At 46.9% G+C, this 57,671-nt stretch carries 45 protein-coding genes and 1 pseudogene; 28 read left to right on the plus strand and 18 right to left on the minus strand.

What is annotated here, in order from left to right:
- A pseudogene (locus tag C161_RS05990) lies at positions 1-336 on the plus strand (transposase); the annotation flags it as partial.
- 156 nt (positions 337-492) lie between these two features.
- Here C161_RS05990 and C161_RS05995 read toward each other — a convergent pair.
- The 3 genes from C161_RS05995 to C161_RS32730 form a co-directional block, all read right to left on the minus strand.
- Complete coding sequence (locus tag C161_RS05995) at positions 493-684, minus strand: hypothetical protein (protein WP_036611535.1); 192 nt, start codon at positions 682-684, stop codon at positions 493-495.
- Positions 685-723: 39 nt separating this feature from the next.
- Positions 724-1,095 (minus strand): hypothetical protein, encoded by a 372-nt coding sequence (locus C161_RS32275; protein ID WP_036611534.1) that lies wholly within the window; start codon positions 1,093-1,095, stop codon positions 724-726.
- A gap of 122 nt (positions 1,096-1,217) precedes the next feature.
- Positions 1,218-1,379, minus strand: a complete 162-nt coding sequence (locus C161_RS32730; RefSeq protein WP_017690239.1) for a hypothetical protein — start codon at positions 1,377-1,379, stop codon at positions 1,218-1,220.
- A gap of 144 nt (positions 1,380-1,523) precedes the next feature.
- On the opposite strand from C161_RS32730, the gene C161_RS06005 reads away from it, so the two are divergent.
- Positions 1,524-1,805 (plus strand): hypothetical protein, encoded by a 282-nt coding sequence (locus C161_RS06005; protein ID WP_036611533.1) that lies wholly within the window; start codon positions 1,524-1,526, stop codon positions 1,803-1,805.
- Between the two features lie 153 nt (positions 1,806-1,958).
- Positions 1,959-3,857, plus strand: coding sequence for a sensor histidine kinase (locus tag C161_RS06010; protein ID WP_036668747.1), 1,899 nt, complete (start codon positions 1,959-1,961; stop codon positions 3,855-3,857).
- 77 nt (positions 3,858-3,934) lie between these two features.
- Here C161_RS06010 and C161_RS06015 read toward each other — a convergent pair whose 3' ends face one another.
- Together C161_RS06015 and C161_RS06020 are read right to left on the minus strand one after the other, a co-directional pair.
- A complete protein-coding gene (locus tag C161_RS06015) occupies positions 3,935-4,195 on the minus strand; it encodes an NHLP leader peptide family RiPP precursor (RefSeq protein WP_223199858.1) in 261 nt (86 codons plus the stop codon).
- A 36-nt stretch (positions 4,196-4,231) separates the two neighbouring features.
- Complete coding sequence (locus tag C161_RS06020; RefSeq protein ID WP_051447227.1) at positions 4,232-5,179, minus strand: hypothetical protein; 948 nt, start codon at positions 5,177-5,179, stop codon at positions 4,232-4,234.
- 219 nt (positions 5,180-5,398) lie between these two features.
- On the opposite strand from C161_RS06020, the gene C161_RS31410 reads away from it, so the two are divergent.
- The gene (locus C161_RS31410; protein ID WP_051449604.1) at positions 5,399-6,136 is read left to right on the plus strand and encodes a hypothetical protein; all 738 of its coding nucleotides are present in this window, start codon (positions 5,399-5,401) and stop codon (positions 6,134-6,136) included.
- Between the two features lie 37 nt (positions 6,137-6,173).
- Here C161_RS31410 and C161_RS06030 read toward each other — a convergent pair whose 3' ends face one another.
- A complete protein-coding gene (locus C161_RS06030; protein ID WP_036668750.1) occupies positions 6,174-7,427 on the minus strand; it encodes an acyltransferase in 1,254 nt (417 codons plus the stop codon).
- 139 nt (positions 7,428-7,566) lie between these two features.
- Entirely contained in the window at positions 7,567-8,562 is a 996-nt protein-coding gene (locus C161_RS06035; protein WP_036668753.1) for an LCP family protein, read from the minus strand.
- 184 nt (positions 8,563-8,746) lie between these two features.
- Here C161_RS06035 and C161_RS06040 point away from each other — a divergent pair, with 184 nt between their 5' ends.
- The 5 genes from C161_RS06040 (at position 8,747) to C161_RS06060 (ending at position 19,253) form a co-directional block, all read left to right on the plus strand.
- Positions 8,747-9,298, plus strand: a complete 552-nt coding sequence (locus C161_RS06040; RefSeq protein WP_051449605.1) for an undecaprenyl-diphosphatase — start codon at positions 8,747-8,749, stop codon at positions 9,296-9,298.
- Positions 9,299-9,505: 207 nt separating this feature from the next.
- Entirely contained in the window at positions 9,506-11,242 is a 1,737-nt protein-coding gene (locus tag C161_RS06045; RefSeq protein ID WP_084650060.1) for a methyl-accepting chemotaxis protein, read from the plus strand.
- Positions 11,243-11,583: 341 nt separating this feature from the next.
- Positions 11,584-14,577, plus strand: coding sequence for a glycoside hydrolase family 9 protein (locus C161_RS06050; protein ID WP_036669167.1), 2,994 nt, complete (start codon positions 11,584-11,586; stop codon positions 14,575-14,577).
- An 88-nt stretch (positions 14,578-14,665) separates the two neighbouring features.
- Positions 14,666-17,941, plus strand: a complete 3,276-nt coding sequence (locus tag C161_RS06055) for a glycoside hydrolase family 48 protein (RefSeq protein WP_051449606.1) — start codon at positions 14,666-14,668, stop codon at positions 17,939-17,941.
- Positions 17,942-18,458: 517 nt separating this feature from the next.
- The gene (locus tag C161_RS06060; RefSeq protein ID WP_047841902.1) at positions 18,459-19,253 is read left to right on the plus strand and encodes a C40 family peptidase; all 795 of its coding nucleotides are present in this window, start codon (positions 18,459-18,461) and stop codon (positions 19,251-19,253) included.
- 121 nt (positions 19,254-19,374) lie between these two features.
- Here C161_RS06060 and C161_RS06065 read toward each other — a convergent pair whose 3' ends face one another.
- Positions 19,375-20,283: an ArsR/SmtB family transcription factor gene (locus C161_RS06065; protein ID WP_084650062.1), complete on the minus strand. Its 909-nt coding sequence runs from the start codon at positions 20,281-20,283 to the stop codon at positions 19,375-19,377.
- Between the two features lie 179 nt (positions 20,284-20,462).
- Here C161_RS06065 and arfA point away from each other — a divergent pair, with 179 nt between their 5' ends.
- Positions 20,463-21,968, plus strand: coding sequence for an arabinosylfuranosidase ArfA (gene arfA / locus C161_RS06070; RefSeq protein ID WP_051449607.1), 1,506 nt, complete (start codon positions 20,463-20,465; stop codon positions 21,966-21,968).
- Between the two features lie 151 nt (positions 21,969-22,119).
- Here arfA and C161_RS06075 read toward each other — a convergent pair whose 3' ends face one another.
- Complete coding sequence (locus tag C161_RS06075; RefSeq protein WP_036668755.1) at positions 22,120-22,872, minus strand: MBL fold metallo-hydrolase; 753 nt, start codon at positions 22,870-22,872, stop codon at positions 22,120-22,122.
- 131 nt (positions 22,873-23,003) lie between these two features.
- On the opposite strand from C161_RS06075, the gene C161_RS06080 reads away from it, so the two are divergent.
- On the plus strand, positions 23,004-23,435 hold the full coding sequence (locus tag C161_RS06080) for an Lrp/AsnC family transcriptional regulator (RefSeq protein WP_036611514.1): 432 nt from the start codon (positions 23,004-23,006) through the stop codon (positions 23,433-23,435).
- Between the two features lie 34 nt (positions 23,436-23,469).
- Here the strand turns inward: C161_RS06080 and C161_RS06085 are convergent, their stop codons facing one another.
- The 3 genes from C161_RS06085 to C161_RS06095 all read right to left on the minus strand — a co-directional run bounded on the left by C161_RS06085 (position 23,470) and on the right by C161_RS06095 (position 27,627).
- The gene (locus tag C161_RS06085) at positions 23,470-23,970 is read right to left on the minus strand and encodes a hypothetical protein (protein ID WP_036668757.1); all 501 of its coding nucleotides are present in this window, start codon (positions 23,968-23,970) and stop codon (positions 23,470-23,472) included.
- Between the two features lie 125 nt (positions 23,971-24,095).
- Positions 24,096-25,892 carry an ABC transporter ATP-binding protein gene (locus C161_RS06090; protein WP_036668760.1) on the minus strand — a complete coding sequence of 599 codons (1,797 nt, stop codon included), beginning with the start codon at positions 25,890-25,892 and terminating at the stop codon, positions 24,096-24,098.
- Positions 25,885-27,627 carry an ABC transporter ATP-binding protein gene (locus tag C161_RS06095; protein ID WP_036668761.1) on the minus strand — a complete coding sequence of 581 codons (1,743 nt, stop codon included), beginning with the start codon at positions 27,625-27,627 and terminating at the stop codon, positions 25,885-25,887. The genes C161_RS06090 and C161_RS06095 overlap by 8 nt, the downstream gene beginning before the upstream one ends.
- A 361-nt stretch (positions 27,628-27,988) precedes the next feature.
- On the opposite strand from C161_RS06095, the gene C161_RS06100 reads away from it, so the two are divergent.
- The 8 genes from C161_RS06100 to C161_RS06135 all read left to right on the plus strand — a co-directional run bounded on the left by C161_RS06100 (position 27,989) and on the right by C161_RS06135 (position 39,448).
- Positions 27,989-28,912, plus strand: coding sequence for an S-layer homology domain-containing protein (locus C161_RS06100; RefSeq protein ID WP_051449608.1), 924 nt, complete (start codon positions 27,989-27,991; stop codon positions 28,910-28,912).
- A gap of 824 nt (positions 28,913-29,736) precedes the next feature.
- Positions 29,737-30,708: an ABC transporter permease gene (locus C161_RS06105; protein ID WP_036668763.1), complete on the plus strand. Its 972-nt coding sequence runs from the start codon at positions 29,737-29,739 to the stop codon at positions 30,706-30,708.
- 15 nt (positions 30,709-30,723) lie between these two features.
- On the plus strand, positions 30,724-31,632 hold the full coding sequence (locus tag C161_RS06110) for a carbohydrate ABC transporter permease (protein WP_036668765.1): 909 nt from the start codon (positions 30,724-30,726) through the stop codon (positions 31,630-31,632).
- A gap of 41 nt (positions 31,633-31,673) precedes the next feature.
- Positions 31,674-33,269 carry an extracellular solute-binding protein gene (locus C161_RS06115; protein WP_036668767.1) on the plus strand — a complete coding sequence of 532 codons (1,596 nt, stop codon included), beginning with the start codon at positions 31,674-31,676 and terminating at the stop codon, positions 33,267-33,269.
- A 107-nt stretch (positions 33,270-33,376) separates the two neighbouring features.
- Complete coding sequence (locus C161_RS06120; protein WP_036668769.1) at positions 33,377-34,663, plus strand: alpha-L-fucosidase; 1,287 nt, start codon at positions 33,377-33,379, stop codon at positions 34,661-34,663.
- Positions 34,664-34,726: 63 nt separating this feature from the next.
- A complete protein-coding gene (locus tag C161_RS06125; protein WP_036668771.1) occupies positions 34,727-35,749 on the plus strand; it encodes a carbohydrate-binding family 9-like protein in 1,023 nt (340 codons plus the stop codon).
- Positions 35,750-35,756: 7 nt separating this feature from the next.
- Complete coding sequence (locus tag C161_RS06130; protein ID WP_036668772.1) at positions 35,757-38,390, plus strand: transglutaminase domain-containing protein; 2,634 nt, start codon at positions 35,757-35,759, stop codon at positions 38,388-38,390.
- A gap of 5 nt (positions 38,391-38,395) precedes the next feature.
- The gene (locus C161_RS06135; RefSeq protein ID WP_036668775.1) at positions 38,396-39,448 is read left to right on the plus strand and encodes a glycoside hydrolase family 18 protein; all 1,053 of its coding nucleotides are present in this window, start codon (positions 38,396-38,398) and stop codon (positions 39,446-39,448) included.
- Between the two features lie 151 nt (positions 39,449-39,599).
- Here C161_RS06135 and C161_RS06140 read toward each other — a convergent pair whose 3' ends face one another.
- Together C161_RS06140 and C161_RS06145 are read right to left on the minus strand one after the other, a co-directional pair.
- Positions 39,600-41,900: a helix-turn-helix domain-containing protein gene (locus C161_RS06140; protein WP_036668778.1), complete on the minus strand. Its 2,301-nt coding sequence runs from the start codon at positions 41,898-41,900 to the stop codon at positions 39,600-39,602.
- A gap of 315 nt (positions 41,901-42,215) precedes the next feature.
- Positions 42,216-43,730, minus strand: coding sequence for a glycoside hydrolase family 43 protein (locus tag C161_RS06145; RefSeq protein ID WP_036668780.1), 1,515 nt, complete (start codon positions 43,728-43,730; stop codon positions 42,216-42,218).
- Between the two features lie 164 nt (positions 43,731-43,894).
- Between C161_RS06145 and C161_RS06150 the strand changes: the two genes are divergently transcribed.
- The gene (locus C161_RS06150; RefSeq protein ID WP_405158697.1) at positions 43,895-44,767 is read left to right on the plus strand and encodes a helix-turn-helix domain-containing protein; all 873 of its coding nucleotides are present in this window, start codon (positions 43,895-43,897) and stop codon (positions 44,765-44,767) included.
- Positions 44,768-44,847: 80 nt separating this feature from the next.
- Here C161_RS06150 and C161_RS06155 read toward each other — a convergent pair whose 3' ends face one another.
- From C161_RS06155 to C161_RS06170, 4 genes are all read right to left on the minus strand, one after another.
- The gene (locus C161_RS06155; protein ID WP_036668782.1) at positions 44,848-45,417 is read right to left on the minus strand and encodes a YdeI/OmpD-associated family protein; all 570 of its coding nucleotides are present in this window, start codon (positions 45,415-45,417) and stop codon (positions 44,848-44,850) included.
- Between the two features lie 11 nt (positions 45,418-45,428).
- Positions 45,429-45,938, minus strand: a complete 510-nt coding sequence (locus tag C161_RS06160) for a DinB family protein (protein ID WP_036668784.1) — start codon at positions 45,936-45,938, stop codon at positions 45,429-45,431.
- Positions 45,939-46,021: 83 nt separating this feature from the next.
- Positions 46,022-46,939, minus strand: a complete 918-nt coding sequence (locus tag C161_RS06165; protein ID WP_036668786.1) for a helix-turn-helix transcriptional regulator — start codon at positions 46,937-46,939, stop codon at positions 46,022-46,024.
- Positions 46,940-47,214: 275 nt separating this feature from the next.
- Positions 47,215-48,132 (minus strand): ArsR/SmtB family transcription factor, encoded by a 918-nt coding sequence (locus C161_RS06170; RefSeq protein WP_036668788.1) that lies wholly within the window; start codon positions 48,130-48,132, stop codon positions 47,215-47,217.
- A gap of 397 nt (positions 48,133-48,529) precedes the next feature.
- On the opposite strand from C161_RS06170, the gene C161_RS06175 reads away from it, so the two are divergent.
- From C161_RS06175 to C161_RS06210, 8 genes are all read left to right on the plus strand, one after another.
- On the plus strand, positions 48,530-49,441 hold the full coding sequence (locus C161_RS06175) for a glycoside hydrolase family 43 protein (protein WP_051154000.1): 912 nt from the start codon (positions 48,530-48,532) through the stop codon (positions 49,439-49,441).
- A gap of 132 nt (positions 49,442-49,573) precedes the next feature.
- On the plus strand, positions 49,574-50,914 hold the full coding sequence (locus tag C161_RS06180; RefSeq protein WP_036668789.1) for an ABC transporter substrate-binding protein: 1,341 nt from the start codon (positions 49,574-49,576) through the stop codon (positions 50,912-50,914).
- Between the two features lie 157 nt (positions 50,915-51,071).
- A complete protein-coding gene (locus C161_RS06185; RefSeq protein WP_036611613.1) occupies positions 51,072-51,962 on the plus strand; it encodes a carbohydrate ABC transporter permease in 891 nt (296 codons plus the stop codon).
- Between the two features lie 26 nt (positions 51,963-51,988).
- Positions 51,989-52,831: a carbohydrate ABC transporter permease gene (locus C161_RS06190; protein ID WP_036611483.1), complete on the plus strand. Its 843-nt coding sequence runs from the start codon at positions 51,989-51,991 to the stop codon at positions 52,829-52,831.
- 56 nt (positions 52,832-52,887) lie between these two features.
- Entirely contained in the window at positions 52,888-54,303 is a 1,416-nt protein-coding gene (locus C161_RS06195; RefSeq protein ID WP_036669180.1) for an arabinan endo-1,5-alpha-L-arabinosidase, read from the plus strand.
- A 563-nt stretch (positions 54,304-54,866) separates the two neighbouring features.
- Positions 54,867-55,847, plus strand: coding sequence for a glycoside hydrolase family 43 protein (locus tag C161_RS06200; RefSeq protein WP_036668791.1), 981 nt, complete (start codon positions 54,867-54,869; stop codon positions 55,845-55,847).
- A 195-nt stretch (positions 55,848-56,042) separates the two neighbouring features.
- Positions 56,043-56,888 (plus strand): EcsC family protein, encoded by an 846-nt coding sequence (locus C161_RS06205; protein WP_084650064.1) that lies wholly within the window; start codon positions 56,043-56,045, stop codon positions 56,886-56,888.
- A 58-nt stretch (positions 56,889-56,946) separates the two neighbouring features.
- A complete protein-coding gene (locus tag C161_RS06210; RefSeq protein WP_036668792.1) occupies positions 56,947-57,435 on the plus strand; it encodes a prolyl-tRNA synthetase associated domain-containing protein in 489 nt (162 codons plus the stop codon).
- Positions 57,436-57,671 lie beyond the last annotated feature (236 nt).

A 57,671-nucleotide genomic window follows, 5' to 3' on the forward strand; every position in this document is an offset into this window, starting at 1 on the left:
TAACCAAAAGAATACCTACATGTTTGACATTGAAAAATGCAAAGTATGCCCAATGAAAGACGGGTGCTATAAAGAAGGAGCGAAAAGTAAAACCTATTCTGTAACCATCAAATCGACCGAACATAAGGAACATGAGGCATTTCAAAGTAGCGATAGTTTCAAAGAAAAATCGAAAGAACGTTATAAAATTGAAGCGAAAAATAGCGAACTCAAGCACAGACACGGGTATGATGTTGCATCGTCCTCGGGTCTTGTTGGCATGCAAATGCAAGGTGCCATGCCATATTTACTGTTAATCTCAAGCGAATCATTACACTCATGGAAGACTCAAAGTAAAAGGATAGAGAGAAAAGGCTATATTCCGTTCCAATGTGAACGAAATATAGCCTTTTTGATTTAAAATGAATCTTAACAAATTAAAATCGTAAGTTTTTCAGTGGCCTCTGAAATTACAGACGTCATCTTTTTTAAGTCTACTACGGATCTATATAGTTAGTCATCCGAAGAGGGCTTACGAGAAGCCTTCTCTTTGGGAATGGCATGTTCGACCGCATCACGTTGATCCTCATCCTCAAGTGCTTCGGGGAAGGAGTCCTCAGTGAACAGTCCGAAGTCCGGGTCAATATCCCGTTCGGTCACGAGATTATCCGGTTCATGCACATGCTTTTGGCGATCTTCCTTCATCGTGTATGCACCTCCTCATTCAGGATGTCATAACAGCTGTTAATGTCGCGGTGGAATGTCGTTCTCTGGTTTGGCATCCGCACCAGCACCATTAAGCAGATCGGTACCATGCAGCGCATCCGGATCGGGTGCAGCAGGATCAACCGGACTGTTTGGTTGCAGAAGATCTGCATCCGGTACAGATTCCAGCGGTGTCTCTGCCAAACGTGAATCCAATTCCGGCTCATCCACAGCGGTTGCGGCTACGGGTGCCAGATCCGAATCTTCCGTTACAATCCGTCTGCCGGAAACTTCATCAAAGGTATCCATATCGCCTTCCGGGACTTCCGTCTCTGGCGGAATATCGCGGGACCTCTGATAACGGTCATAATAGCGGTCGCTCTCTTCGTTACTAATTGGTTTGTCAGACATGAGTAACACTTCCTTTCATTGTCGGTTGTCCAAATGCTTCTTACCCCGTAGTTACCCAAAGCGCTAGTGTTGTAATCTTGCACAGGTTATTATCTCCGGGTGTTCACTACGATATGAATGCCTTAGAATTTGGGGAATACATATTTAACCAAGAAGTATAAGAATCCGAAAAAGATAATGATATATGCGGCATATTTAATAAATGTGGAAGCGACCATACTTGAATCCGATTTATGCTGAACATCCTTATGTTCTACCTCAACCGTACGATGGGGCTCATTCATTGTAATCATCTCCTTAGCGTGTTTGTTTGCTTTGAGAAACCATTACACCCGGAGCAAAGGATTGAATCGCAGCCACCGTTTTTACAGCTTTTCCTGTTTTGCCTATGTTATGATGAAGCTTGAATATGTAAGGGAGGGATTCATGTGGACTGGTATACACTGGGTAATATGATCACACGCATCCGTATCGGGCAAAAGGCGTCCACACCCGGGTTCTCCCGTACCGTCATCCGTCGTCCGGATGGTTTGTTTTGGGTAGGCGGTATATGGTCCGGGCAAGTGGTCCAGTTACGGGATTTCCTTTTTTCCGACATATGGACCATCTATGATGATGAGGAGACAGAGCAGTGGCTTGAATTTCGCAGTCAAGTTGAACAGAAAGAACGGGAAATGATAGTGAACCAGTTCGAAGACCTGCGTGATTAATCGAATAACTTTAACAATAAAATGGAAATAAGACTATAAATCGACTTAAATGTGAAATTTCATTTTATCTCAAGAAGGTGACGTGACAAACGGTGGCGAATGATAAATGAGAGAATCTAAGATAGGGAAAATTAGAACTTTGAGGTGCTGTGAATGAAAAATGTGCCCAAAGCTATCGTCATCTTATGGATGAGTGTATTGATTATTCTAGGCATGCCACATGGGATAGTCTTTGCAACTACAGGAGCGGTTCAGCAACCTGTATCCATTACAGGATGGGAAGTAAAATGGGGGAACGTTGACGACCAAGGGTTCATCAGTGAGGTTAAGGGAGCAGACGAAATATGGGAAAAGCAGGGCAGCGATAAGTTAGAGTATAGCAATACGGATCGATCGAATTCTTTATGGACTCGCCTGACCATCCCTGAGTTGAGTGAGGAAAGTTCAGCCATTCGATTTGAGAACATTAAAGGCAATCATATTGTTGTTTATCTGGAAGACCGCAAGGTCTACGAGAACTACCATTACAATTATGATAATAATGCGGTGTTGCTGCCCTTATCCAGCGAAAATTCAGGTGACACGCTCTATGTATGGTCGCAAAATGAAAAAGGCCGTCTGGGGATACAAGGTACTGTTCAGGTTGGACCTTATGCCGCGTTACAGGAGAAATATATTCATAACGGACTTATTGATGTAATTTTGGGCGCGACCTTTGTGTTCACAGCGATTACGATGCTGAGTTGTACGTTCTTCCTTGGCAAATTCCATAAGGGATTATGGATCTCGCTATGCATTGTGATGGGTTCCATCGGAACGATGATCATCACGTACTCGCAATTTTTGTATACGTTCTATCAGGTATATGGTGACCTGTATTCCGTAGTCTTTGATCTGGCGATGCTGCTGGGTATGCCAGCGCTATGTTATTTTTTTGAACAGATAATCGGGCCAGGACTGCATGGAATCTTCACCAAACTGCGAAAAATACTATTCATATATTCAGTTATCGCTGTGTTCTCTCTATTTATCTATGTGACTTCAGGTGGGCAATGGGAGATCCTCTACAATCTGCTCGTACAGCGTGTGGTTGGCATTGTGCTGGTCATTCTGCTGACAATCCTGTTGGTTGGTACCATCGCCAAAGCGCTGCAACGAAATCGGGAAGCTATGCTGCTTGCAACGGGATTTGGTACATTTGCCTTGATCAGTGTGGCTGAACTGTTGTGGTATTATCAGCGGAGTGGGACGTATCATCTGTTATGGTGGAAATGGTCCATGGTTGCATTTGTGATCTCGTTGATTGCCATTCTCGGAAGTCGCTTTGCCGAAAAACATACTAAAGTTCTAGAGTATTCCAAGGAACTGGAGCTGTTCAACAATGAGTTGCAGCGATCAGAAAAGATGGAGATTATTAGTGAATTGGCCGCTTCCGTTGCCCATGAAGTACGTAATCCACTTCAGGTGACAAGAGGGTTCCTGCAACTTATGACGGAACAGGAAGACAACAAAAACAAGGGGTACGTGCGAATTGCACTGGAAGAACTTGATCGGGCTTCGGGCATCATAACGGATTTTCTTACCTTTGCTAAACCTGAGTTTGACCATATTATCTCGCTCAATATCTCGGATGAGTTCAATCATATTGAAGGCATTCTTGTACCGATGGCTAATCTGGAAGGTGGTAAAATCACCACGGACATTCCGCCAGATCTATATATTCGAGGCAATTCCTCGAAGTTCAAGCAGGCTTTTATCAATATTATTAAGAACAGTATTGAAGCTCTGCAGGGACAAGGCCAGATTGATATCTGGGCGTACAAGCAGGATGGAATGATTAAGGTGCATGTCAGGGATAACGGAGAAGGAATGGACGAGGAAGCACTCTCCCGGTTGGGCGAGCCTTATTTCTCCAATAAAATCAAAGGCACGGGCCTCGGCATGATGGTGACATTCCGAATTGTTGAAGCGATGCAAGGACAGATCAGCTTTACAAGCACCAAAGGGGTAGGAACAGAAGCGGTTGTATCTTTTGTCGAGTTCGTCGATTGACGAACTCACAGAAGGATACAGCGGCTTTTTTTGTTCCTACCCCTAATTGCTTACACTACAAGATTAGCTCACCCGAATTAACTTCTCCAAGGTCCGCAATTCACATCATAATTTACTTTGGAAGGATTGGGAGGTATGACAAGCACATAGTCATTCTGCTGCTCCTCAACAGTACGTACCTGAATGTGCTCCGGAATTACGATGCCGAACGCTTCACGAAGCGCCTGCTTCGGATTGGAGTGCAATTGTTGTCTGAAGTGCTCGTCAGTCCAAGCCTTTTCAATAATATCCTCATGCAACGTTTTCTCTGATACCATCATCGTCAACATTCCCTTCATATTTAAAATTAAACTAAATCAGCTTAGTCCTTATGCTCAGAATCCCAACTGTTGCTCGCTAATCCAGTGATGAAACCCACCTTGGAGGAGCTGTTTCTTCCGTTGTGTAATGTCCTGAACAGCTTGTACTAAAGTGTTGCATAAATAAGAATTAAACGCCTCAAGATGCGATATTCCTAAGTTAGACGATGTTAGTGTACGATTATAGTGATAAGCAATGTCTACGTAAGAGTTCATGAGTTGTGTATTGTATACATTGTCATGTATACGTTCGCTTAAAGGATGAACTGGATAGTTGTGATTCAGTGCTGCGGATATGTGGGAGAGGTAGCTGTTGTAGTTTCCATGCACAGCATCTTGTTGCGTGTCTGTGAAGTCATCGGTCATCTGGAGTGTCATGAGTGTGATGTTGATGGCAGAACACACCGGGATGATCCGGTCGGACTGATTCAGCAGAAGCAGTGCACCAGTAGCTCCAATGAGGAGAGGGGCAGCCTTTTGCGCAATCAACAAGGGATTCTGTTGGAAATAATCAATGGAATGCTCACCCGTAACACTCACGGCCCAATCCACTACATATTGTCTGAAATAGACCCAGAACGTGGAGGAAGGATTGAATAATACCGAGTAAGATTGAAGTGCATCCATGTAATATAGATTACCAAGAGATAACTTCAATGTGGCATTCTCCGGTTGTTCATCCATCACGTCGTCCTGATTCAGAAAATATAACATATGGATGAGACAGGCTGTACTTAATTGGTGTGCTTTCTCTGGGGGTAGTTTATCTGAGTGTTGCATCCAAAGTGGAGTGATGTACCCGATGTAGCTGTGTCCCGAATCTCGTAACAGCGGATTAACCGAACGAAGCTGCTCTAATGCATGTCCTGACAAAGGTTCGGGATATTCCCGTACGAGTTGCTCCGCTGAAGCAAACACAACCTCCAGATCGGATCTAAACGGATCTAACCAATCTTTCCGCATTATTACATATCGTCCTTCCTGCGATAAGGTGACTAAGGACTGTTCGACTAGATCATGAAGTTACACTTAGTATAGCGGAAATAAACTGAAAAAAATAGGATTTTTTGTGATCAATTGTGAGAAAAATGATGACTTTTTGTATTTTATGGCATAAAAAAGTGGATTTTAGGCTCAAACTAGGAAGGCACAGGATTTCGACATCGGAAAGGCGGCAGAAAAATGAATTTGAAATGGAAAACATGGATGGCAGCCGGATTGGCAGCCGTAGTTATAACAGCAGCAACAGGACATGTGGCATTTGCTGATCCAGCCGTTCGTGCTGAGCAACATGACGATGCGTCAAAAGCTTCTTCCTCCGGCAAACCAGCGAAGCCATGCATGCAGGCAGGACATGGTCTGTTCATGATTGGTGAGACGGCAGACTTGCTTGGGATTGGACTTCGGGATCTGAAAGAACAGATGGAACTTGGCAAAACTTTGTCCCAGATTGCGAAAGAGCGTAAGGGACTTAGTGAGGAGCAGTTATTGCAGAAGTTGAAGCCTACACTGGCACAGCGTTTGGATCAAGCTGTGGAAGAAGGTTGTCTCACCAAGGAACAAGCTGCAGCCACGAAGGCAGACATGGATACAAAGTTGAAAAAGGTCATTAATACCCCGCTGCGTGATTTGCGGCGTGAATTTGCCCACCATGGCAAACGTTCCATAGTAGATAAGGGCGAAATTGCCCGGTTTATTGGAGTCACGCCTGCTCAACTGCACGAGCAGCTTCAGGGAGGGAAATCCCTGGCTGAGATTGCTCAGGCAAAAGGCATTAGTGAAACGCAGCTGGTGGACAAGTTGAAGGAACAATTAACGGGTGATCTGAAGAGATTTGTGAATCAAAAGGGCAGCGTGCATCCAGCCCCAGGTCCCCAGGAACCTGTTCCTGGACGATCAACTTCGAGCGAAGTAAAATAAAGAAGAGCGTCTCCATAAGGGGACGCTCTTCTTTATTTCAAAACGGCTCACTCGTTCCCGGACTGCGAGTTGGGCCAGGTGACGGAGTTCGCTCAGATGAATTTCTTTTGTCCACAGCAGCTGATGAATTAGGTATAGAACGTGGTTTGCGCATTAACCCTACGGTGAAACGTGAGCCAGGAAGCTTGGATAGCGCCCAACTGATTGCAAGAGCAATACCAACGGTTACAAGGAACGATAGCAACGTTACAGGCAGATGCCATCCACTGAGATGAAGCGGTCTGGTTACATAAGCGATCGCGTAGATCACCAGTGCATGAACCAGATATCCACCAAATGAATAGCGGCCAATCCAGGCTAAGAGGCGCTGAAACCATGTATCTTTGCCCCGCATCAGTACAAGGAAACCATACATCATAAACATCTGAGCCATAATGATCAGGAATGTGGTTGGTTTCAGATAGGTGGAGATATTCAGATTCACAACATCCCCGGACCCACGCAGCACATCGTAACCAAGCCATATATACATCCCTATAAACAGACAGATCGTCCATGGCAGGATCTTCGTGGTCCAACTCCTCCAGCTATCCACTGACCAGGCACATACGGCACCCAGTAAAAAGTAGAACCAGTACATCACCCATGAATAGGAGCGATATTGCAGCAACGTTGACCAAGGCTCAGACATGGATTCTGTCCAGCCCCCCATATTATAGTAGGACCATTGCATAAGCAGGGCATATAGTGCTGCTGCAAAGAGAATTAGTCCGATAATGACTTGCATGGGTGTGAAGCGTGAGGTGTTCTGGATACGTCTCTGAATGGCTTTTGCTCCTGTCCAGAACAGGGGGAACAGAATATAGAACTGAAACACCATAATGACAAACCAGAGATGATATCCCGTCTGTGGTATAAACAGTTCACGAATCAGACTGCGAAAATCTGGTATGCCTGCAAGCCAGAACGCGGGGGTGAAGATACGGACAGAAAGCCAGTAGATCAGTGTCCATACGACAAACGGCATATAGATATCGCCAAATCGCTTTCGAATGAAGCGAGGATATTCCGGTTTGGTGTTACGATGATGGTAAAACAACATTACACCCGATAGAAATACAAACGTTGGCGTACCAAATCGGGTCAGATGATAAATCATGGTCAGCATAATGGAATCCGGTTGTTCAATATCAGCGCGATAGATATACTCAGCGATACTATGCTGCATGACGATTGCCAGAAAGGCAATGCCCCGCAGTTCGGTCCATTCCGTTATTCGCGGTTTTTTCACATTGTAATCCTCCCTCCAGGAACCGGAGTTCATCATATAAGGGTACCCGTTAAACATTAAGGCTGCATTAAATGTTGAAAATAGGTACTAAAAAAGACGGCTATGGCCGTCTTTTTTGTTGATATATCTCATGCTTGTTTTAGTTCTGTCCCTCTGCTGATGGAGTCTCTGAGGACTCGGCATCTTCTTCAAACAGTTTCTGAATGTAGGACTGGAGTTTGGTCACATCAACACCCAGCACCTGAGCTGAGCCGACCAGTTCATTGGTGAGTAGTTTGTTGGGTGGAATCTGCTGCTGATCGATATCGTTCACATGGATATCGAAGCCAAGTGATGCGAGTTTTAACATCTGGGTTGGACTAAGATCTGTCTCGATATAGGGAGCGATGGCTTCCAGGATATCTGGGATTTTGAAGAGTGACGTAGTGCTTTGCATTTTCTTGGCCAGCTCGGTCATGAAGATCCGCTGCCGTTCGGTACGGGTAAAATCCGAGGTGGCATCATGCCGGAACCGAACATATTGCAGGGCGGTCTTGCCGTCCATATGCTGCAATCCTTTTTTTAAGTCAATGTCGTACATATGTTTATCTGCTTTACTGGTGTAATACATGTCTTTCTCCACGTCGATTTCAATGCCACCTACCGCATCAACGAGTGCCATGAAACCTGTAAAGTCTGTGTAGACATAATGCTGAATGGGAATACCGAGCAGATCACTTACGGTTTGTTTGGTCAGCTCCGCACCCCCGTAGGAAAAGGCTGCATTAAGTCGGCTTTTGCCATGCCCGGGAATTGCAACATAGGTATCACGCAGTACGGAGAATAGATGGGCTTTCTTGGTGACCGGATCAATGGAAGCGACCATGACCGAGTCTGAGCGTCCTGAATCATCGCCTCTTGAGTCTCCACCAAGGAGCAGAATGTTCACCCGTTCCTGGCCCTCCCATCTGGGAATCGTTGTTGTTGGTGTGTCTGAATCGTTGTCTGTGCCGGAAGAGGACGAGGTGGATGAAGTCCCGGAAGCCGTGGAGATGCTATTGGCAAAATGAACAATCGAATATCCGTAATATACAACGACACCTGTAATCGCAAGTGCCAGGGTCAGGGCTGTACCCCATAACCATTTTTTAAGCATAATCTTCACCTTTCTATGATTGAACTGATATGTAACCCAAACTAGTTTAACAAAAAGAAAGCAAAAAGTCCTCTTTGATTTCGTAACTTCGGTCAATGTGAGGAATGTTTGACAAATAGTTAGTGTATATTTATTATGTAAAAAATAATCTTGTTTTGTGTAATGGGGGTATTAAAAGCCAGTTATGAATCAATCACTATTTAATTGGATTAATCAGTTTGCAGACCAAATACCGTTTCTGGACTGGTTTATGATCACATCATCCGAGTATGCGGTTTGGGTCATGATCGCACTGCTCGTTATCGTATGGTTTCTCGGCGATCCATCGAAACAACGAATTGTTTTTTATGCCTGTGTGGCTTCCATTGTAGCGCTAGTTCTGGCCAAATGGGGGATATCACCAGCGGTCGGTCATCCAAGACCTTTTGTAGAAGGGACTGTGCATCAGCTGGTTGCCCATGTACCTGATCCTTCTTTTCCAAGTAAACATGCTTCCTTTGTATTTGCTCTAGCGGCTGCTTCATTCTTTATTGGACGTCGCTTCGGGTTATGGATGTTGTTACTCGCTGTGTTGACAGGGGTGTCGCGTGTATATGTTGGTGTGCATTATCCAGGAGATATTCTGGGAGGATTCATTCTAGGAAGTCTGCTTAGTGTGGTTCTGATTACAACACGCAATTATACCAAGTCGATTCCCGACTTCTTCATTAACATACACCGACGTGTTTTTCGTTAGCTTCTGAAAGCAATGTCTAGTGAAGTTTTGGTAGTTTAGTTTATTGAAAGAAGTCTCTTATCTCTGGTTCTGCCAAAGATGGGAGACTTTTTTTGTGTTATTTTCGAAGTTACATGAAATTTATAGAAATTGAATCCTAACATCTACAATTCATGACGATAGGTGACGATATATTATAAATATGTATTATTTTGAGGAGTGGGACACATGGAAGACACGCGGGGGAATAAGTTGGGGATATTGAAGTTAACGATTCGAGGCAAGTTACTGACAGGTTTTCTTATCGTCGTGGCTCTGCTGGTTTTTGTAAGCGTTTATGCGTTAATTCAGATCCATCAAATGTCAAACAAAGCTAATGATGTGGATCAGACCTGGATGCCGAGTGTAAGCCTCCTTGGCTTGATGAATGGCGATGTTTCGGATGTAGAGCGGTTGGCGCTGGCAATTATCGTTGAACAAGACGAAGAAGAAAATGTCAAGGTGAATGAAGCGTTAAAGTTGCTCCTCACCAAGATTGAGGATGAGCGTAAACAGTTGCTTACATACATTGAGAGCAATGATGAATCGATGAAGCTCTACAATGATTTCAGTACGAATTATGATGCGTATCTGGAGAAAATGCCTGCATTCATAGAATTCGGTATTGCAAATAACTATGAAGAAGCAAGTAGACTGCACACTGAAGCCTATCCAATGTGGTACACAGCAAACGACTCTATCACCAAGTTAATCACTTTAGGCAATGAAGGATCGCAAGCCGCAACGGGTGATTCTGTCGAGTTGGCTGAGAATACATTTAATGTGATTTTGGCAGTGACAATTTTTGCATTCCTGGTCGCGATATTCATTGCATTCTTCATTGCAAGCATTATTTCACGTCCAATCAAAAAGATGAATGAAGCGGCCTTGGCTATTGCCAATGGTGATCTGACGGGTGAGACGATTGTGCTCAAGAACAAAGACGAATTGGGAACGCTCGCGGCTTCCTTCAATACCATGAGTGGTAATCTGCGCTCCATGATTGAATCGGTGTCGATGACTTCCGAACAGGTAGCTGCTTCATCGGAGGAGCTTCTTGCAAGTGCAGAGCAAAATACTCAAGCCTCGGAACAGATTTCCGAAACGGTTGAGGAACTGGCCGTGGGCACGTCAGATCAAGTTGATATTGTGAAACGCTCTTCACAGGCGATGAATGAGATGGCTCTCGGATCAGAGCAGATTGCCGAGCTTGCTCAGAGTGTATCCGTATCTGCTGTAGATGCGGCGAATCAATCTTCCGAAGGAAATATGATTATTCAGCAAGCGGTTGAACAGATGGGTTCTGTTCGAAATTCCATTGCTTCGCTGACTGAATTGGTTACAGGGCTGGGGGAACGTTCAGCAGAGATTGGAACCATTACCGAGGTAATCAACAACATTGCCCGGCAGACCAATCTGCTTGCACTGAATGCAGCCATTGAAGCCGCACGAGCAGGAGAGCACGGACGTGGTTTCGCCGTAGTTGCGGGAGAAGTGCGTAAGTTGGCTGAGGAATCTTCTACATCTGCGCAACGAATTACGGACCTCGTTCAATTGATTCAGAAAGATACGGATCATGCTGTTCAGGCAGTGAAAGTGAACAGCAGTGAGACAGAAGCAGGAATCGAGATGGTTACTGCGGCAGGACAAGCCTTCGAGCAGATCTCGGATGTGGTCAACAAAGTAGCGGGTGAAATCCAGGAAGTATCTGCAGGTTCAGAGGAAATGTCGGCGAGTACAACTGAGGTTGTAGGATATGTAAGTCAAATCTCCAACATTGCTGGAGAGGCAGCGGGCGGGGTTCATAATGTATCTGCCGCAACTCAGCAGCAACTGGCTTCGATGGAAGAGATTGCATCATCCGCAGGTTCATTATCCAAAATGGCTGAAGAACTGCAGGAGCAGATTAACAAGTTCAAAGTGTAACCAATGAGATGTTCTGATACCTAAGGTGTACAGAAACATACTGACAGGATGGTCAGAATGCCATTCGATTTGTACTGTTGATGATAACAAGGGCGAGAAGCTGTTTCTCTAACGCGCATATGCGTTAGAGAAACAGCTTTTTTTGTCACATGACGCAGAGCAGGTCACAACAATGTTATTTCAGAAGTCACCAACGCTTATATAGCTGGTGAAACAAACGGCTATAATGGTAATTAATGGTGGAACTTACACTGAAATACACCATGGGGAGGAGCGATATAAACTTGCAGTCCAGAGTAATGCATACGGAATATTGATGAAGAGGAGATGAATAGTTGAACATGAAGGGGAGCTGGTGGAGACGAGTCGCTATGATCGCGTTATCGGCAGGATTACTGGCAGGGAGTTTATCGATGGGCACAGGAATTCGTAAGGCGGATGCGGCCGCCGGAAATCAGAACTATGCTGAAGCACTGCAAAAGGCCATTTACTTCTATGAGGCACAGCGCTCGGGTCCGTTGCCAGCGAGTAATCGGGTCGAATGGCGTGGTAATTCGGGCATGCAGGATGGAGCTGATGTAGGCGTTGATCTGACCGGAGGATGGTATGATGCCGGAGATCACGTGAAGTTTGGATTTCCGATGGCTGCTTCCGCAACGATGCTCGCCTGGTCTGTCGTGGAATACAGCGACGGATATGAACAGGCCGGACAACTGGAGGAGATCAAGGATAATATCCGATGGGCGACCGACTACTTCATGAAAGCGCATACGAAACCAAATGAATTATGGGGACAAGTGGGGGCAGGTAATACCGACCATGCTTGGTGGGGTCCTGCAGAAGTCATGCAGATGAACCGTCCTTCGTTCAAGATAGATGCTTCATGCCCGGGCAGTGATCTGGCGGCAGAAACGGCTGCAGCGCTGGCAGCGTCATCGATTGTATTTGCAGATGATGATCCGGTATATTCGGCCAGACTGCTTCAACATGCGAAAGAGCTGTACAACTTCGCAGATACATATCGGGGGGAATACACCGATTGTATCACTGATGCTGCAGCGTTTTATAATTCGTGGACAGGATACGAAGACGAGTTGGCATGGGGTGGAGCATGGCTTTATTTAGCTACTAATGATAGCGCTTACTTGTCCAAAGCCATTGCAGCTACGGACCGGTGGTCTTCTAGCGGAGGCTCAGCCAATTGGCCCTATACCTGGACACAAGGTTGGGACAGTAAACATTATGGTGCCCAGATTCTGCTTGCCCGTATTACGTCCAGTTTGAACATGCCAGAGGCGACAAGATTTATTCAGTCGACTGAGCGCAATCTGGATTATTGGACGGTTGGAGTCAATGGGACACGAGTCAAGTATACGCCAGGAGGTCTGGCGTGGCTGGATCAGTGGGGATCGCTCCGATATGCAGCGAATGCATCCTTTATTTCTTTTGTATACTCCGACTGGGTCAGTGATCCTGTGAAAAAGTCAAGATATCAGGATTTTGCTGTCTCACAGATGAATTATATTCTGGGCGAAAATCCGCGTCAGAGCAGTTATGTGGTCGGATATGGGCAAAATGCACCTCAACATCCGCATCATCGGACTGCTCACGGTTCATGGCTGAATAACGAAGATATCCCGGCTAACCATCGCCACATTCTGTATGGTGCCATGGTCGGTGGACCAGATGCATCGGATGGATATACCGATGATATCGGGGATTATGTGAGTAATGAGGTCGCAACCGATTACAATGCTGGTTTTACCGGCGCACTGGCAAAGATGAATTTGCTATTTGGTCAGAATCATCAGCCCCTGGCGAACTTCCCTGCACCTGAGGTGAAGGGAGATGAGTTCTATGTGGAGGCTGCGATCAAATCATCAGGTGCCAATTATACGGAAATCAGAGCACAGCTTAATAATCGTTCCGCTTGGCCTGCCCGAATGGGAGATCAACTGTCCTTTAAGTATTTCCTGGATTTGAGTGAAGTGTATGCTGCCGGACGTACGGTATCGGACGTGCAAGTGACAGCCTCCTATACGGAGGGGGCGACGGTATCCCAACCAGTTGTGGTGAATGCAGCCCAGCATATCTATGCCATTACGGCAAACTTCGGTAATACCAAGATCTATCCAGGTGGGGAAGGAAATTATCGTAAAGAAGTACAGTTCCGCATTACAGGCCCACAGGGTGCATGGAATGCCAGCAATGACCATTCGTTCCAGACACTGACCACAGGAACTCCTGTGAAGAGTATATACCTTCCAGTCTATGATGCAGGGGTGAAGGTGTATGGACAGGAGCCTGGTGTTACACCAGTCACGGTTCCAGGCGCACCTGCTGGCGTGCAGGCTGTAGCGGGAAGCAGTCATGTTAACCTGACTTGGGCCGCTGTATCCGGGGCCGAATCGTATACGGTGAAGCGTTCCGAGGTGAGTGGAGGACCATATACAACTGTTGCGACGGGTGTTAATGGATTGACCTACACAAACACGGGACTGATCAACGGGACGACTTATTATTATGTAGTGACTGCTGTGAATTCAGCAGGGGAATCATCGGGTTCTGTACAGGTGTCGGCTACCCCGCAAGCAGCTTCGACGGTGCCGGGAGCACTGACTTTAAGTGGGACAGCTGGTAATGCACAGTCAGTCCTGACTTGGACAGCAGCCTCGGGCGCGTCTAGCTATAAGGTACAACGTTCGGTGGCAGGCGGGACATATGCAGATGTGGCAACCGGATTGTCCGTGTTGACTTACACCGATACAACAGCGCTGAATGGCACCACGTACAATTACCGGATTGCAGCCGTGAATGCGAACGGACAGACACTGTCCAATGTCCTGGCACTGACGCCTTCTGCACCTCCGGTGACGACCGGTACACTCGAAGTGCAGTACCGCAGCGGAGGGTCCGGGAATTCAAGTAATGCGGTGACACCGCAGTTCAACGTGAAGAATACCGGAACACAGGCGATTGATCTTAGTACCGTGAAGATCCGATATTATTTCACCAAGGATGGTGCGGATCAAATGACCTTCTGGTGTGATTATGCCGAGATGGGCACGGCCAATGTTGAAGGGACATTTGTCACAGTGAATCCGGCGAAGGGTACCGCAGATACGTATCTGGAGATTAGCTTCAAGTCGGGAGCAGGCAGTTTGGCCGCTGGTGCGGAGACCGGCGTGATTCAGGCACGCTTTTCCAAAAATAACTGGAGCAATTTCGATCTGAGTAATGATTATTCCCATGATGTTTCCAAGACGGCTTTTGCCGCATGGAACAAGGTAACCGGGTATCAGGGAAACACCAAAGTATGGGGCTTGGAACCGTAACTAGCTCAAGATCATTGGCCGAATAGCAGCATGGGCAGACCAACAGCACTTATATTCAATTTCCATTATTCCAGGGAGGTATATATTAATGTTGAAATCAGCTGCGAAAAAAAGTTTAACAGCCATGCTGGCGGGAACCGTCATGTTGACCGGATACACCGGACTCTGGGCAGGGCCGCAAACAGCACATGCCGCAGATCAGGCCATCGAGATTCAGGCAGACAGCATTAATGAAGTTCGGTTTTTGCAATTATATGATCAGTTGAAAGATCCGGCGAACGGATATTTTTCGCCAGAGGGTCTACCGTATCATTCCATTGAGACCCTGTTGAGTGAGGCCCCGGATTATGGTCATATGACGACGTCCGAGGCATACAGTTACTGGCTGTGGTTGGAAACCATGTACGGTCACTACACGGGAGATTGGTCCCAATTGGAAGCAGCTTGGGACAGTATGGAGAAATACATTATCCCGGTCAACGAAGGTGACGGCAAGGAAGAGCAGCCTACGATGAGCTCGTACAATCCGAACAGCCCTGCTACGTATGCAGCGGAAAAACCTTTTCCTGATCAATATCCATCGCCACTTAATGGTCAATATGCAGCGGGTAAAGACCCGATTGATGCTGAACTTAAGGCGACCTATGGTAACAATCAGACTTATCTCATGCACTGGCTGGTCGATGTGGATGACTGGTATGGATATGGAAACCTGTTGAATCCATCACATACGGCTACCTATGTGAACACGTTCCAGCGTGGGGAGCAGGAGTCTGTGTGGGAAGCCATACCGCATCCATCTCAGGATGATAAATCTTTTGGTAAGGCAAACGAAGGCTTCATGAGCTTGTTCACAAAGGAAACTCAGGTACCGTCAGCGCAATGGCGTTACACTAACGCCACGGATGCCGATGCGCGTGCTGTGCAGGTGCTGTATTGGGCGAAGGAGATGGGATACAACAATCCGGAATATCTGGATAAAGCGAAGAAGATGGGGGACTATCTGCGCTACGGCATGTATGATAAATACTTCCAGAAAATTGGAAGTGCAAAGAGCGGTACACCAACTCCGGGTACAGGCAAGGATTCCAACATGTATCTCATGGCTTGGTATACGTCTTGGGGAGGTGGCTTGGGTCAAGGTGGGGATTGGGCTTGGCGCATTGGAGCGAGCCATACCCATCAGGCTTATCAAAACCCGGTTGCAGCGTATGCCTTGTCTGACCCGGCTGGCGGCTTGATTCCGGAATCAGCTACAGCGAAGGCAGATTGGAATGCGACGTTGAAACGTCAGTTGGAATTCTACACTTGGCTACAATCCCATGAAGGAGCCATCGGCGGGGGAGCAACGAACAGTCTGGATGGTTCATATAAAGCCTATCCGGCAGGCGTAAGTACATTCTATGACATGGCTTATCAGGAGGCACCTGTATATCGTGATCCGGATTCCAACACCTGGTTTGGATTCCAGGCATGGCCGCTGGAGCGTGTAGCCGAGATGTACTATATTCTTGCGGAGAGCGGGGATTTGACCTCTGAGAACTTCCAGATGGCCAAGAAGGTAATCACGAAGTGGATCGACTGGAGTAAGGATTATGTATTTGTAGGTGAGCGTCCGGTGACGGATGCGCAAGGGTATTATCTGAATTCGGCTGGACAGCGCATTTTGGGAGGAACTAATGTTCAGGTAGCAACAACGCCGGCGCCGGGAGAGTTCTGGATTCCGGGTGGTCAGGAATGGCAGGGTCAACCGGACAAATGGAATGGATTCAGTTCGTTTACGGAAAATCCGAACTTCCGTGTAACGACCAAAGATCCAGTGCAGGATACAGGGGTTCTGGGAAGTTACGTTAAAGCTCTGACCTTCTTCGCAGCGGGAACTCAGGCAGAGAACGGCACACTTAGTGCGGAAGGCCAAGAAGCCAAGGATCTGGCTGAGGCTCTGTTGGATACAGCTTGGGATTACAATGATGGTGTGGGTATTGTTACGGAAGAAGAACGTAAAGACTACTTCCGCTTCTTTGCCAAAGAGATCTACATCCCGGCGAACTGGTCTGGAACCTTTGGTCAAGGCAATACGATTCCAGGTACAGCAGGTGTACCTTCAGATCCGGCGAAAGGTGGCAATGGCGTATACATTGGATACTCCGATCTGCGTCCGGCCATCAAGCAAGATCCGGCATGGGCTTACCTGGATAATCTGTACAAAACGTCGTATAACCCGACCACGAAGCAGTGGGAAAACGGTGCACCTACCTTTACGTATCACCGCTTCTGGTCACAAGTGGATATGGCTACAGCGTACGGCGAGTATGATCGTCTCCTCGGCGATTCCGATAGTCCGGAAGTGGAAGTACCCGCTGCTCCTGCTGGTGTAACAGCAACTGGAGGAAGTGAGCAAGTGGTTCTGAATTGGAACGCAGCCGCTGGTGCAGCCTCGTATACCGTGAAACGTGCAGAAGTGAATGGTGGTCCTTATACGTCTGTAGCGACAGGGGTCACAGGATCGACATTCACGGATACAGGCTTGACCAACGGCACAACGTATTATTATGTCATCACTGCGGTGAATGCCGTAGGTGAGTCTGCACCGTCGACACAGGCATCTGCAACACCACTCGCAGGTACCGTTGTGCCAGGCGTATTCAACCTTACTGGAACGGCTGGCAATGCCCAGGCGGTACTGACATGGACTGCATCAACTGGAGCAGCGAGTTATAAGGTACAACGTTCGGTAGGCAGCGGGGCATATGCTGATCTGGCAACAGGTTTGACCGCACTGACGTATACCGACGCTACAGCGGTGAATGGTACGGCTTATAATTATAGAGTCGTAGCTATTAATACGAGTGGTCAGACGAATTCGAATGTATTGGTGTTGACTCCATTGGCACCTCCAGTTACAACGGGAACGCTTGAAGTACAATACCGTAATGGTAGTTCAGGGGCTTCGGTCAATGCGATTACTCCACAATTTAATGTGAAGAATACTGGTACAACTGCTGTGAACTTGAGCAAAGTGAAGGTCCGGTATTATTTCACCAAGGATAGTGCCGCTGATCTGAGCTTCTGGTGTGATTATGCACAGATTGGCAGTGGTAACGTGGAAGGGCATTTTGTTTCAATAGATCCGGCCAAGGGCACAGCAGATACGTATCTGGAGATTGAATTCAAAGCGGGTGCCGGCAGTTTGGCCGCGGGTGCCGAAACCGGAATCATCCAGGGACGTTTCTCGAAAAACAACTGGACGAATTTTGATCAAACGAATGATTATTCCTTTGATTCCACCCAATCGGCCTTCAGTGCCTGGACAAAAGTGACAGCTTATCAGGATGGCGCCAAGGTATGGGGAATTGAACCTTAAATGAGTTGATCGACCGATTGTAGAGTGATGTTACTCATTAGCCGGGGAGGAATCCCTGGCTTTTCTTTTTTTTATGGAGTGCAAAAATGAAATACAAAATAATCAAACGGACACTGCTGATAAATCGATCCGTATTGAGTCTGGAGGCAAAAATGTGAATTCGGGGAACGGTAATCGGCAAATGAATCATAGTAATGTTTACCATATTTGCGATTTTAAACATTAAAATCTAGGTCATATGGCATATAGCCTGAATGAGAAACGACCTAACTCTTTTATCGCGGTAAAATGAAGCATATCAAATAGTTACAATAATTTAACCTTTCAAAAAGAAGGGATCAGCAGTGAATTTTTCCAGTAGATTATGGACGCACCCTGATACTTAGTGCTCAAGTTCGCCTATATCAATACAGGACTTTTGACTGATGAACGTTATGGAGAGCCCGTTTACAATGGGGCAAGCCCGGGAGAACCAAGCCAGGTTAAAATTCTGTAACATCAGGGGGAACTCGACATCATGAACTGGAAAAAAACGATTATTACGGCAAGTGTCACAGCAACGATGCTGATGGGAAGTCTGACGACAGGAGCACTAACGGCACAGGTATCGGCAGCTGCTGTTAACAATTCACAAGTAAAAGTAATTTGGGGCGTAAACCTACGCACAACACCTTCTTCTTCTGCGAAGATTGTTCGCTTGGTCGCTAAAGGGGAAACGGTAACGGTGCTTCAGCAATCCGGTTCGGATTGGTATAAGATTAAGGATTCTGCTAACCGGACAGGCTACATATCTTCTTCATCCAAATACACACAAGCGATTAGTGGCGGCACAAGCGGATCGGGTTCGAATAGTGGTACATCGGTGACCGGCAATGCATCTGTAGAAAAAGTGATTGCAGCGGGAATGAAATATTTGGGAACACCTTATGAGTTCGGAGCCAGTCGTAACAGCACAGCTACTTTTGACTGTTCCAGCTTTGTACGCCAGGCCTTCATTGATGCACTGGGCATCAAGCTTCCAGCGGATTCCCGCAAACAGGGAGACTATGTAAAAGCCAAGGGTACAGTTCAGACGAACTGGAAAAACCTGAAACGCGGCGATCTGATGTATTTCATGTCGTATAAAGGCAGCTCTGCATCATCGTATTCGGGCGTGAATAAATCTAGCGCAACCATTACGCACACAGGGATTTACCTGGGCAACGGCAAGGTATTACATACGTATTCCAACGCTGGCGGTGGTGTAACAACTAGTGATATCTCCGGCAAACACTGGGAGTATCGCTTCCTGTTTGGTGGCAGTGCGCTGTAAGTTAGAACAAGAACTTTCTTAAATAATCTACGCATGTTCATATGCATACAAAACACCTCCCATTCTGCCTTTGACAGGCGAGTGGGAGGTGTTTTGGTAGTTATTTATTATTTTGAAGAACTCAATCGTGATAGTACAGTCGGAACAGGATATCATGATTGTAGTTGCCGAATCCCTCACCATATAAGGTAAGCCCGCCTACATGCTGAGCATCTTCCTCCACCGAAAGACGAAGAGTCCATTGGTTGCGTTCGACCGGGATATCTGCGAGTGTAATGTCGGATAGATGTTGTCCATCAATAAACGTACCCTCATTGGTAATTCGCAGTACCTTGAGCATGCCGTACTGATTGACACTGTCACTCCACCATTCCGGGGTGAACATGCCACGTCCGTTGCCTGAATCTCCAGGGCTTGTCCATTCCCCTAATCGGATGCCATTCAGCATGAATGTAATATCCGAGGGCCAATTCGGATTCACCGAAGGGGCTTCTGATCCGATCTCGAGGGCCAGTTCAATGGCATTGATCTGCTGTCCGGATAAGATATAGTTTGGAATTTTGTACTCCACAAATCCACGGCCAAACCACAGAATATGCGCATGCATCCGCTCGGGGTCGAGAAAATAACGAGGGTCATCATACTGTCCGATAACATGATTGGACGTAGCCAGACCACATGTCGGATAGACGTCAAAGTGGGTGTAGTGTCCCACAGGGACGGAAACCTCATGGAGCTTGCGGGCTGCCCCGCTTTCTTGGGGCATGGAGATGCCAATCCAGTCTACAGCAAGGCTGTTCATTTTATGTGTGCCGCCGTCTTTGCGTATCATTTTGGACTGAATAATGCCCACATCCTGAAGTTTGCGGACATGCATGGTCACGATGGCACTACTCAGACCCAGTGAAGCAGCAAGGTCTTTCACATTCATCGGGGTCTCTGCAACAAGGCGGATGATCTGTAGACGGACTTCACTGGCAAGTGCTTCATATAGGGGTAGCCATTCGGCATCGGTATTTGCTCTAATCACAATTGTTCCTCCATTTTATCTGTATAGAATTAAGTTAAACATAAATTCAGTAAAAAGAATAACATTTTGCAAAATTCAGGTTGAAATTAAGGCTATAATCGATTTTAATATAAATATGAACGTTGATCCATAGAATATCAATTAATTTTTATATTAATCTTAGGGAGTTGAAATTCATTATGGAAAAAGCAAAAATGACGGTTGATAAAGATTTTACTATTGGTGTAGTGGATAAGCGCTTGTACGGATCATTTATTGAGCATCTGGGACGTGCCGTCTATGGCGGGATTTACGAGCCAGGGCATCCATCAGCGAACGAACAGGGTTTCCGCACGGATGTGCTGGAGATGGTCAAGGAGTTGAATGTACCGATTGTACGTTATCCTGGAGGTAATTTTGTATCCGGTTACAATTGGGAAGATTCGGTTGGACCTGTGTCAGAACGCAAACGCAGACTGGAACTGGCCTGGAGAACGATTGAGACCAATGAATTTGGCTTCAACGAATTCGTGGACTGGGCAAAACAGGCTAATTCTGAAGTCATGATGGCCGTTAATCTGGGAACACGGGGTACGGATGCAGCTCGCAACATTGTGGAATACAGCAACCATCCGGAAGGTTCGTACTATAGTGATCTTCGCATCAAGCATGGATACAAGCAGCCACATGCGATTAAAACATGGTGTCTAGGCAACGAAATGGATGGTCCTTGGCAGATTGGTCACAAAACGGCAGAAGAGTATGGACGGTTAGCAGTTGAAGCGGCAAAAGTCATGAAGTGGACGGACCCGACGATTGAGCTGGTAGCCTGCGGAAGTTCGAATCTGAATATGCCATCGTTCCCGGAATGGGAAGCAACGGTGCTGGATCATACGTATGATCACGTGGAGTATCTGTCCTTGCATCAATACTACGGCAATCAAGAGCAAGATACGCCAACGTTCCTGGCACGCTCGCTTGAAATGGATCGTTTTATCGATACCGTGAAGGCGACTTGTGATTATATCAAAGCGAAGAAGCGCAGCAAAAAGACGATGTATCTGTCCTTTGATGAGTGGAATGTATGGTATCACTCCAATGAAAATGATTCGAAGATGGACCCTTGGCAGATTGCTCCGCCACAGCTGGAGGATATCTACAATCATGAGGATGCGCTGCTTGTTGGTTGTATGTTGATCAGTATGCTCAAACATGCGGATCGGGTTAAAATGGCATGTCTGGCACAACTGGTTAACGTAATTGCACCAATCATGACAGATACGGGCGGTGGTTCATGGAGACAGACAATCTTCTATCCATTCATGCATACGTCCCTCTTCGGACGTGGAACAGCATTGGTACCATTGATCCAGTCTCCAAAATACGATACAAAACAAATCACAGATGTTCCTTATCTGGAAGCTATTGCGGTTCATAACGAAGAGCAGGGTGAAGTGACTGTATTTGCAGTCAACCGTCATCTGGAAGAATCCCTTCCGCTCGAAGTGGACCTGCGCAGCTTCGGGAAGTGTACCGTGATCGAGCATATCGTGCTGGAAAGTGATGATCTCAAAGCATCTAATACGGCAGCACAACCAAACCGCGTTGCTCCTCATAATCGCGGGGGTGCAGTTGTATCTGATACTCTGATTACGGCGAGTTTGGCAAAAGCATCATGGAACGTGATCCGTTTGAAAGTTCAGTAGGGAATTAGCATAAAGGGATGGGACACGTGAGGGCGCAATGGCAGGCTTGATGCCCGAGAAGGAAGCCAGCGGCTCAGAGGATCAGCGTGTTCCTTGAATCCAAAAAAAGCTGGGTGCGAGTTCATCGCATCCAGCTTTTTCGTTGTGTTTTTTAAAACTCAAAACTTTCACCGTCACGCGGAATGAGCACCTGACCATCCAACTGCTCGGATGCCAGATAAGTCGCAAGATCCGTACGAGACATCACACAATGGTTAATCGCATCCATGTGCACAGCGATGACATGAGCAGATGGCGCATGGTGCTTCACGGCGACAACGTCAGGCCCATCCATTGTAATGGGATCACCCTCCACGAAGCGTGCACCTCCGGCATTCACGACAATAACTTCAGGCGTATATTGGCGGATGGCCTCAGCAGGTTCTTCACACCAGATGGTATCTCCAGCGATATAGGTGACAGGTTCACCGTCTGCTTCAAGTACGAAGCCGGACACGTTGCCCATACGTTCACCGATTTCACCTGTGCCATGATGCCCGGATGTACGGGCAAATCGGACAGAGTGATGCTCATGTTTTTCATCTACAGCTGTTACATTCGTGAATCCGGCACCCAGAAATACATTCTCGTCCCCAGGCTGGCAGATCAGGGGAATGTCTTTGCCAAGTTGTTTCGCCGCTGCTTCATCCCAGTGGTCCACATGGGTGTGTGTCACAATCAACAGATCCGGATTCAGATAATCCGTTTCGGTTTCGGGCAAACTCACTCTTGGATTACGTAACTCATTGGGTGTGTTCGGAAAAGCAGGCATGACTTCGGCGTCCATCAGTATCGGATCAACGAGAATGTTCAGCCCTCCGTATTCCAGCCACAGTGTAGCATTGCGAATCAATTGGATTTTCATTATATTTGCACTCCTTCGAGTTGTTTAATAGTATTACCCTATATGGTATACAACCCGTTTAACGGCGTACATAACATGATGAATGGAATTAGGCCACGCTAATTTCACCGTGAAAGGATTGCTGAAGCAAGATGAATGAAATGATAGATGACACGGATATACGTATTTTGCAGATTCTGATTCAGGATGCCAAACGTTCTCACAAAGAGATCGGTGAAGAGGTTCATCTCACGGGACAGGCCGTTGGTGCAAGAGTGCGCAAGCTGCAAGATCTGGGTGTGATTGAAGGGTATACGGTAAAATGGAACCCGGAACGCCTTGGCCTTGGTCTACAGGCCTTTGTTACAGTTTTCTTGAACTCCGGCGACAGACATGCCGCCTTTCGTACATTCATTGCTGAACGTGAGGACATCGTTGAAGTCCATCGCGTCAGCGGAGAAGGCTGTTATCTGATGAGAGTGCAGACAGGCACCACAGAGCAGCTTGGCCAACTGCTTGAAGCATTACTGCCCTACGGCAATTACAAAGTCAGCCTGTCCATAGGTGTAGAGAAATCACAGTGATGAGTGGGGAGCTTGTCCTCATCCATCCCGGTACTCAACGATCCTGCTGCTGTTCCTGCAAAGTCTCCTGAAGCAAAGTCACAGCCTGGTTCAGCTCTTTTTTGCTCAGCAGATGATCTGTCTGAATATGAGACCGTGTGCCGTCCTTTAAGTACAGGACAAACATGGGAGAAGCAGACAGGAGCCACTTGCTGCGGGCAGGTGAGGCGAGTTCGACTTTGCGAATCTGGCTCCAAGCAATCTTACGTTTGCCCGTGCTTAACGCATCATCATCCCAGGATAACAACACGGCAGGGGTTCTGGTTAGTCGTGACACAAACATGAAGAACAGCGGTCCGATCAACCACATACCCAGCACGGCTGCAATGGAATAGTATATGGTCTCCAGTCTTTCAGCTTGTCCGTCCACGATGATCCATAATAAGCTCACGCACAAGAGAAGGAAAAGGAAGCATAAACTTCCCTTCCATAGAGCTGTGCTGCGTTGGTAACGAATCTGCTGATGGTCACGCTTGGGTGTTTCGGGTTGTTGCATGGATGTTCCTCCTAATTAACAATGCTGATCGATATGCCAAACGTGCCGCCTGCATAAGCAGAGCGGCATGTTCAACGTTCTGTATTTACTATAACTCAGGTTCATTACCCTGATATAGCTGAATTTTAACCTGCATCACGCGCATGGGTGTACAAGTCTGCATATACACCGTTGGCTGCGATTAGTTCCTGGTGCGGTCCTTCCTCCACAATCTCACCATTCTCCATCACCAGAATTCGATCGGCATGCATCACTGTGGACAGGCGATGAGCAATGACAATGGTGGTGCGTCCCTGGGATACCGATTCCAGCGCCTGCTGCACAAGCTGTTCCGTGTGTGAGTCCAGATTGGCGGTTGCCTCATCCAGGATGAGCACTCGGGGCTGGAACACCACGATCCGGGCAAATGAAATCAACTGCCGCTCCCCAGCGGATAGTCCGCTTCCGCGTTCGGATAGATGTGTATCATATCCTTGTGGCAAACGTGAAATCATCGCATGTGCCCCGACAAACCGGCAGGCCTCAATCGCCTGCTCTCGCGTAATATCCTCACGAAACATCCTCACATTATCAATAATGGAACCGGAGAACAGGAAGGGTTCCTGTTGAATCAGACCCACGATCCGATGAAGCTTAGCCTGCGGCAGATGCCGGATATCGGTACCATCAATCTCGATACTGCCCTTGTCTACATCATAGAAACGATTGAGCAGGGAGATCAGTGTACTTTTACCAGCGCCTGTTGTGCCTACAATACCTACCATTTCACCCGGATAGAGGTGCAGGTTCATCTGTTGGATCAAGGGCCGGTCTGCCCGATAACCAAACGACACATCATTAAAATCAATCTGGCCCATCACATTTTGTGGTTCCAGCGAGGAGGCCATCACGGGTTTGGGATCGGCAACTTCAGGCCGTGTATTCAGAATGTTCCAGATGCGATCCATTGATACGGTCGTGGACTGGAATGTATTCCATTGCATCGTAATCTGGTTAATCGGTTGAAAGAACTGACGAATATAGCTGATAAACGCATACAATACCCCGACTTGCAGGGACTCACCCAGTACGGCGCGACCTCCAAGCCAGACCATCATAACCAGTGCCGCATTGCCAAGGATATCAAACGTCCGGTTGAAGATAACATTGGAGCGGGCTTGAGCAATATTGGCTTTCAGATGGAGCGCATTCTGTTCCGAGAAACGTTTCTTCTGTTCTTCTTCCTGGTGAAAAGCTTGAATCAAAAACATGCCGGACAAGTTCTCCGCCGTAAATGCGATCAAACGGGAAAGCCGCGTACGAGCATTCTGATAAGCTTTCCGCAGTCGACTACGGAATAACACTGCAACTACCGCAATAACAGGCAGAACGATCAGGGAGTATGTCGCCAGCACAGGATCAAGTTGGAACATAAAGACGATAATGAGCACCAGCATCATACCATCTCGAATCAGACTGAGCAGTACTTGAGTGAAAAAGCTGCTGATGGTCTCCGTATCACTGGATACGTTTGTGACCAGACTGCCGATATGAAAACGGTCAAAGAAGGACATGGACATCTTGGAGATATGCTTGAACAGGTCCTTTCTGATCCGGGATACAATGTTCTGACCCACATGCTGCAACAGATTATTCTGGATATAGGTAAAAATAAAACTGATGACAGCCAGCCCAAGAAAGATGGCTGCGAGCTGAACGAGAAAGCCCACACTGGTCTGGCCCACGGCCAGATGATCATCGATGGCGATCTTCACCAGATAGGGTTGCAGCAGATCTGCCGATATGCCCAGCAGTGAGCAGAAGAAGATACCAGCAAAAGTCCATTTATGCGGTTTGGCGTATGCCATCATCGCCTTAAACGAAGTTCGTTTACTCTGATCGTCTTCTGCATCTGGATGAAGTTCAGCGTTAGCGTTAGACATGATGTAATCCCTCCTCCTGCAAACGGTAGGTGGCTGCATATAACCCCTTGGCAGCCATCAACTGCGCATGTGTTCCCTGTTCAGCGACTCGCCCTTCATCCAGAACGATAATATCGTCGGCATGACGGACCGCGCTGATGCGATGAGAGATGATTAATGTAGTCTTGCCCTTGCCGATCTCACGCAGGCTACGCAGAATACCACTCTCGGTGACAGCATCAACCGCGCTCATGCTGTCATCCAGAATAAGTAACTGTGCTTGTTTGATCAGTCCTCTTGCAAGGCTGGTTCGCTGACGCTGTCCACCAGACAGGGTGAGTCCACGTTCGCCAAGCAGTGTATCAAAGCGATCAGGAAAACGGACAATATTATCATAGATCATGGCTTGCCGTGCACTATGTTCCACTGTATCCAGCGATACTTCCCGGTCGCTAAATGCGATGTTATCTCGGATGGTGGTACTAAACAGGAATCCATCCTGAGGGACATAAGCGATGCGCGATCTTAGACTTTCCAGCGACAGCTGCCGAATATCGGTACCATTGATGCGAATTGTTCCTTCAGGTGGTTCATATGTACGCAGCAATAGCTTAACGAGGGTACTTTTACCTGAGCCGGTCTTCCCTACAATACCGACCGTTCGCCCGGCACGGATATGGAGTTGAATGTTTTTGAGAGCAGGAGATGAACTGCCAGGATAGGAGAAGGTTAGATTCTCCATGGTGATATCTTGTACGGTTTGGAGCGCTGTGGCTTCAGGAAGTTCACGTACATCCGCTACTTCGCTGAGCAGGTCATTCACCCGCTCCAGTGATGCGCCTGAGCGCTGAACGGTATTAATAACATTGCCGATCTGTTGAAGCGGTCCCATGATCATGCGCAGATATAAGGTTAAGGCGACAAAACTCCCGAGTGTAATAGAATTCTGCATGGTCATAATACCTCCGACAAGCAGAGAAACGACCAATGAGATAGCTCCCAGCAGCGGGAGCAAAGCCTGAAACAACGAAGACAGACGAACCAGTCGAAGCTGTTTGCTCTTGATTGCATCGACGGTAGTTCCAAAGCGTGCACGAGCACTGTCTTCAATGGCAAACGTCTTGGTTACGCGGATGCCACCCAGCTGCTCTTCCGCCGATTCCGTCATGGTTGCAAGAGCTTCCTGCACGTCGCGAGAGCGCTTGCGAATCCGTGGACCAAAAAACACGACCAGAAATGGAATTGCCAGCAAAGGAACAACACTGATTAGAATGAGGGTCAACGGAATCCCGCTAAGCAGCATCATGACAATGCAGGACAACAACAGGAAGGTGGCATTGGTCATGAGCGTCACGCCATTGGATATCGCTTCACGTACGGAAGTCACGTCATTCATGACATAACTGAGCAGCTTTCCGTTCCCCTGTTTGGAGAAATAATGTTCGCTAAGTTCGGAAAACTTACTGAATATACGCTCACGCGTCATGAATTCGAAGCGTCGACCCAGCTTCATAATCATGAATTGCCCGGTACCGAACAGCAGATTATACCCGATGGCAATAGCCAGAAGGGACAGGCTGTACCTTACGACCGTCTGCATCTGAAGAGAGTTCTGCATCAACTGATCCGTGAAGCTGCCGAGTATGCGGGGCAGGGATGCTTGCCCGACATTGGAGGCAATAATCAGAAGAACAGCAACCAGATAAACAGGCCAGTTCGACACAACATAACCGCGGAGTAATCCTTTCTTGGACATAAGCGTTGTTCTCCTTTTGTTATAGGTGAAGTCAGTTCAGGCAGGTGGAGTCAAGAAAAGGGCCGACACCTGTTATTAGCGCGTCGTGCCCTCTTACTGTATGCGATCCAGTTCGTTGTTTATCCGTCATCCGATAGATTTCTCTATTCTTATTTTTGCGCTAATCCGAATCAATGTCAACGAAGCCAGTTAGCAAAAAGCAGGTGATCGGATTATCGGCGTTGGAGAAGGGTTCTATGCCGTGTTCTCGTGTTGTATTCACCAGATGTCGAAATTACTGAAACATTTTCTAGGGATGCCCCGTCTGTAGGAATGAAGAGGTTAAAAATAGGCTTTACTAATCATATGGAGGTGCCAGGAAATGAAACATAAAAAAGGATTGGCTGCAACACTTGCGCTCTGCGTTTCTTTGACAGCAGGAGGTGCATCGGTATTTGCTTTCACAGATGTGAAGGATGAAGGTCAGAAGTCGGTTGTGGATTCTTTGAAATCAAAAGGCATTGTTAACGGAGTAACGGCGGATCTGTTCCGTCCAGATCTTGCATTGTCCGAGCCACAGGGTGTTCAACTGATTGTGAATGCATTTGGTCTGAAAAATGAATTTGCGGAAGCATCCGCTCAGAATAAAATCAGTCCGGATACGTGGTATGCCGATGCGGTGCAGGCCGCTACTCAGAATGGACTGTCCATTCCGGTGGAAGTGAACCCGCAGGGCAAGATGACACGTGAACTGTTTGTCATTTTGCTGAATGAAGGGATTAACACAACCGGGAATTATCCGGTCATCATGAAGTATAATCTTGTTAAGGACGAAAATAAAATCGGTAAGGACGCCGTATCTGCAGTCCAGAACCTGCTGAACATGAACATCATTGAACTGGATAAGGACGGGAATTTCCGTCCAGATCAGTCGCTTACCCGTATGGAGGCTGCAAGCATGATCTTCAATGCACTTGAATTTGTGGATAAACACGGCAATGGCGGCTCAGCAGAGCCAACTCCAACCAATCCAGGTGAAGGCCAACAAGCGATTGTACCTGAAGTAACAACGACCAAGGTTGATGACAAAACAACCAAAGTTAAACTCAGTGCTGAAATGCCGCACCCTGGTTATGGATTGAAGATTGATGATGTGAAATTGGAGAAGGATGGACGCGCCATCGTGCTCTATTCCATTATTCAACCTGATCCGGACATGATGTATCCAATGGTTATCACCAATGTGACTGCAGAAACGGATATCCCAACAGGGTATACAGCAGAAGCTCAACCTTCTGGCAAGTAAATTCACTGCAAACCCTACAAACTGAACATGGTTGAAACGGATGTGTATCTTCAAAACGACTCTCCATACATGTATGGAGAGTCGTTTTTTATTTGAGTTAAAACAGTACACAGGTTTGCATATGATTATTTATATTACATTTAGTGTAATTAATCCTGTCGCTTTTTTATAAAGAAATGGATATCTACTTAGGATGTAAAGCCAGTTCGTGTTAGCGGAATGGCTTTTTTTAATGGTCTTTTCCGAAATATCTACTGTTTTCAGATTCCACACCTTGTGCAAAATCTACATATATGACTCCAAATTACTAGTGTTTATAAGCGTTTATGTATCCTGAAGGCAAAGATAAAAACAACATATATACGAAAGAGGGAGGAGAAATATAGAATAAAGGCAAGCCATCACAGGCTTGTAGTTTGCGAGAGATGTATGATAGATAATATTACATTTCATCACGTCGGTAAAACCTTGAAACCTGCAAACCTTAGAATTCAGTATGATGGCTGTAGACATCAATACCATGTCCCATGCGTATATGTGGGTTTTGACTTTAAGGTCTGTTTTTTAACCTAAGTTCGGATCTGACATCTTTCAAGTTCATGTGATGAAACTCTCAATGACAACTACAGGAGGGAAATAGGTCAAATTCTACATGTTTTATACTCGCGAAATGACAATGACAAGCTGGCAACAAAAGTGTAAACCCCTGTTGTAACAGTATATTCCGTGATTTAGAAGTGAAGATTGAAATGGCATATTTACGGATTAGGCAATGAACCATAAACTCGGTATGTAAGCGTTACCAAAAAAGGAGGAAACAACTGATGCAACCAGATGGGAAGTCCGCCTTATCGCAAAACTTATCGGTATACACGAATCCGAGCAGTAAGAAAAATAAATTATGGAGAAGGACGATTCGGAACTGGGAGTTGTATCTGTTTATTGCGCCAGCCTTTTTATACTTTCTGATATTCCATTATGGTCCGATGTACGGCATACAAATTGCATTTAAAAACTTTATCCCAACGCTTGGTGTCACAGGAAGCCCATGGGTCGGATTCGATCATTTCATCCGTTTCTTCAATTCGTATTATTTCTGGGATTTACTATGGAATACCCTTAGCATCAGCTTGTATGAGCTGGCTATAGGTTTTCCACTGCCGATTATTCTGGCGTTAGCGTTCAATGAAGTGAAGGATTCCTTCTTCAAGCGTACTGTGCAGACCGTCACGTATGCACCGCATTTCATTTCGGTCGTGGTGATGTCGGGGATGATCATTACCTTTTTATCACCCTCGTCAGGCATGATTGTCAATTTGGTACAGGCCCTTGGATTCCAGGCACCTCAATTCCTGACGGACCCTGCGTGGTTCAAGACAGTGTATGTACTATCAGGAGTCTGGCAAAGTGCAGGCTGGGGCACCATTATATACCTTGCCGCTCTATCGGGTGTGGACCCGCAACTGCATGAAGCGGCTGTGGTGGATGGTGCGAGCCGTTTCAAACGGATTTTGCATATTAACATTCCAGCGATCATCCCTACGATCACCATCTTGTTAATTCTGAATATGGGCAGTATTCTGGGCGTCGGATTCGAGAAAATCCTGTTGCTGCAAAATCCGCTGAACATGGGCTCGTCCGATGTCATCTCAACATTTGTCTATCGATCCGGTCTGGTCGATGCGCAGTACAGTTTCTCTACGGCGGTGGGATTGTTCAACTCCGTAGTGAATGCGATTCTGCTTATTACCGTGAATCAGATTGCACGCCGCACCAGTGAAAACAGCCTGTGGTAAAAGGAGGGAATACACATGTCATCCGCTGTGAAAGAAAGCAGAAGTGATAAATTGTTCCTATTGTGCAATTACATCTATCTGACGGTAGCGCTCGTCATTGTGCTGTATCCGCTGTTATACATCATCAGTGCTTCAATCAGTGATCCCAAATATGTAGCCTCTGGTGAGATGTGGCTACTGCCAAAAGGGATTACGTTTGAAGGTTACGCCCGGGTGTTTGAGAACACCAACATCTGGATTGGGTACAAAAATACGATTATCTATACCGTTGTAGGCACCATCGTTAACCTGATTGTTACACTACCGGCAGCCTATGCGCTCAGCCGCTCGGACTTTGTGGGACGAGGATTCTTCATGGCGATGTTTATGGTAACGATGTTCTTCGGCGGAGGGCTTGTCCCAAGTTACCTGCTGGTCAAGGATCTTGGTATGGTGAACAGCATGTGGGCACTTATTCTGCCCGGGGCTGCATCCATCTGGAATATTATCGTATGCCGGACGTTCTTCCAATCGACCATTCCCAAGGAGTTACAGGAAGCGGCGCATATTGATGGGTGTACCAACACCCGGTTGTTCATCAAGATTGTGCTCCCGCTTTCGATGCCAATCATTGCAGTGATGGCGCTCTTCTATGGAGTCGGACACTGGAACAGCTATTTTAGTGCCATGATCTATCTGAATGATTCCTCCAAGTACCCGCTGCAGCTCTTTCTGCGCCAGATTCTGGTGCTTCAAGAAATGGCGGCTCAAGGGGGAGGCGCTATCGATACGTCTTCAGCAACGGCGATGAATACCAAAGCGGAGATCGCTGCACTGGTCAAATATGCTGTCATTATTGTTGCCACCCTACCGGTCATTGCGGTGTATCCATTCCTCCAGCGTTACTTTGTACAGGGTGTTATGATCGGTTCCGTTAAAGGATGATCTTAATCCATATACCACATTAAACAAGGGGAGTTGTTGTTATGAAAAAGCTTCGCAAGGCTTCATCCATTACACTCTGTCTCACCTTATTCGCAACATTGCTTGCAGCTTGTGGTTCAACCAATGAAGATGGAGGCACGACCTCCAAAGTAGAGGGGGTCAAAAAGGAAGGTTTCCCCATTGTAGACAAAACGCTAACGTTGAAGGTCATGTCCCAGGATGCGGGCGTAGCCGATTGGAGCACCATGCCTGTGCTGCAAGAAATGGAGAAACTGTCGGGCATCAAGCTGGAGTACCAGCTCTCACCAATCGACAGCTTTGAAACGAAGAAAAATCTGGTTTTCGCGAGCGGAGACTTGCCGGATATGTTCTATGCTGCGGACCTCAAGCCAGCCGAGCAGGTGACTTATGGCAGCCAGGGCATCCTGATCCCGTTGGAAAAATACATTGACGAAGGTTACGCCCCAAATATCAAAAAGATTCTCGATGAGAACCCGGATGTCCGTAAATCATTTACAACACCTGATGGGCATATGTATGCACTCCCATTCATTGATAAAGCCGCCGTATGGTATAGAGGCCCAATGTGGTACAACGGGGAATTCTTGAAGGCACTTAACGTAGAAGAGCCCAAGACTACGGAAGAATTGTATACCTATCTCAAGCGTGTAAAAGAAGAAGATCCTAATGGCAATGGCCAGCAAGATGAAATTCCGCTTACTTCTGTAAAACTGGATGATCTTCGCATGTTTTTCTTCGGCTTCTGGGGAATGTACAACGAAGGCATCTATTCCGATAAAGACGGTAAAGTTCACTATCCTTATCAAGAAGAAGGTTACAAAGGTTATCTTACATTCATGAACCGCTTGTGGAAGGAAGACTTGCTGGATCATGAGACCTTCTCTCAAACAGGTGATCAGAAAAAAGCTAAAGGTGAAAGCAATAAACTTGCACTGTTCAACGATTACCATCCATACTTCACGCTCGGTGGTGAACCTAGCACGGATCATCCGCTGATGACACCCGTGAAGAGCGAGGTGGCAGACTCTCCGGTATACGGCAAACATCCGGGCATGTCGGCTCGGGGTACCTTTGCTATTACAAGCAGCAACCCGTCACCCGAGGCGACAATGCGATGGATTGATTACTTATACAGCTATGAAGGTGCGACACTGTTCAATCAAGGTCCGGAAGGTGTGCTGTGGAAATTCAAAGACAAGGAAAATCACGTTAAAGAGTGGCTCCCCGTTCCTGGCGGCGGTGATCGTGAGGAATACCGCGGTAAAATCACGCCGAACTTTGGTATCTTGACACCGGGTATTAATGATCCGGATGTAGCGAAGGGTCTACGCACCGAATTTGATGAGTGGATTGACCAGCAGAATCAAGAGAAGTTGGTACCTATCGGAAAAGCGCCATTTCCTAACGTGTATTTGACGAATGAAGAGCAAAGCGAAGCAACCGCTCTATTGTCTGACCTGGATACGTACGTTAAACAGATGGAAGCGAAGTTTGTGACCGGCCAGGAACCACTTGAGAACTGGGATAAGTACATTGCACAGATGAAGAAAATGGGCAGTGACCGTATCATCGAACTGTATCAGGGGGCATATGACCGCTGGAATTCGGGGCAATAAAGCCTATCGAGGTACATCCCATGCAGAAAGACAGCAGTTAGCTTCAATATTGTTAGCTGCATTAAATTTTTCGCATATAAGAATTCACGGGGGAGGTGTGGACCGTTATGCAGAAATGGTTTGAAGAAGCCAAACTGGGGATATTCATCCACTATGGCATCTATGCGGTGGACGGGGTTGCGGAATCCTGGTCCTTCTATAATGGCAGGATATCCTATGAAGAATATATGAAACAGTTGGATGGTTTTACGGCATCGGAATTCAATGCGGAGAAGTGGGCGGAATTGATTGAGAAGTCTGGTGCCCGGTATGCCGTATTAACAACGAAGCATCATGATGGCGTTGCTCTATGGGATACGCAATATAGTGATCTCAATGTTGTCAAACAGACACCAGCGAATCGGGACATTGTGAGGGAATATGCGGAAGCGATTCGGGAAAAGGGCATTCATCTGGGGATGTATTACTCGCTCATTGATTGGTCACACCCGGATTATCCTAGCGTGTATGAAGGTGGGAAAGTACCGGAGGATCTCAGTAGTGTCAACCGGCATTCAAGTCCTGTGGACGGTGTTCAAGATCAGGCAAAGTGGCAGAAGTTCCTGCAATTTAATAACCATCAACTGGGAGAGATTTTAACAAATTACGGAAAGGTGGATCTGCTGTGGTTCGATGGGGACTGGGAACGGAGTGCCGAGCAGTGGAATCTGCCGGAGTTCAAGCATTATCTGCAATCTTTTAACCCGGATATCATCATCAACTCCCGCCTTCAAGGTTATGGGGATTACAAAACGCCTGAGCAAGGCATTCCGATCACAAGACCGGAGGGACCCTGGGAATTCTGCACCACGATCAATAGATCTTGGGGTTATGTGCCAACCGATCATAAATATAAATCCCTAAATCAGATCATTCGAATGTTCTGTGACTGCATTTCGATGGGCGGTAATATGTTGCTGGATATCGGTCCGCGTGAAGATGGCACCATCGATCAGAGGCAGGAGGATATTCTGCTTGGACTGGGAGCTTGGATCCGAACCCATGAAGAGGCCGTCTTTGGTACGGGGGAAGGCATTATGCCTCGCTATTATCTGGGGGGAAGCACCGTATCAGAGGATCGAAAGACGCTGTACCTGTTTGTGTATGACGATCCAAAAGAGAATGTGTGCATCAAGGGTCTCTGCAATCCGATCAAAAAAATTACCGTGCTGCATTCGGGCAAAGAGCTTAATCATGAGATTCATGGGGGCGTGCCTTGGTTCAATATCCCGGGGACAACGTGGATCAAGATGACCCCGGAGGACACGCATGAACAGGTGACAGTTCTTAAGATCGAATTCAATGAGGAGCTGGAAATGTACGGCGGCTCTGGAGCCGTTGTCACCCATAACTAACCATTACGGGGAGGGTGTGTGCTGGTAGAAGCATGCCCTCCCTTACGAATTGGAGAGAGTGACATGAACAGAAGTGGAGTGCCAGAACCCAGGATTGAGTATGCTCCCAAACATTATATATGCAAGCGTGCGCAGGAACCGTTGTTGTTAGACGGTCGTGTGGATAAGGCATTTTGGAATGCGGCTCATTGGACGGAGGATTTCGTTGATATCGAAGGTGATCTTCGTCCGAAGCCAGAGAAACAGACACGGGTAAAAATGCTGTGGGATGACGACTATTTCTATTTTGCTGCCGAGCTGATTGAAGATCAGATCTGGGCTACCCTGACTGAACGTGATTCCGTTATTTTCTATGACAATGACTTCGAGATTTTTATCGATCCCGACGCGGATTCCCATCAATATTATGAGTTCGAGATCAATGCGCTCAATACGGTATGGGACCTGTTATTAGTGAAGCCGTATCGGGATGGTGGGCCTCCGGTTAACGGTTGGGATATTAGCGGTCTCAAGACGGCCGTATATATCGACGGGGAACTGAACAGACCTGGTGCAGAGAACCGGAAATGGAGCGTGGAAGTCGCGATTCCCTGGACCAGTCTAAAAGAATGTGCCGAAGGAAACCGTCCACCTGCGCCGGGTGAGTTCTGGCGCGTCAACTTCTCACGTGTGGAGTGGCAGACCGAGGTACAGGACGGTGAGTACCGCAAGGTGCTGAATCCAGATACTGGAAAACCTTATCCGGAGGACAACTGGGTGTGGTCACCCATGGGCATCATCAACATGCATTACCCGGAGTTGTGGGGTTATGTTGTATTCTCGGATGAAGGAACGGATCAGTCGTTTGAGTTGCCGGAAGATGAACGAATCAAATGGGAGCTTCGCAAGCTCTATTATCGTGAACGCAATTATTATGAAACCCATGGTGAATTTACACAGGATGTGAAGCTGCTTATGGGTGAGGAATCGTGGAGCTGTGAGCCTGTTATTGAAACGACTCGTAGCCTTTTCCAGATTACTGCGCCGTCTTCGGACGGAACGGCCTTGATCTGTATTCGGGAAGACGGAAAGCTGTGGAAGGAGTGAGAACGCAATGACCAGCCAAACCTTGGTATTTTCCCTTGATGCACAGTCATTGGAGATAATTGAGCAGAAGTTCCAGGAGAAGGTACGTTTTGCAGAGGCCCGCAAATCGGAATTGTTTCATGTTTTTCAGCAGGAGCTAACGCAAGAAGAGGCATGGGCGTTGAAGTATGTCTATGCCTATATGCCGGTAAACGACATGGCTGATTATAACGGGGACTTGTTCTTGAGTCATGTGCGCCGGGCTTTGGACACCCGCAAACGTGTGCCTTGGGGAGAACGCGTTCCTGATCATCTGTTCCTTCATTTTGTACTGCCTTATCGTATAAATACGGAAAATATTGAAGATTACCGCGGCTTATTGTATGACGAATTAGCCGAGCGGACTACGAACTTATCCATGGCAGATGCCATTTTGGAGACGAATTACTGGTGTCATGAAAAAGCGACCTATATTGGCAGCGATCTGCGCACGATATCACCGCTGACGATGATCCGGAATGCTCGTGGTCGATGCGGCGAAGAATCCACGCTGGCGGTGGCCGCTCTTCGCAGCATCGGTATACCTGCCCGTCAGGTCTACACACCGCGCTGGGCTAACTGTGACAGTAACCATGCTTGGGTAGAAGCCTGGGCAGATGGTCAATGGTATTACATCGGTGCATGCGAGCCGGAAGCCCGTCTGAACCAAGGGTGGTTCAGCCCGCCAGCCCGCAGGGCCATGCTGATTAATACGAGAGTCTATGCAGACTATCCCGGGCCAGAGGATATTACGCTCTCCGAGAAGGGATTTACGGAAATTAATTTGCTTGAGAATTATGCGCCGACGCGGGTCATTGGTGTGAAGGTGAAAAATGAGCAGGGAGCTCCCGTACCCGAAGCGAGCGTCCGCTTTGAGCTGTACAATACGGCTGAATTCTATCCGATTGCCGAGATTAGGACGGATGCACAAGGGGAAGCGACCTTTAAGACTGGCTGTGGTGACCTTTTGATTCGTGCGGTCAGCGGCGGCAAGTGGAGTGAGATCCTATTCAAGGCGCAGGAAAACAAGGCTATAGAGCTTGTGCTGAACTCATCAGAGCAGCCTACAGGGATTGTAGATTTCGATATGGTTCCTCCTCCGGAAAGGGAGGGAGAGGTCGTGATTACATTACCGGAGGAAAAGATTGAGATTCATAATCGTCGTCTGGACGAAGGAGCGCAGGCACGGAGCGAGTATGAGGAAACGTTCCTGAGTGAGGAGGAAGCTGTATCGCTGGCTAAAAAGGTTGGACTGCCCTCGGTACGTGTATGGGATGTTCTCCGCAAGGCACGGGGGAACAGCCGGGAGATTGCAGCTTTCCTAGAGGAACGTTCCAATCCATACGATGAGTGGCCGCTCCGGTTGCTGGAGTCGATGAATGAAAAAGATTTAATTGATACCTTTCGTCAGACGCTGGATGATCATCTGATTGGTGCACTCTCGCAGCAAGGATCATGGGCGGAAGATACGTTTGTGAGATACATCCTGTGTCCACGGATCTCCTATGAGATGCTGGTCCCATATCGGGGTGTATTCCAGAATGCCTTTTCGGCAGATAAGGCGGCAGCGTTCAGGGAGAATCCCTCGATACTTGCCCGAATGCTGGAACAGCAATATGAATACTATGACGATCTTCCTAATCTAAAAGGCAAAGGGAATCCAATAGGGACGTTTAGTCTAATGAAGGGAGACTCTCAGTCGCTGGATATTTTGTTTGTGGCTGTATGTCGCAGTTTGGGTATTCCGGCCCGATTACATCCGAGCGCACAGAAACCGCAGTATCTAAGTGACAGAGGCTGGAAGGATGCAGTGTTTAGTCTCACCTCACCTCTAACTCAGGAGAGCACAAGCTGGGGATTGCTCCAACTTCGTAGGGATATAAAAGTTCCGCAGGATACACCAGAAGCATCTTATTTCGAGAACTTTACGTTTGCCCGTCTGGAAGATGGCGTCTATAAGACATTGATTTATCCTTATGGCAGTACGGATGTCTATAGTGAGCCATATGAGGTTGAGGCAGGAGCTTATCGCTTAACGACAGGCGTTCGTCTGAACGATGGAACGGCAAAAGTGCGATTTGTTTACTTTACCGTGAACGCCGGAGATACCACTGAGGTTGTCTTGTCTTATCGTGAGAATGAGGTTGATATTCCTGTACTGGGTAAACTGGCACCAGGAAGTATACTGACCTGTCTGGATGGTTCAGAGGTAGAACTGGAGGAACTTCTGGGATCGGAGGGTGCCATTGCTACCTGGATTGAACCTGAGCGGGAACCGACCAAACATCTGATTCGTGAACTGTGCGAGCTGGCAGAGCCGCTGGATAAGCTGGGTATACCAATCGTACTCATAATCGGAGATATGGAATGGAACGCTGCCTTTGACCCTGCTGGTTATCCAAAGCTGCCTGTACGCACGGTTTTTGTACGAGATTCCAGTTATGCTTCCTTGTCAGGCTTCAATTCGAAGCCTGCGGCTCATGAAGCAGGTTATCCGCATCTGTTCGTGATGGATACTCAGCATCAAGTTCGTTATTCGGCTTCTGGGTACAAGATTGGTACCGGGAAGGAAGCCTTGCAGATTGCTGCTGCGATATCTCAATCATTGAACAGATCGGAGTGAAGAGAGTGACGAAATATATCGCTGCGGGTTATGCTGTTGATTCAGTTCTTCCCGACATGACACATGAGGATCTCTTGAAGTTAACACATCTGAACGTAGCCTTTGGACATGTCAAGAATGATGCAATAACAACCGAGCATCTAAAAAACGGTCATGTTATCCAGAACATCAAGCGGGAGCATCCAAATCTTACAGTGCTGCTGTCTGTAGGCGGATGGAGCGCAGGCGGTTTTTCCGAAGCAGCCTCAACCCAGGCGGGGAGGGACAGCATGGCTGAATCAGCGGTTAGGGCGCTGGAGGAATATCCTTTTGACGGGATCGATCTGGACTGGGAATATCCTTGTTACGGTGAAGCTGGTATCGCATCCAGCCCAGATGATAAACGGAATTTCACCTTACTTCTCAAGACGATGCGGGAGGCACTGAGTACCAAGGGAGAAGCGGATGGCCGTCATTATCTGCTCACCATTGCGGCAGGAGCTGATCAATACTACGTTGATGGTACAGAGATGGCCGAGGTGCAGCAGTACCTGGACTACGTGCAGTTGATGACCTATGATATGCGCGGCGGTTTTCAGGTTCTGACCGGACATCATACGAATCTGTACACGCCAACAGGAGATCTGTTTCGAATCAGTACGGATGCTTCCGTGAACCTGTTTGTTCGCGCAGGCGTTCCGAAGGAGAAAATTGTGATCGGAGCTGCGTTCTATTCCCGGATCTGGACTGAGGTTCCTGACCGAAACCACGGGCTCCATCAAATGGCTGGTAGCACAGGCGGCTACGGTCCGTCATTTGCCGAGCTGGAAGCGAAGTACATTAACAAGAATGGTTACACTCGTTATTGGGATGAAGAAGCCTGTGCACCATTTCTGTTTAATGGGTCTAGTTTCATATCTTATGATGATGAAGAATCTATCCAATGCAAATGTGATTACGTAAAGGATCAAGGTCTGGCCGGAATCATGTTCTGGGAGTACGGCTGTGATCCAACTCACCGTTTGCTGAGTGCAGTGCATCAAGGGCTGAAGGATCTTTCGGCTGGGAAAATCGGATAAGGTCGCTGGCCGCGACGAATCAGATTATGTCTACGGAATAAAAACATACGAAGGGGCCGTCCTATACGTCATGAGCATGACGTATAGGACGGCCCCTTGTTTGCGTTATTTTGGTCTAATGAATCAGGCACATGTTAGACGATGTCTCCCTTTATCCAATACATTCCTCGTCATCATCATCAGGAGAATCGGCGGAGCCATTGGGACGGTGCATTTTACGGTATTGCCCTGGGGTATAACCCGTCTCTTTTTTGAATTTGCGGATGAAGTTTGGTGTATCCAGGTAACCGACACGCGTGATGATATCTTTTAACGGATCGGTAGTATGCAGCAGTAGTCGAATGACCTCATCCATCCGTTTCTGCCAGATATATTGGGTAAAGTTCATGCCGATCTTTTCTTTGAAAGAACGACTGAAATAGGATGAAGAGATCGTGAATTTCGATGAAATCGTACCTAAACTGAGATCATAATCAGAGAAATTAGCATCGATATAAGCAACAATTTCATCCATAAGAGAGCTTTCTTCCGTCTCACTCTTCGCTTCGACATGGGCGCAGATTTCGGCGGCAAGGCCTGTCAGTTTTTTCTCCAAATCCTCTAACGAGTCGTAGGAAGTGATCCTTGGAAGTTGATCAACCACATGATGGATTCCAAGCTCCGAAGCGGTTTTGAGCATTGTATTCAGAATATCAAAGCAGATGCAACGCAGCAGCGGTACAGATGGCATTTCGGATTTCAGGGTATTCAACGCAGTTGACACCATCTGAACCGCCACATCATAGCTGCCTTGTTTTAAGCTCTGAACCAGCTTTAATAACACATCCTTAGGGACCCAGAAGGAGGAATCCTGTACATCGGAACCAGAGAGGTCGTTAAAGTATGTACTCCTGCCCTGTCCATGTAGCATCGATGCTTCCAGAGCGGTCGAGGCCTCAATGTAGGACTGATTCAGCTGTTTCGGATAAGTGTACCGATTGCCTATCCCGATTGCGGGCGCGACCCCGGTGTGTTCTGTCACCATCCATTGCAGTTTTTCAACGATAGGCTCCATACGGATATTCAGGCTACCTTCATGCCCAATTTCGGCATCGAATCCCACGATAAGGGCCAATTGGTCTGCCTGTGGCAGCTCTACGCCGTAAGCATATGCAGACAACTCCGGCAGGTCCACATCGTTCATCAGTTGCATGACAGTAGGTTGCTCGGGGTTATCACCGATAGGAAAAGCATGCATTTCCCAGCCCATGATCATGACAAAATAATGGGACCGGTTAAAGCGTATGCCAAGCTTATCCGTAAACTCAGAGGGAAAATCTCCGGTGTGACCGTGCTTCAGCAACATGAGCAAAATATGATTGCGAGCATAGGGCTCCTGAAGATCTACGCGCTGACTATAATCATGCAGTGTTTTCTTGATCCATTCCAGCTCGTTGGTGGTGGAGGATGGAGCAGGATCATTTTTCAACCGAATGAACTCCATTAAGTCTGAAATCGGATGGTACTGTCTTCGGGCCAACATAATGGCGAAGAATGTGCCCATCACCACCATGAAGGAGAAAACGAGAACAACAAAGGTGCGAATATGAACGATTCGGCTAAAAAATTGGTTGCTGGGCATAGCGGTTACATAAGTCCAACCCGCATCCGATTTAACGGATACAACCGAATGTGGTTCTTGATTTAAGGAGATGCTGTGCGTGCCGGATTCAAGAGCAAACAGAGCGTTAACTTCCTGTTCGGATATGATTTCTCCCTTGTAATTGGCTGCCAGGACTTGCCCGAAATTATCGAAAATATAAGTCATCCCGTGATAGTCGCTGAGGATGGAATCAATTAAGCCCGTCAGATTGGACTCGTGTATCAAGTACATGACGGTTCCATGGGCGGGCGTATTGTTAGGTGCAATCGGTACAAGGTATGCCAGCATGGAATTGGGTATTCTGGTTCCTTGGACGACCTGCTCCGCTGGACGTATTGTGGGGGACTGTACGTTATTCAAATCCCGGATCATGTCTGTTTTGTTCCACGTAGTAAATTTGTAGCGGCCAGTGAATACATCCAGGTTCTCAGAACCTTGAGAAGAATAGATGTTATCATCTTCACGGAAGAACAGGAATAACTCATCGATAATGGAACTGGTGGCTTTGTATTTGACCAATGCGCCGATTGATTCCCGGCTATAGTACGGATGGTGGGTCCAATACCGCGTTAACTGCTCATCGTAGGCGATGCGAAAAGCGATGTCTTGGAGTTCCTTCATGCGATCATCAATGACAGTTTTGGCTTGAGTGAGCTGATTGACATTGGTCTGTTCAATCTCTGAACGGAGCGTGTCCACAGCGTTGTGATAAATAATGATGGTTAAAATAACAAGAGGGATAAGAAAAATGGAGATATAGGATAGGGTGTACTTAAACAGAAGCTTGGACTTGAAGTGATTCCATTTCATATCTGCAACCTCCCGTTTTTCTTTCGTGCTGCAGCGATAGCGCTCTCATATGGGCAGTGAAGTTATTGCCAAGATGGGAGCTGCTGGGGTGTTCCTTCTAAAAATACTAGGAGAACTTCTCTAATAAAGCAATGGTTCTTTTATAAATTCCAGTGCAATCCGTAAGAAAGATATAGCTATAGCAAAATCCCCTCAAAGTTCACTCATTTCCTTATGCTACCACACAAGGCTTTTCAAAGAGTAACTACTTTAAGGGGATAATTCTAGCTGATCATATATTATATTTTCTATTACTGAATATAGGAGTTACAACGATTATTCGTCCAGAGGTTCATAGTCAAACCAATCGAAACTTGCGGGTGTAAACTCCCCCGATGGAGCATAAGCGTACATGGCGATCATCACACCTGTGAAACCACTTGCCACTTCGGTAGATAACAGATGTGTTTCTCCTGAACCCACTTCGATGGCATCGGATGAACCTTGCTGATAGAGGAACGTGAAGTGATTACGGTCAGCCTTGATTTGTAATACAACCGGCCCCGTGTCACAGTCAAGCACCTGTTCGGTTCGCAGAGAGCCGACGGTTCGCCGCAATACGATTTTCTTCTGACCGTCGATCTGTGTTACAGCCAAGTCGTAATGATATTTATCATTCATAAATAAGGTTAATCCGGCTTCCTCACCGCTCGCAAATGGCTCATAACACAGCTCGGTGGCCATATTGCATAAGAAATGGCTCAATCGACGCCCAACAAAGGCTGGATTTTGTCCATCATCGAGTGAAACCGGCTGACCCCGCAGGATGAGTTGCCCGGGATTTTCTGTGAGTGTCCAACTATTCGGAGCCGGGTTCCGTAAGAAGATCCAGTTCATGTCCAAAGTTGGTTCGTCAAAATGATCCCGTATAGCCCGAGGTGACCAAGGATGCTCAGGCAATGAAGGTCCGGTCATCTCTGGTTCAATATGTCCGTCCACACCGATTATCGGCCAACCAGTGTCCGTCCAAGTGACAGGGGCCAGGAACGTTTCACGTCCCAGATGGTGTCGCATAGGGTAACCAGCTGGACGAATACCAAGAGATACGGCCCACCAGCTTCCATCCTGGATCTGGACAAGGTCTGCATGACCGGTTGCGTGAATGCTGGATTTCATGCTCCGATTGGACAGAATCGGATTATGAGGACACGGATCAAATGGTCCGTATGGCTCTGTGCTCCGAGCGATGGTCTCCATATGACCATACTCGGTTCCACCTTCGGCGATCATCAGATAATAGAGGCCGTTTATTTTATACATGTGGGGAGCTTCGGGGGCTGCTCCTCCGGTTCCAGTCCAGATCAATCGACTATCGGTTAGTCTGGCTCCGGTCGTGGTGTCTATCTCGCACTGATAGATGCCTTCGCCTTCATCGCCGTTACAGGCCGTTTGAAAATACACATGTCCATCATCATCAAAGAGAAAAGAGGGATCAATGCCGCCCTGATCAACAAAAATCGGAGCAGACCATGGTCCCTCAGGTTGGATGCTACGTACATAAAAATTTCCGCCGCCGCTGACATTGGTTGTTGTCATATAGAACCAGCCATCATGGTGCCGGAGTGTTGGGGCAAAAATACCGCCAGAGCTGCCTGCGTTCGCTAAAGGGAGTTGCTCAGTTGTTGTGAGGACATGGCCGATCTGTCGCCAGTTCACAAGGTCTTTGCTGTGGAAGATGGGCACACCAGGGAAATATTCAAAGGTACTGGTTACCAGATAATAGTCTTCATCTACACGGCAGATACTTGGATCTGGATAAAACCCCGGAATGACCGGATTGGTATATTTCATCATTTATGCTCCTATTCATTTCGAGAGTTTAGTATGAATCTGGACACATTGAAAATCCCTGCTACAAGGCGAATTATAACGCTTATAAGTATATGGAACCTTGATTTTTCGGTCTTGGAATAGCATGATATAGACATTCAACCCAACTATGTTCGCGGAGGGGAATGCTTTTGAGTAATGCATATTTGAGATGGTTTACCTCGGACCATCAACAATTTCCGTTTTTTATCCAGTACGGTGGACATGTTGAGGACATGGAGCTTCATAATCATATGGATTTTACGGAACTTGTGATTGTTCTGAATGGTCATGCAACCCATGTGGTGAACACCGAGGAATTTTTTATTAAAAAAGGGAACGCATTTGTGATTAATGGCGACACCCATCATGCGTATAAAGACCCTCATGATTTTAGGATCTGTAACATTATGTTCAGTCCCGAGATGCTTGCTTCGGCTGGGCCCGATCTGAGAAAATCTAACGGCTTCCAGGCGCTGTTTGTTTTGGAACCGTTTTATCGTAATATTCACTCCTTTCCGAGTAAATTGGCGTTATCCATTTCCAGTCTGGAGTATGTAGAATCACTGATATCGTTCATGATTGAGGAGTATCAGAGTAAACAGCAAGGGTATCAGACGATGTTGATCTCACGTCTTACGGAGATGGTTGTTTATTTGTCGAGGCAATATGATACGCAGGAGAAAGGGATCGAAGGTAATAATCTGATGCATCTGGCAAATGCCATTTCATTTATTGAAGATCATTATCTGGAGCCACTGTCGCTAGAGGATATTGCGGGGAAGTCGAATATCTCAATAAGGCATCTGAATCGGATTTTTCGATCCTATTATCAGATGACCCCGATCTCTTATCTGCAAAAGTTGCGTCTGGAGAAGGCGTGTCATTTGTTGAAAAACGGGAATCTGTCCATCACGGAAATTTCGTATGAATGTGGATTTAACGACAGTAATTATTTCACCCGCCAGTTTAAGAAAGCCTTTGGCAAGTCTCCCAAAACATACAGGCAGACTCATTAATACATGACCGAATATAAAACACCAAAACAGGGCCTCCTCATATGGAGGTCCTGTCTGCTGTCTCAGGGAAAAGGGGGAGTTCAATAGTTCAAGAGCCGTCCGTTGTCATGCCACTGACCGTACATTTTATTTTCCTTTGTGTGGGTTATGAACTTATCCAATCTGCTCTGGAATAATGCTGGCTGATTCTTAACACTTTGGATCGTATCGATCCGAACGTTTTGATACAGGGTAGGGAAGGCCATGAAATTTGCATAAACCTGATGATCTTCTTTCAGCCTTTGTTCGATCACACCATCAATTATGAAAGCATTTGGCTCCATAACAGGAAGAACCTTTCTACCCTCGTCATGCATGAGGCCCAACTTTTCAAGACGACGGACACGTTCCTTGTTCAATTCAGTCCATGAGCTGCGTTTACTTCTAGGAGATAATCTCTGTGCTAATTGAGTCTCGGATATTTTCTTTTTGACTCCATCGATCCAGCCAAAGCACAGCGACTCCTCAACCACGTCCAAATACAGCAGGGTATTCGGCACGGGTTTTATGCTTATCATTACCCAGCAAGAATTCTCAACTTTTCCATGCGTCTGCAACCAATTTCTCAATTCATCCCTCGACGTCACGGGGATACAATGTACATTTTCCATCCGATTGTCAACTATACCTGAGCCGGTTCCTGATACCAAAAGAGTGAATAGTCATTCATGATGGAGGCATGCCCCAATTGACGTAGCATGGTAGAAACATTGCCTCGATGATAGGTTCCGTGGTTAACCACATGGATTACTATATCGGATAAGCTGGTTTCGCGAACTCCTGCAAATGGATTATCGAGTAGAGTGGTTTGCTCCAGATCAGCATGGCCTCGTAACCACTCACTGTATTGTGTCGACAGGTCGGTAAAACGTTTGATGTACTCATCTACAGAACCGTGAATCTCACCATTAAGCAGTATACATGCTTGCAGTGCCTCGGGCATACTGGTGCCATTCAATACCTCGTACCACATTTTATCTACCGCGTAGATATGGCTGAGTGCGTGAGCAATGGTTGGAAATGAACTGTTCACTACCTGACTCAGTACAGAAGAGGGCAATTCCTTGACTCTGCCCAGGATCGTTTGGTTGGCCCATGCGTGGTAGTTATACATTTGTTCCGGATGATTCATTGATGATCGTCTCCTTTAATTTGGCTATAGATTAGGTTAACTTACTGAGATGATTATAAAAAAAGAAGTATGACAACAGCGTGTCATACTTCTTCATAGAGCTTAAGTGCGTTTCGAAGTTGTTCTTTCAGAATGTCTCTTAATTCAATCGGTTCAAGTACCTCGGCGCCACTACCTAAACTAAGTAGAAACGACCATAACCACTTGGCTTGTAACGGTTGATGAACCGAGATACGCATTGTCATACTTCCATCCTCGTGAAATTGCTTATCTGCCTGTTGAAAATGATCCATGGCTTCCGCGAGCGCTTCCGGGTTCACCCGAAATACCACATCACTTACCTGATCTTGCCATGACGGATCTGAGACAACCGTCTCTTGGGGAAGCTCAAGGTGGGGTTGGAAGTGTTCCGATGTCAGTTGCACGTTCATCATCCGGGACAGTCGGAACTCGCGATAATCCTGCCGTGTCTGGCAAAATCCATATACATACCAATTACGATATTTAAAATGGAGTCTTACCGGTTCCAGATGGCGGGGTGTGTGTTCATTTTTTGTATTGATGTAGTCAAAACGGACAACCTGATGATCCGTAATACCTTTACGCAGATGAGGAAGGGCATCAGGTTCTGTTCGGCGAGTCTCCAGATCCACCGATAGACTTGAGGTTTGATGCTCCGGTCCAATCATTTGCAGACGTTCAATCGTGCCTTGTGCACGTGCATCTTCGAATACTGTGGATAGACTGCTCAGGACCGTGATCAGGGAATCCACATCATAAGAACCGAGCAAGCTTTTATCCATCTTGTATCCGTCCATCATGCCGTAGCCGCCTTTGAGTCCCTGATGGGAGACGACCGGGAAGCCGGCGGCACAGATTACATCAATATCCCGATAGATCGTTCTTGGGGACACCTGAAACTCTTCAGCCAAGGTGGAAGCAGACAATACTTCGTGGTTCAGCAGTTTGTATATGATTGAGATTAATCGCTCCAATTTCAAAAGGTATCCCCGCCCGTTATTCCATTTTGTCATTACAGGCCATTATTATATCACGCCAGGGTAAACAAGATGGAGGATTACAGAGGGTCTATAGAAGTCATAACATCCAGTATGTTTTGTTCCAACATAATTGGACAAGTTCTTCGGTGAGATGAAACAAAAAAAGAGTGCTGGATAGCACCCTTTCGAAGACACATGATTGTTGTTGCGTTGAACAGTTATGTTAGCAGATCGGTCGAACTTAATTAATATCGAGTGAATAGTCAGAGCCGGCTCTACTCTTCTTGCACGTTATAGAGAACCCGAGCGAGCAGATTCTGTCCATAGTTTCCGAAGTTTTTACCAAAGATCGTTAAGCCCCGTTTGTTCAAAGGTTCGTCCGTAACCGCAATGCGGAAGTGAATATCGCTTTTGTAATCCAGCCCAATCTGGTCCAACGTCACATCCGAGATGCGGCATCCGTCGATATAGCTGCCTTCCTGTGTAATCCGGATCAGCTTCAGCATGCCGTACTGATTCAAGTGCGGAGGCCACCATTCCGGATTAAAGGTACCGCGTGTATTGCCAAAATCCCCCGGACTTGTCCAGCAGCCAATCTCAATCCCATTGACATAGAAGTAAATATCCGAAGGGTAATTGTCACAAAAGCCAGGGGCCTCCGATCCCAGTTCCATCGACAACTGAATTTCGCTAAAGGACTGATTAGGTTTGAGATAGTTTGGAATCCGATACTCGAGATAACCTTCAGCCAGCCAGATCATCTCCGCATCAATTCGCAGTGGATCAGCAAAGTACCGCGGATCATCGAACTCTCCAACAATGCTATCCCGGGTAGCGAGACCACATGTAGGTGCAGCCTGATAATCGCTGTAATGACCGACCTGAATTTCCACCTCATAACGATTGTTAATCTCTTGTGAACGCAGATCAACCATCAATTTTTCCTCATTGAGATAACATATCTTCTGAATTCCATGTTTGCCAACGGCGGTGTTGATCTCGATCAATCCGCTCTCTTCAAGCTTCTTGATATGCATCGTGATAGCGCCATTGCTCAGTCCAAGCTTGGTTGCAAGATCATTGAGATTAAGACTTTGGTTCTTGGCCAGCAGCTCGATGATCTGAATCCGGATTTCCGAACTGAGCGCTTTGAAGATATTCACACCCGACATCAGATCTTTAATATAAATCATAGGTGGATTTCCTTTCCCCGTTCTGAACAAAGTCTTCGACACAGACATTTGCACATTTATATGTTTTATTTCAGATAATTATAAATCATTCCCTCATGGAAGGGAAGGGTGGAGAAATAGAAGCCAAAACCCTTGTATATAGCGCAAATACGAAAATATAATCTATATTTTGTCCATTATTCCGGTTAAAATAAGTGTTAATCAGTTCACATATATTTGAAATATACCATTGAAATGTAATGTAACCGCTTTTATAATCCTATTATACCTAAATTGATTCAATACTTCATGAACCTAATTAACCATTTGAACAGGAAAGGTGGAGTTTGGTTTGGAAAAGTTAAGCAATGTGAAGAGGTTTAAGTGGAAACGGTTGGCGTTACCGGCATTACTTGTGATGGTATTACTGCTGGCAGGTCAGTCAAAAGCTTTGGCGGCATTCTGGAATCTGACCGGAGATACCGCTGTTCATGATCCGTCGATTATCAAAGAGGGCAGTTCCTGGTACACCTTTTCAACCGGCCCGGGCATTCAAGTATTGAAATCCGATAATGGCTCGTCCTGGTATCGTGTTCCACAAATCTTCTTAAGTAAGCCATCCTGGTGGGCTTCTGCCGTTCCGGGACAAAGCGGATTGGATGTATGGGCACCGGATGTAGAGCAGTATAACGGAAAAGTATGGCTCTATTATTCAATCTCCACCTTTGGCTCCAATCGGTCTGCGATTGGTCTTGCTTCTGCGAACAGCATTGGGGCAGGCCAATGGAAGGATGAAGGATTGGTACTTCAAACCACGACCGCCAATAATTATAATGCCATTGATCCAAATCTGGTCATTGATGCTTCAGGCAATCCATGGCTGGCCTTTGGTTCTTTCTGGAGTGGCCTGAAGATTGTTAAGCTGGACAAAAACACGATGAAACCGACGGGAAGTATAACTTCCATTGCTGCGCGCCCGAATAACGGAGGTGCTATTGAAGGACCAAGTATTGTATATCGTGGCGGTTATTATTACCTGTTTGCTTCCATTGATTCTTGCTGCCAAGGGGTGAACAGTACCTACAAAATGGTCTATGGACGTTCGACCAGTATAACAGGCCCTTATGTGGACAAAAACGGAGTTAATATGCTGAATGGTGGCGGAACGATATTGGATACAGGCAATGTAAAATGGAAAGGTCCAGGTGGTCAGGACGTGTACAACGGCAATGTCATCGCAAGACATGCCTATGATGCAGAGGATAATGGCAATCCGAAATTGCTGATTAATGACTTGCTTTGGGACTCGAGTGGCTGGCCGAAATACTGATTTATTTTATATAAATATAAAATGTTTTATAAAAGTGTTGACTAAAGTGATCTGGATTTGATAAATTTAACAACAGAAATCTTATTTCATCCAATTGAATACGGTTACAAGTCCAGATCAGGAGGGGTTCAGATGGTAAAGAAAAAGAATTGGGTCACATTTATGCTTCTTATGCTGGTAAGTGCGCTGGTACTCGCAGGTTGCGGAGGAAGCAGCGGTGCAAGTGGGGACAAGGAGTTAACATTTATGTTCCGCGGCGGTACAGACGAGCAGAAAGCATACCAAGCGGTGGTCAAGAAATTCGAAGAAGATCATCCGGGTGTGAAAGTCAAAATTATCGTAACGGCTGCGGATCAATATGCAACCAAGCTGAGAGCGGCAATTACAGGCAACAGCTTGCCTGACGTATTTTATATCAATCCGGGCGACGTGAAGGCGTATGTGAACAGCAATGTGCTGATGAACCTCACTTCGTATATTGAAAACAATCCGGATGTTGATCTCGATAATATCTGGAAATACGGCGTGGACCTGTATCGTTATGACGGTCAAATGGCAGGACAGGGCGATATCTACGGTATGCCGAAGGATCTGGGGCCATTTGCACTGGGCTACAACAAAACGTTATTAGAAAAAGAGGGCATCCCACTCCCTGACAAGGATAAACCATACACATGGGAAGAGTTCATCAAGGTGAACCAGCAAGCGACCAAGGATACCAATGGAGATGGTAAACCGGATGTATACGGTACTGGATTCAACGTACAGTGGGCCCTGCAATCCTTTGTATGGAGCAACGGTGGGGATTGGTTGGATGAGACCAAAACAAAAGTAACGATTGATGATCCAAAATTCGCTGAAGCACTGCAATTCTTCGCGGATATGCAGAACGTATACAAAATTACACCTTCCATTGAGGAAGCGCAAACATTGGATACGTATCAACGCTGGATGAAAGGTGAAATGGCTTTCTTCCCTGTAGGTCCATGGGATATGAGTACATTTGAGAAATTGCCTTTCGATTATGATTTGCTGCCATTCCCTGCGGGATCAACTGGCAAATCGGCAACGTGGATCGGATCTCTGGGAATCGGAGTATCCGCGAAAACGAAACATCCAGAAGAAGCAGCAGCATTGGTGAACTACCTTACAGCTTCGAAGGAAGGCATGCAACAACTGGTAGATGCCAAGGTACAGATTCCGAACTTGCTTGATATGGCAGACGAGTGGGCCAAAGATACATCCACGAAACCAGCCAACAAACAGGAATTCATTGATATCGTTGAAGATTACGGCCGGGCTCTGCCAGGTAACTACACGTACAATGCGGAATGGTATGACCTGTTCTTCACGGACATCCAGCCGGTATTGGATGGCAAGATTACAGCCGCAGACTATGTGAAGCAGCAACAACCGAAAATGCAGAAACTGCTCGACAAAGCGGTAGAACAAGAAAAGAAATCTCAGAAATAGTAGATAGGAAAGGGTGATGCCGGCAGCCTGCAATCATGCTGCTGGCATCATTCGTATTGGAACTTATTGGATTCCATACGGGCATGTGGCATTCGTTGATCGACAAGGTTCAATCGAAGAATGCCACATGCTGATACTAGAAACAGGGGTGAACGCCGTGATTACGAAATCGAGTTTGTATCGCAAAGAGATGCTGTACGGATATCTGTTTATTTTACCTCCGATTCTTGGATTGCTGATCTTTGTCATGTTCCCGTTCCTCTACTCCCTTTATGGTTCCTTTACGGATTGGGACGGACTGGGACAGATGAACTTTATCGGTTTGGCCAACTTCAAGGATTTGCTCACGGATGACCTCTTCTACAAAGCGATGTTTAATACATTCTTCCTGATGCTCGGTATCCCGATTGGTTTGTTGCTCGCATTATTGCTGGCGATGGGTCTGAATCGTAAAATTCCCGGCACCACGACATTCCGTGTAATCTATTACATCCCGGTTATTTCTTCCCTCGCTGCGGTGTCCATCATGTGGAACTGGGCGTACAACGGGGATTACGGTCTGGTGAACCAGTTCCTTGACCTGTTTGGGATCAAAGGGCCTAACTGGCTCGCGAACAAAGACACAGTCAAACCGGCTCTGATTATTATGACGGTGTGGAAAGGTCTTGGATACACGATGTTGTTGTATCTGGCAGCACTGCAAAGTGTATCACGTACATACTACGAGGCGGCTGAGCTGGATGGAGCAAACGGGTTCCAAATCTTCCGCAATATCACCTGGCCTATGGTGAAGCCGGTTACCTTTTTCCTCATTGTCACAAATATCATTGGCGGTTCCCAGATATTCACCGAGATGAACATTATGACACCTACGGGTGGTCCTGAATATTCTTCGGCATCGATCGTTTTCTACATCTGGCAGAAAGCATTCAGTAACTTGCAGATGGGTTATGCCTCAGCGATGGCCATGATTCTTGGTATTTTCATTTTTGTCATTACCCTGGTGCAATTCAAAATGAACGAAAAATCAGCCTATGATGGGGATTGATTGTCAAGGAAAGGAGTGAACCGGAGATGTCTTACAGTCAAAAGAGGAAATTAACAAACTCGATCATTTTTATCGTACTCGCGATTGGTGCGATTGCGATGATTGCACCACTGATCTGGATGTTGTCCACGTCATTGAAGGAGAAGCAGGATGTGTTCGCGCTTCCGCCTGTATGGATACCTGAAGTATTCCAATTTGGTAAGTATAAAGAAATCTGGGAAGCCGGTCCCCTACTCAGCGGGATCAAAAACAGTCTCATTGTCGCGGTGAGTGTAACGGTGGTGGGTACGTTTACGTCCAGTATCGCAGCCTTTGCTTTTGCCAAGTTAAGATTCCCGCACAAAAACAAACTGTTTCTCGCGTTGCTGGCATCCATGATGATTCCTTATCCAACAGTCATGATCCCACAATTCATCATGTTTGCAAAGCTGGGCTGGGTGGATACGCTGTTACCACTGATTGTTCCTGGCCTGTTCGGTAACGTAATCATGATCTTTTTCCTGCGCCAGTACCTGCTTAGTGTACCTGATGCGATTATTGAGGCGGCCAAGATTGACGGTAGTTCCTACTTCCGGCTGTACTCCAGTATTACGTTCCCGCTCATCAAACCGGCGATTGCTGCACAGTTGATTCTCTGGTTCATGGGCATCTGGAACGATTATCTGGCACCAATTATTTATCTGAATTCACCGGAGAAGCAGACGTTACAGCTCGTTATAGCAAACTTTAATGCCACGTATGCGATTCAAACCGATTACCCGCTTATTATGGCGGCGTCAATTGTGGCTCTGTTACCTGTATTAATCATCTTCCTGATCTTCCAGAAACAGATTATTGAATCGGTTGCCATTTCGGGAGTGAAGGGATGAACCAGCGGAAGAAATTCCGACAGTGGTCGAATTCAGGAAAAGGAGTGGTTGCTTCCATGTTGTTATTGTTGGTTGTTGGAGCTACTGGTTGTTCTGGAGCAGGAGAAACGGTGTCCCGTCCCGTCTTTCCTGAAGCTCCTCAAGATACTCAGTTGTATGACACTTCCATTTTGGACGATGAATCACGCTGGACGGTGAACAATGCGCATGATCCGGCCATTATCAAAACAGACCAGGGATACTACGTCTATTCCACAGACGTTCGTGTAGCAGGAGAAGCGAAACCCGGCGTCATGGTACGTAAATCAGATGATCTGATTAACTGGAAATGGGTAGGTCAGGCTCTGCCGGGCATTCCGCAAGAAGCGTTGGACTGGACAGGTGCGGTCAATCTGTGGGCACCGGATGTGATCCAGGCTGGCGATACCTATCGGATGTATTATTCGGCTTCTTCTTTTGGCAGTACCCAGTCGGCTATTGGTCTTCAGACATCCTCATCTCCCGAAGGTCCTTGGACAGATGAAGGACTGGTTGTGAAAACTTCTGCGAATGAACAGGACAAATTAAATGCCATTGATGCCAATCCCATCGTAGATGCTGACGGCAATTCGTGGATGGTATATGGTTCATTCTTTGACGGAATCTACATTGCGCCACTTGATCCCGACACCGGGAAATTCAAGGACGAGGGTTATGGTACTCGCATTGCTGCTCGGGATCGTGCAACTGAAGAGGGCGCAGTCGAAGGTCCATACATTGTGTATAACCCGGAGTTCAAAAAGTATTATCTGTTCGTCTCCTATGATTCCTTGTTCGAAGATTATAACGTGCGGGTTGCGCGTGCTGATTCAATCACAGGACCGTACACAGACATAAACGGCAATAACATGCTGGATACAGATTATCTGCCGCAATATGAGATCGGCACCAAAATTCTCGGCGGTTACCGCTTCACAGAAGGCGAGGGCTGGGTTGCGCCTGGACATAACTCCGTTCTGAAGGACGGAGACGATTATTACATCGTGCATCATGCACGGGGCGAGACGGATAAAAACTGGCCATATCTGCATGTACGCAAAATGTTATGGACGAAGGATGGCTGGCCTGTGGTTTCACCTGAACGTTATGCCGGTGAGACAGCACAGGACATTCCGAAATCCATGATTGCCGGGGAGTGGGAAGGCATGGCGCTTGATCCGTCCGTAGACGGGCAGATTCAAGCCGTGCCTTATACCCTAACAAGCAACGGTAAAATTAAAAGTGAAAAAGGTTCAGGGACCTGGACCTTTGATGACAAACAAACGCTGACACTGAAGTGGAAAGAAAGCCCATGGGGCGGAGCCTCCACGGAAGAGCTGAAACTGCTGCCGTCCTGGGACTGGGAGCGAAGCCAGCCCGCGTTGGTGGTAACAGGTCTTAATGACCACGGTGTGGCGGTCTGGGGCAAGCAGATCAGCGCAGCTGAGGAATAAGGAGCGAGCAGCGAGAGAGAAAAGAGACGAGCTGCTGCGCCAAGGTGCACAAGCAGAGAGGGGGAGGAAGGAGCCGCAGGAGCGAGTTTGGCATCCGATTTCAACCGCCAAGAGCGGTGGAAAGAGAAATCGGAGGACAAGAGAGCGCCAAGGCCCTACCACACCCGAACGTCCGCTGTGCATGACAAAGCTGGCCTATAGCTCTGCGGCCAGCCCAGCATTACATGGGGAGAGTTGACCCTGCGAAGCGGTCGACCCCATAAGATCGAGCCAACAAAAAAGGCTCGAAGTGAGGTTGTAACCCGGCGAGCGCGGTGAGAGCGAGCTACCGCTCCGAGGGTGCACAAGCAGTGAGGGGGAGGAAGGAGCCGCAGGAGCGAGTTTGGCATCCGATTTTAACCGCCAAGAGTGGTGGAAAGAGAAATCGGAGGACAAGAGAGCACCAAGGCCCTACCACCCTCGAACGTCCGCTGTGCACCACCCCAAAAGGGTTTTCGCTTTTTCGCAATTGGGTTACATCCCCAAACTTCGAGCCAAACAACATTTGAAAGGGGAGCATTCCCATGACTGATTCCATTACATTTACTAATCCTATCCTGGAGCAGCGTGCTGATCCGTGGGTGTACCGTCATACAGACGGTTACTATTATTTCTCCGCTTCCGTGCCAGCCTTTGACCGGGTTGAAATCCGAAGAGCAGAGACGTTGGAAGAGTTAAGAGATGCTGAGCCGGTAACGGCTTGGACGAAGCGTGACACAGGGCCAATGAGTGCCAACATTTGGGCACCGGAGATTCATTTTATCGATGGCAAATGGTACATACACTACGCTGCCGCTCACACCAGTGAGACCAACGAAGGTCTGTTCGATCACCGGATGTATGTCCTGGAGAACGATTCCGCGAATCCACTCGAAGGAGAGTGGGTAGAGAAAGGGCAGATTCACACCCGGTGGGAATCATTCGCGCTGGATGCAACGACCTTTGAACATAAGGGAATCCGCTATCTGGTCTGGGCACAGAAAGATCCCGATATTGTGGGCAACTCCAACCTGTACATTGCCGAAATGGAAAACCCATGGACGCTACGCGGCGAACAGGTTATGATCTCTACGCCAGAGTATGATTGGGAGATCATCGGCTTTAAGGTGAATGAAGGCCCAGCCGTGATGCATCGGAATGGGCGGTTGTTTATCGGCTACTCGGCCAGCGCGACCGATTACAATTATTGCATGGGTCTGCTCACCGCAGATGAAAATGCCGACTTGCTTGATCCGGCCAGCTGGGTGAAATCACCCAAGCCGGTATTCCAGACTTGTGAAGCGAACGGGCAATACGGTCCGGGCCATAACAGCTTTACGGTGTCACCGGATGGCAAGACCGATATTCTGATTTATCATGCGCGTAATTACAAAGACATCGAGGGTGATCCCTTGTATGATCCGAACCGTCACGCCCGTGCTCAAGTGATTCATTGGCGTGAAGATGGCTCACCTGATTTCGGTGTTCCGGTTCCAGATGGAAAAGCAGTAGCAGAAGCAAAATAAGAGGTCGTGTAACCTTTCATACGAGAGCCCTTAGTTAGCAAGTGATGCTGATTAGGGGCTCTTCTGTATGTAAACGATAAGATAGAGTGGTCTGAACATATGTGTCCTGGACACAAAACAAAGCAACCACAACGATGATTTCTGCGTATGAGAAAGATACAGATTACGATGCAGAACCTATTAGGAGGATCACATATGGATTCACGCGAGACGTTGGACAAGGAACTTGAACAGATTTTAAAATGGGAGAAACAACAGAAGGACTTGTTTATATGGGATAAAATCGGGCGTTTGCCCTTTGCGATGTTGGATAAAGTGATGCCTAAAGCGCTGAAACAGAAAATCGGAGATTCCCTGAACGACGTGGGTCAGTATGTGCAGAATGGGGGCAAGTTCCTCGTACAGAAGAAAAAAGTAGCCAAGCTGCTGCAAGAGGAAGCCGAAAAGTCCGGTTATTCCATGATGGATAGGACCGATCGATTGGAGCAGGATGCTGAAGCGGAGGGGACAGCGAAGATTCATAGTGTAGAGAATCTGCCACTTCAGGTGCTGGACCAGGTGGCTGATAACATCACCGAGAGTCGAACCAAGTTTGCCGCGGCTCAGGGAGCAGCTACAGGGTTTGGTGGCATTGTAACCATTGCAGCAGATATTCCGATGGTGATGGGGCTTTCTCTGAAGGTACTGCAGGAGATGGCACTATGTTACGGGTATGATCCGGATGAGCCGCTGGAGCGCATCTTTATTGTCAAATGTCTGCAATTCTCTTCCGCAGATATTGTAGGCAAGAAAGCGATCATTGAAGAGCTGGCCGCTTATGATGATCCCGACAAGCCCATTGAAGTCGTATCGCAGATGCAGGGATGGCGGGAAGTATTTAACTCCTACAGTGAATCTTTTGGCTGGAAGAAGCTGTTCCAACTTGTGCCGATTGCAGGCATGGTGTTTGGTTCGGTGAGCAACAAAAATACAATTCGAGATGTAGCTGAAGCAGGCAAAATGTTGTACAAAAAACGGCTGATCCTTCAGCGTTTGAAGTAATATTACAGAAGAAGTTCTATTATAGAAGAATATTTATATTGAAAGAGTTGAATTTGATATGTTAAACAAACAGGGTTTCTATGATCTTTTGGATCGCAATAATATCGTTTACGAAAGTATTGAACATCCCGCAGTATACACGATGGAGGAAATATTCTCTTATCAGATTCCACATACAGAACGTATCGTTAAAAATCTGTTTCTGCGTGATGATAAGAAGCGCAACTATTATCTGGTGACGATTGCTGGGACGAAGTCCGTTGATTTGAGAAGTTTAAGCGAAAAGATACCTAGCCGCAAATTAAGTTTTGCCAGTGAAAAGGATTTGTTGGAATTCCTCGGATTGGAAAAGGGCCATGTAAATCCAATGGGAGTGTTTAATAACATACAGAAAAACGTGACCGTAGTTTTTGACAAGGATCTAGATGGTCAGAAAATTGGAATTCATCCCATGGAAAATACGGCGACGGTATTCCTTGAATTAGAAGATGTGAAGGAACTGATTACAGCTCATGGCAGCAGCGTTGTCATGTGTGACGTTGAATAATACCTTTGAAGCTAAATACGAGAAAAACAAATATAACAAAAAGGTTCCTGCCGTTCTGTATATACAGAGATGGCGGGAACCTTTTTGTTATGGCTAGACTTTTTATTTAGACTGCTAATGTAGGTGACTAAAGTGAAGTCTAACGAACTCAGCAGACGTTATTCGGCGATATTTCAACAATCCCAATCTCTAAAGAATCTCAGACACGTTATTTCTGCATCTCACACGCACATTCC

This window comes from Paenibacillus sp. FSL R5-192 (genome assembly GCF_000517845.1).
In the GTDB taxonomy this organism is placed as follows: domain Bacteria; phylum Bacillota; class Bacilli; order Paenibacillales; family Paenibacillaceae; genus Paenibacillus; species Paenibacillus amylolyticus.

Coding starts and splice junctions, on each gene's coding strand:
- C161_RS05995 (WP_036611535.1), bottom strand. CDS start 684: ATGAAGGAAGATCGCCAAAAGCATGTGCATGAACCGGATAATCTCGTG.
- C161_RS32275 (WP_036611534.1), bottom strand. CDS start 1,095: ATGTCTGACAAACCAATTAGTAACGAAGAGAGCGACCGCTATTATGAC.
- C161_RS32730 (WP_017690239.1), bottom strand. CDS start 1,379: ATGAATGAGCCCCATCGTACGGTTGAGGTAGAACATAAGGATGTTCAG.
- C161_RS06010 (WP_036668747.1), top strand. CDS start 1,959: ATGAAAAATGTGCCCAAAGCTATCGTCATCTTATGGATGAGTGTATTG.
- C161_RS06015 (WP_223199858.1), bottom strand. CDS start 4,195: ATGAAGGGAATGTTGACGATGATGGTATCAGAGAAAACGTTGCATGAG.
- C161_RS06020 (WP_051447227.1), bottom strand. CDS start 5,179: ATGCGGAAAGATTGGTTAGATCCGTTTAGATCCGATCTGGAGGTTGTG.
- C161_RS31410 (WP_051449604.1), top strand. CDS start 5,399: ATGAATTTGAAATGGAAAACATGGATGGCAGCCGGATTGGCAGCCGTA.
- C161_RS06035 (WP_036668753.1), bottom strand. CDS start 8,562: ATGCTTAAAAAATGGTTATGGGGTACAGCCCTGACCCTGGCACTTGCG.
- C161_RS06040 (WP_051449605.1), top strand. CDS start 8,747: ATGAATCAATCACTATTTAATTGGATTAATCAGTTTGCAGACCAAATA.
- C161_RS06045 (WP_084650060.1), top strand. CDS start 9,506: ATGGAAGACACGCGGGGGAATAAGTTGGGGATATTGAAGTTAACGATT.
- C161_RS06050 (WP_036669167.1), top strand. CDS start 11,584: ATGAAGGGGAGCTGGTGGAGACGAGTCGCTATGATCGCGTTATCGGCA.
- C161_RS06055 (WP_051449606.1), top strand. CDS start 14,666: ATGTTGAAATCAGCTGCGAAAAAAAGTTTAACAGCCATGCTGGCGGGA.
- C161_RS06060 (WP_047841902.1), top strand. CDS start 18,459: ATGAACTGGAAAAAAACGATTATTACGGCAAGTGTCACAGCAACGATG.
- arfA (WP_051449607.1), top strand. CDS start 20,463: ATGGAAAAAGCAAAAATGACGGTTGATAAAGATTTTACTATTGGTGTA.
- C161_RS06075 (WP_036668755.1), bottom strand. CDS start 22,872: ATGAAAATCCAATTGATTCGCAATGCTACACTGTGGCTGGAATACGGA.
- C161_RS06080 (WP_036611514.1), top strand. CDS start 23,004: ATGAATGAAATGATAGATGACACGGATATACGTATTTTGCAGATTCTG.
- C161_RS06085 (WP_036668757.1), bottom strand. CDS start 23,970: ATGCAACAACCCGAAACACCCAAGCGTGACCATCAGCAGATTCGTTAC.
- C161_RS06090 (WP_036668760.1), bottom strand. CDS start 25,892: ATGTCTAACGCTAACGCTGAACTTCATCCAGATGCAGAAGACGATCAG.
- C161_RS06095 (WP_036668761.1), bottom strand. CDS start 27,627: ATGTCCAAGAAAGGATTACTCCGCGGTTATGTTGTGTCGAACTGGCCT.
- C161_RS06100 (WP_051449608.1), top strand. CDS start 27,989: ATGAAACATAAAAAAGGATTGGCTGCAACACTTGCGCTCTGCGTTTCT.
- C161_RS06105 (WP_036668763.1), top strand. CDS start 29,737: ATGCAACCAGATGGGAAGTCCGCCTTATCGCAAAACTTATCGGTATAC.
- C161_RS06110 (WP_036668765.1), top strand. CDS start 30,724: ATGTCATCCGCTGTGAAAGAAAGCAGAAGTGATAAATTGTTCCTATTG.
- C161_RS06115 (WP_036668767.1), top strand. CDS start 31,674: ATGAAAAAGCTTCGCAAGGCTTCATCCATTACACTCTGTCTCACCTTA.
- C161_RS06120 (WP_036668769.1), top strand. CDS start 33,377: ATGCAGAAATGGTTTGAAGAAGCCAAACTGGGGATATTCATCCACTAT.
- C161_RS06125 (WP_036668771.1), top strand. CDS start 34,727: ATGAACAGAAGTGGAGTGCCAGAACCCAGGATTGAGTATGCTCCCAAA.
- C161_RS06130 (WP_036668772.1), top strand. CDS start 35,757: ATGACCAGCCAAACCTTGGTATTTTCCCTTGATGCACAGTCATTGGAG.
- C161_RS06140 (WP_036668778.1), bottom strand. CDS start 41,900: ATGAAATGGAATCACTTCAAGTCCAAGCTTCTGTTTAAGTACACCCTA.
- C161_RS06145 (WP_036668780.1), bottom strand. CDS start 43,730: ATGAAATATACCAATCCGGTCATTCCGGGGTTTTATCCAGATCCAAGT.
- C161_RS06150 (WP_405158697.1), top strand. CDS start 43,895: ATGCTTTTGAGTAATGCATATTTGAGATGGTTTACCTCGGACCATCAA.
- C161_RS06155 (WP_036668782.1), bottom strand. CDS start 45,417: ATGGAAAATGTACATTGTATCCCCGTGACGTCGAGGGATGAATTGAGA.
- C161_RS06160 (WP_036668784.1), bottom strand. CDS start 45,938: ATGAATCATCCGGAACAAATGTATAACTACCACGCATGGGCCAACCAA.
- C161_RS06170 (WP_036668788.1), bottom strand. CDS start 48,132: ATGATTTATATTAAAGATCTGATGTCGGGTGTGAATATCTTCAAAGCG.
- C161_RS06175 (WP_051154000.1), top strand. CDS start 48,530: ATGGTATTACTGCTGGCAGGTCAGTCAAAAGCTTTGGCGGCATTCTGG.
- C161_RS06180 (WP_036668789.1), top strand. CDS start 49,574: ATGGTAAAGAAAAAGAATTGGGTCACATTTATGCTTCTTATGCTGGTA.
- C161_RS06190 (WP_036611483.1), top strand. CDS start 51,989: ATGTCTTACAGTCAAAAGAGGAAATTAACAAACTCGATCATTTTTATC.
- C161_RS06195 (WP_036669180.1), top strand. CDS start 52,888: ATGTTGTTATTGTTGGTTGTTGGAGCTACTGGTTGTTCTGGAGCAGGA.
- C161_RS06200 (WP_036668791.1), top strand. CDS start 54,867: ATGACTGATTCCATTACATTTACTAATCCTATCCTGGAGCAGCGTGCT.
- C161_RS06205 (WP_084650064.1), top strand. CDS start 56,043: ATGGATTCACGCGAGACGTTGGACAAGGAACTTGAACAGATTTTAAAA.
- C161_RS06210 (WP_036668792.1), top strand. CDS start 56,947: ATGTTAAACAAACAGGGTTTCTATGATCTTTTGGATCGCAATAATATC.